Source organism: Leptolyngbya sp. AN02str (assembly GCF_050565595.1).
Taxonomy (GTDB): domain Bacteria; phylum Cyanobacteriota; class Cyanobacteriia; order Elainellales; family Elainellaceae; genus Kaiparowitsia.
Genome location: NZ_JBNXVR010000010.1, coordinates 1 through 57671 on the forward strand (window position 1 = coordinate 1; position 57671 = coordinate 57671).

General features: G+C 52.6%; 51 protein-coding genes and 2 pseudogenes (1 of these 53 running past the window's edge). 25 read left to right on the forward strand and 28 right to left on the reverse strand.

The window, feature by feature from the left end; genetic code table 11:
- Positions 1 to 104, forward strand: a pseudogene (locus ACQ4M4_RS09630) (IS5/IS1182 family transposase); the annotation flags it as partial.
- Between the two features lie 8 nt (positions 105 to 112).
- Here the strand turns inward: ACQ4M4_RS09630 and ACQ4M4_RS09635 are convergent.
- The 7 genes and pseudogenes from ACQ4M4_RS09635 to bioF form a co-directional block, all read right to left on the reverse strand.
- A complete protein-coding gene (locus ACQ4M4_RS09635; protein ID WP_430684279.1) occupies positions 113 to 304 on the reverse strand; it encodes a hypothetical protein in 192 nt (63 codons plus the stop codon).
- 53 nt (positions 305 to 357) lie between these two features.
- Positions 358 to 1533 (reverse strand): biotin synthase BioB, encoded by a 1176-nt coding sequence (gene bioB, locus ACQ4M4_RS09640; RefSeq protein ID WP_430684280.1) that lies wholly within the window; start codon positions 1531 to 1533, stop codon positions 358 to 360.
- Between the two features lie 104 nt (positions 1534 to 1637).
- Positions 1638 to 2924, reverse strand: a pseudogene (gene bioA, locus ACQ4M4_RS09645) (adenosylmethionine--8-amino-7-oxononanoate transaminase); the annotation flags it as partial.
- 86 nt (positions 2925 to 3010) lie between these two features.
- Complete coding sequence (gene bioD / locus ACQ4M4_RS09650) at positions 3011 to 3646, reverse strand: dethiobiotin synthase (RefSeq protein ID WP_430684281.1); 636 nt, start codon at positions 3644 to 3646, stop codon at positions 3011 to 3013.
- A gap of 30 nt (positions 3647 to 3676) precedes the next feature.
- The gene (locus tag ACQ4M4_RS09655; RefSeq protein WP_430684282.1) at positions 3677 to 4492 is read right to left on the reverse strand and encodes a methyltransferase; all 816 of its coding nucleotides are present in this window, start codon (positions 4490 to 4492) and stop codon (positions 3677 to 3679) included.
- 22 nt (positions 4493 to 4514) lie between these two features.
- Positions 4515 to 5204 (reverse strand): hypothetical protein, encoded by a 690-nt coding sequence (locus ACQ4M4_RS09660; protein WP_430684283.1) that lies wholly within the window; start codon positions 5202 to 5204, stop codon positions 4515 to 4517.
- Entirely contained in the window at positions 5188 to 6378 is a 1191-nt protein-coding gene (gene bioF, locus ACQ4M4_RS09665) for an 8-amino-7-oxononanoate synthase (protein ID WP_430684284.1), read from the reverse strand. Before bioF ends, ACQ4M4_RS09660 begins: the two co-directional genes overlap by 17 nt.
- 188 nt (positions 6379 to 6566) lie before the next feature.
- Here bioF and ACQ4M4_RS09670 point away from each other — a divergent pair, with 188 nt between their 5' ends.
- Positions 6567 to 7133, forward strand: coding sequence for a Uma2 family endonuclease (locus ACQ4M4_RS09670; RefSeq protein WP_430684285.1), 567 nt, complete (start codon positions 6567 to 6569; stop codon positions 7131 to 7133).
- A 28-nt stretch (positions 7134 to 7161) separates the two neighbouring features.
- On the opposite strand, the gene ACQ4M4_RS09675 is transcribed toward ACQ4M4_RS09670, so the two are convergent.
- From ACQ4M4_RS09675 to ACQ4M4_RS09695, 5 genes are all read right to left on the reverse strand, one after another.
- Positions 7162 to 8904, reverse strand: a complete 1743-nt coding sequence (locus ACQ4M4_RS09675) for an NAD+ synthase (RefSeq protein WP_430684286.1) — start codon at positions 8902 to 8904, stop codon at positions 7162 to 7164.
- Between the two features lie 44 nt (positions 8905 to 8948).
- Positions 8949 to 9992, reverse strand: coding sequence for an HNH endonuclease (locus ACQ4M4_RS09680; RefSeq protein WP_430684287.1), 1044 nt, complete (start codon positions 9990 to 9992; stop codon positions 8949 to 8951).
- Between the two features lie 38 nt (positions 9993 to 10030).
- The gene (locus tag ACQ4M4_RS09685) at positions 10031 to 10768 is read right to left on the reverse strand and encodes an NUDIX hydrolase (protein WP_430684288.1); all 738 of its coding nucleotides are present in this window, start codon (positions 10766 to 10768) and stop codon (positions 10031 to 10033) included.
- Positions 10723 to 11325: a nicotinate-nucleotide adenylyltransferase gene (locus ACQ4M4_RS09690; protein ID WP_430684289.1), complete on the reverse strand. Its 603-nt coding sequence runs from the start codon at positions 11323 to 11325 to the stop codon at positions 10723 to 10725. Before ACQ4M4_RS09690 ends, ACQ4M4_RS09685 begins: the two co-directional genes overlap by 46 nt.
- A 94-nt stretch (positions 11326 to 11419) precedes the next feature.
- Complete coding sequence (locus ACQ4M4_RS09695) at positions 11420 to 12865, reverse strand: nicotinate phosphoribosyltransferase (protein WP_430684290.1); 1446 nt, start codon at positions 12863 to 12865, stop codon at positions 11420 to 11422.
- Between the two features lie 492 nt (positions 12866 to 13357).
- On the opposite strand from ACQ4M4_RS09695, the gene ACQ4M4_RS09700 reads away from it, so the two are divergent.
- The 7 genes from ACQ4M4_RS09700 (at position 13358) to ACQ4M4_RS09730 (ending at position 20627) form a co-directional block, all read left to right on the forward strand.
- The gene (locus ACQ4M4_RS09700) at positions 13358 to 13948 is read left to right on the forward strand and encodes a MarC family protein (protein WP_430684291.1); all 591 of its coding nucleotides are present in this window, start codon (positions 13358 to 13360) and stop codon (positions 13946 to 13948) included.
- A 320-nt stretch (positions 13949 to 14268) separates the two neighbouring features.
- Entirely contained in the window at positions 14269 to 15624 is a 1356-nt protein-coding gene (locus ACQ4M4_RS09705) for an aminopeptidase P family protein (RefSeq protein ID WP_430684292.1), read from the forward strand.
- Positions 15625 to 15925: 301 nt separating this feature from the next.
- Positions 15926 to 16504 carry a pantetheine-phosphate adenylyltransferase gene (gene coaD, locus ACQ4M4_RS09710; protein ID WP_430684293.1) on the forward strand — a complete coding sequence of 193 codons (579 nt, stop codon included), beginning with the start codon at positions 15926 to 15928 and terminating at the stop codon, positions 16502 to 16504.
- Entirely contained in the window at positions 16387 to 17118 is a 732-nt protein-coding gene (locus tag ACQ4M4_RS09715; RefSeq protein ID WP_430684294.1) for a hypothetical protein, read from the forward strand. Before coaD ends, ACQ4M4_RS09715 begins: the two co-directional genes overlap by 118 nt.
- Before the next feature lie 375 nt (positions 17119 to 17493).
- Positions 17494 to 18981 carry a DUF2157 domain-containing protein gene (locus ACQ4M4_RS09720; protein ID WP_430684295.1) on the forward strand — a complete coding sequence of 496 codons (1488 nt, stop codon included), beginning with the start codon at positions 17494 to 17496 and terminating at the stop codon, positions 18979 to 18981.
- Positions 18971 to 19723, forward strand: a complete 753-nt coding sequence (locus ACQ4M4_RS09725; RefSeq protein WP_430684296.1) for a GDYXXLXY domain-containing protein — start codon at positions 18971 to 18973, stop codon at positions 19721 to 19723. The genes ACQ4M4_RS09720 and ACQ4M4_RS09725 overlap by 11 nt, the downstream gene beginning before the upstream one ends.
- 256 nt (positions 19724 to 19979) lie before the next feature.
- On the forward strand, positions 19980 to 20627 hold the full coding sequence (locus ACQ4M4_RS09730; RefSeq protein ID WP_430684297.1) for a helix-turn-helix transcriptional regulator: 648 nt from the start codon (positions 19980 to 19982) through the stop codon (positions 20625 to 20627).
- Positions 20628 to 21054: 427 nt separating this feature from the next.
- Here ACQ4M4_RS09730 and ACQ4M4_RS09735 read toward each other — a convergent pair whose 3' ends face one another.
- The 3 genes from ACQ4M4_RS09735 to ACQ4M4_RS09745 all read right to left on the reverse strand — a co-directional run bounded on the left by ACQ4M4_RS09735 (position 21055) and on the right by ACQ4M4_RS09745 (position 23657).
- Positions 21055 to 22743: a glycoside hydrolase family 3 N-terminal domain-containing protein gene (locus ACQ4M4_RS09735; protein ID WP_430684298.1), complete on the reverse strand. Its 1689-nt coding sequence runs from the start codon at positions 22741 to 22743 to the stop codon at positions 21055 to 21057.
- 162 nt (positions 22744 to 22905) lie between these two features.
- Positions 22906 to 23382 carry a 30S ribosome-binding factor RbfA gene (rbfA, locus tag ACQ4M4_RS09740; RefSeq protein ID WP_430684299.1) on the reverse strand — a complete coding sequence of 159 codons (477 nt, stop codon included), beginning with the start codon at positions 23380 to 23382 and terminating at the stop codon, positions 22906 to 22908.
- A 71-nt stretch (positions 23383 to 23453) separates the two neighbouring features.
- Positions 23454 to 23657, reverse strand: coding sequence for a DUF751 family protein (locus tag ACQ4M4_RS09745; RefSeq protein ID WP_430684300.1), 204 nt, complete (start codon positions 23655 to 23657; stop codon positions 23454 to 23456).
- A gap of 103 nt (positions 23658 to 23760) precedes the next feature.
- Here ACQ4M4_RS09745 and ACQ4M4_RS09750 point away from each other — a divergent pair, with 103 nt between their 5' ends.
- Positions 23761 to 24600, forward strand: a complete 840-nt coding sequence (locus tag ACQ4M4_RS09750; RefSeq protein WP_430684301.1) for a DNA adenine methylase — start codon at positions 23761 to 23763, stop codon at positions 24598 to 24600.
- A gap of 146 nt (positions 24601 to 24746) precedes the next feature.
- Here the strand turns inward: ACQ4M4_RS09750 and ACQ4M4_RS09755 are convergent, their stop codons facing one another.
- Positions 24747 to 25619, reverse strand: coding sequence for an acyl-CoA desaturase (locus ACQ4M4_RS09755; RefSeq protein WP_430684302.1), 873 nt, complete (start codon positions 25617 to 25619; stop codon positions 24747 to 24749).
- Positions 25620 to 25893: 274 nt separating this feature from the next.
- Between ACQ4M4_RS09755 and ACQ4M4_RS09760 the strand changes: the two genes are divergently transcribed.
- Positions 25894 to 27123: a TetR family transcriptional regulator gene (locus ACQ4M4_RS09760; protein WP_430684303.1), complete on the forward strand. Its 1230-nt coding sequence runs from the start codon at positions 25894 to 25896 to the stop codon at positions 27121 to 27123.
- Positions 27124 to 27243: 120 nt separating this feature from the next.
- Here the strand turns inward: ACQ4M4_RS09760 and ACQ4M4_RS09765 are convergent, their stop codons facing one another.
- The gene (locus ACQ4M4_RS09765; protein ID WP_430684304.1) at positions 27244 to 28857 is read right to left on the reverse strand and encodes a S8 family serine peptidase; all 1614 of its coding nucleotides are present in this window, start codon (positions 28855 to 28857) and stop codon (positions 27244 to 27246) included.
- 129 nt (positions 28858 to 28986) lie between these two features.
- Between ACQ4M4_RS09765 and rpe the strand changes: the two genes are divergently transcribed.
- Positions 28987 to 29688, forward strand: a complete 702-nt coding sequence (rpe, locus tag ACQ4M4_RS09770; protein ID WP_430684305.1) for a ribulose-phosphate 3-epimerase — start codon at positions 28987 to 28989, stop codon at positions 29686 to 29688.
- Positions 29689 to 30097: 409 nt separating this feature from the next.
- Positions 30098 to 31171, forward strand: coding sequence for a hypothetical protein (locus ACQ4M4_RS09775; protein ID WP_430684306.1), 1074 nt, complete (start codon positions 30098 to 30100; stop codon positions 31169 to 31171).
- A gap of 77 nt (positions 31172 to 31248) precedes the next feature.
- Here ACQ4M4_RS09775 and ACQ4M4_RS09780 read toward each other — a convergent pair whose 3' ends face one another.
- Positions 31249 to 31542 carry a hypothetical protein gene (locus tag ACQ4M4_RS09780; RefSeq protein WP_430684307.1) on the reverse strand — a complete coding sequence of 98 codons (294 nt, stop codon included), beginning with the start codon at positions 31540 to 31542 and terminating at the stop codon, positions 31249 to 31251.
- A 422-nt stretch (positions 31543 to 31964) separates the two neighbouring features.
- Between ACQ4M4_RS09780 and ACQ4M4_RS09785 the strand changes: the two genes are divergently transcribed.
- Positions 31965 to 34064, forward strand: a complete 2100-nt coding sequence (locus tag ACQ4M4_RS09785) for a bifunctional diguanylate cyclase/phosphodiesterase (RefSeq protein WP_430684308.1) — start codon at positions 31965 to 31967, stop codon at positions 34062 to 34064.
- A gap of 271 nt (positions 34065 to 34335) precedes the next feature.
- Here the strand turns inward: ACQ4M4_RS09785 and ACQ4M4_RS09790 are convergent, their stop codons facing one another.
- From ACQ4M4_RS09790 to ACQ4M4_RS09800, 3 genes are all read right to left on the reverse strand, one after another.
- Positions 34336 to 35235, reverse strand: a complete 900-nt coding sequence (locus ACQ4M4_RS09790; protein ID WP_430684309.1) for a M48 family metalloprotease — start codon at positions 35233 to 35235, stop codon at positions 34336 to 34338.
- A 304-nt stretch (positions 35236 to 35539) separates the two neighbouring features.
- The gene (locus tag ACQ4M4_RS09795; protein WP_430684310.1) at positions 35540 to 36361 is read right to left on the reverse strand and encodes an alpha/beta hydrolase; all 822 of its coding nucleotides are present in this window, start codon (positions 36359 to 36361) and stop codon (positions 35540 to 35542) included.
- Positions 36362 to 36746: 385 nt separating this feature from the next.
- A complete protein-coding gene (locus tag ACQ4M4_RS09800; RefSeq protein WP_430684311.1) occupies positions 36747 to 37412 on the reverse strand; it encodes an MliC family protein in 666 nt (221 codons plus the stop codon).
- 854 nt (positions 37413 to 38266) lie between these two features.
- Here ACQ4M4_RS09800 and hisS point away from each other — a divergent pair.
- Entirely contained in the window at positions 38267 to 39547 is a 1281-nt protein-coding gene (hisS, locus tag ACQ4M4_RS09805; protein WP_430684312.1) for a histidine--tRNA ligase, read from the forward strand.
- 238 nt (positions 39548 to 39785) lie between these two features.
- Positions 39786 to 39938: a hypothetical protein gene (locus ACQ4M4_RS09810; RefSeq protein ID WP_430684313.1), complete on the forward strand. Its 153-nt coding sequence runs from the start codon at positions 39786 to 39788 to the stop codon at positions 39936 to 39938.
- Between the two features lie 100 nt (positions 39939 to 40038).
- On the opposite strand, the gene ACQ4M4_RS09815 is transcribed toward ACQ4M4_RS09810, so the two are convergent.
- On the reverse strand, positions 40039 to 40806 hold the full coding sequence (locus ACQ4M4_RS09815; RefSeq protein ID WP_430684314.1) for a phycocyanobilin:ferredoxin oxidoreductase: 768 nt from the start codon (positions 40804 to 40806) through the stop codon (positions 40039 to 40041).
- A gap of 159 nt (positions 40807 to 40965) precedes the next feature.
- Between ACQ4M4_RS09815 and ACQ4M4_RS09820 the strand changes: the two genes are divergently transcribed.
- Positions 40966 to 41775: a serine/threonine protein kinase gene (locus tag ACQ4M4_RS09820; RefSeq protein WP_430684315.1), complete on the forward strand. Its 810-nt coding sequence runs from the start codon at positions 40966 to 40968 to the stop codon at positions 41773 to 41775.
- A gap of 151 nt (positions 41776 to 41926) precedes the next feature.
- Here the strand turns inward: ACQ4M4_RS09820 and psaB are convergent, their stop codons facing one another.
- Positions 41927 to 44155 (reverse strand): photosystem I core protein PsaB, encoded by a 2229-nt coding sequence (gene psaB / locus ACQ4M4_RS09825; protein WP_430684316.1) that lies wholly within the window; start codon positions 44153 to 44155, stop codon positions 41927 to 41929.
- A 23-nt stretch (positions 44156 to 44178) separates the two neighbouring features.
- Entirely contained in the window at positions 44179 to 46434 is a 2256-nt protein-coding gene (psaA, locus tag ACQ4M4_RS09830; protein ID WP_430684317.1) for a photosystem I core protein PsaA, read from the reverse strand.
- 1119 nt (positions 46435 to 47553) lie between these two features.
- Between psaA and ACQ4M4_RS09835 the strand changes: the two genes are divergently transcribed.
- Complete coding sequence (locus tag ACQ4M4_RS09835) at positions 47554 to 49842, forward strand: hypothetical protein (protein WP_430684318.1); 2289 nt, start codon at positions 47554 to 47556, stop codon at positions 49840 to 49842.
- Between the two features lie 50 nt (positions 49843 to 49892).
- Here ACQ4M4_RS09835 and ACQ4M4_RS09840 read toward each other — a convergent pair whose 3' ends face one another.
- Complete coding sequence (locus tag ACQ4M4_RS09840; protein WP_430684319.1) at positions 49893 to 50114, reverse strand: hypothetical protein; 222 nt, start codon at positions 50112 to 50114, stop codon at positions 49893 to 49895.
- A 394-nt stretch (positions 50115 to 50508) separates the two neighbouring features.
- On the opposite strand from ACQ4M4_RS09840, the gene chlP reads away from it, so the two are divergent.
- Positions 50509 to 51732 (forward strand): geranylgeranyl reductase, encoded by a 1224-nt coding sequence (gene chlP / locus ACQ4M4_RS09845; protein ID WP_430684320.1) that lies wholly within the window; start codon positions 50509 to 50511, stop codon positions 51730 to 51732.
- Positions 51733 to 52108: 376 nt separating this feature from the next.
- Positions 52109 to 52315 (forward strand): hypothetical protein, encoded by a 207-nt coding sequence (locus ACQ4M4_RS09850; RefSeq protein WP_430684321.1) that lies wholly within the window; start codon positions 52109 to 52111, stop codon positions 52313 to 52315.
- A 178-nt stretch (positions 52316 to 52493) separates the two neighbouring features.
- Here the strand turns inward: ACQ4M4_RS09850 and ACQ4M4_RS09855 are convergent, their stop codons facing one another.
- On the reverse strand, positions 52494 to 52721 hold the full coding sequence (locus tag ACQ4M4_RS09855) for a hypothetical protein (RefSeq protein ID WP_430684322.1): 228 nt from the start codon (positions 52719 to 52721) through the stop codon (positions 52494 to 52496).
- A 361-nt stretch (positions 52722 to 53082) separates the two neighbouring features.
- Between ACQ4M4_RS09855 and ACQ4M4_RS09860 the strand changes: the two genes are divergently transcribed.
- Complete coding sequence (locus ACQ4M4_RS09860; protein ID WP_430684323.1) at positions 53083 to 53511, forward strand: CAAD domain-containing protein; 429 nt, start codon at positions 53083 to 53085, stop codon at positions 53509 to 53511.
- Between the two features lie 524 nt (positions 53512 to 54035).
- Here the strand turns inward: ACQ4M4_RS09860 and ACQ4M4_RS09865 are convergent.
- Positions 54036 to 54269: a hypothetical protein gene (locus tag ACQ4M4_RS09865; protein ID WP_430684324.1), complete on the reverse strand. Its 234-nt coding sequence runs from the start codon at positions 54267 to 54269 to the stop codon at positions 54036 to 54038.
- 151 nt (positions 54270 to 54420) lie between these two features.
- Here ACQ4M4_RS09865 and ACQ4M4_RS09870 point away from each other — a divergent pair, with 151 nt between their 5' ends.
- Complete coding sequence (locus tag ACQ4M4_RS09870) at positions 54421 to 55071, forward strand: DUF1802 family protein (RefSeq protein WP_430684325.1); 651 nt, start codon at positions 54421 to 54423, stop codon at positions 55069 to 55071.
- A gap of 37 nt (positions 55072 to 55108) precedes the next feature.
- Here the strand turns inward: ACQ4M4_RS09870 and ACQ4M4_RS09875 are convergent, their stop codons facing one another.
- Positions 55109 to 55747, reverse strand: a complete 639-nt coding sequence (locus ACQ4M4_RS09875; protein ID WP_430684326.1) for an ABC transporter permease — start codon at positions 55745 to 55747, stop codon at positions 55109 to 55111.
- Positions 55748 to 55836: 89 nt separating this feature from the next.
- On the opposite strand from ACQ4M4_RS09875, the gene ACQ4M4_RS09880 reads away from it, so the two are divergent.
- From ACQ4M4_RS09880 to ACQ4M4_RS09890, 3 genes are all read left to right on the forward strand, one after another.
- The gene (locus ACQ4M4_RS09880; RefSeq protein ID WP_430684327.1) at positions 55837 to 56010 is read left to right on the forward strand and encodes a hypothetical protein; all 174 of its coding nucleotides are present in this window, start codon (positions 55837 to 55839) and stop codon (positions 56008 to 56010) included.
- A gap of 288 nt (positions 56011 to 56298) precedes the next feature.
- A complete protein-coding gene (locus ACQ4M4_RS09885) occupies positions 56299 to 56772 on the forward strand; it encodes a phycobilisome protein (RefSeq protein ID WP_430684328.1) in 474 nt (157 codons plus the stop codon).
- A gap of 382 nt (positions 56773 to 57154) precedes the next feature.
- Positions 57155 to 57671, forward strand: the 5' portion of a protein-coding gene (locus tag ACQ4M4_RS09890) for a phycobilisome rod-core linker polypeptide (protein WP_430684329.1). Its footprint extends 218 nt past the window's final position; only the first 517 of its 735 coding nucleotides appear in the window; it begins with the start codon at positions 57155 to 57157; its stop codon lies off the right edge, out of view.

The window sequence follows — 57671 nt, forward strand, 5'->3', positions numbered from 1 at the left end:
GGTTCAGGCGGTTGAGCAAGGATTATGAGGTGTATTCAGAGGTCAGTGAAGCGATGATTTATGGCTCCTTACTGCGGCTGATGCTTCGAAGATTAGGAGCTTAAGATTTCATTCATAAATCAGCTCTTAATGAACCACAGCCCATATCTAAAAGACGGTGTTCGGGTAAAAGACCGTTTTCTTTTAAGAAATCAAATTGAAGTTGCCCTAACTCTTCCCACAAACCACCGATAAATTGTCTATGTTTTCCAGCTTTAATCTCCTCTGGAGTGAGCTGTCGCCAGTATTGGTTTACGTTCTGCATGTGACCTCATCCATCGAAAGTTGAAAAATTTGGTGCTGGTGATGCAGCGATGGTTAGGCAGAAGTGGGAATGCCCAAGTCAGCAAGGAGTTGGCGATCGCTCTCCACATCAGGGTTTCCGGTGGTAAGCAGCTTTTCGCCATAGAAGATAGAGTTGGCTCCGGCCATAAAGCACAGAGCCTGGGCTTCGCGGCTGAGTTGGGTGCGTCCGGCACTGAGGCGAACGCGGGCAGTGGGCATGAGGATGCGGGCCGTGGCGCACATACGTACCAGATCAAACGGATCAATCGGGGTTTGCTCTTCCAGGGGGGTGCCTTCTACAGCCACCAATGCATTGATGGGCACACTCTCGGGATGGGGATTCATGTTGGCCAGAATTTCCAATAACCGAGCGCGATCGCGCCAGGTTTCGCCCATGCCAATAATGCCGCCGCAGCAGACGGTAATGCCTACCTGTCGCACATGCTCCAACGTTTGCAGGCGATCGCTATAGGTGCGGGTGGTAATGATGCGATCGTAAAACTCGGGACTGGTATCCAGGTTGTGGTTGTAGGCGGTGAGTCCGGCGTTGGCCAAGCGCTGCGCCTGGTGAGCGGTCAACATTCCGGCGGTGACGCAGGCTTCCATGCCCATTTCCCGCACACCCTCCACCATCGACAGCATGGCGTCAAAGGCGGCTCCATCTCGAATTTCGCGCCAGGCCCAACCCATGCAAAAGCGGCTGGCTCCCATCTCTTTGGCCTGCTTCGCCTGGGCCAGCACCGAATCCACCCTAGAGAATTCTGGATCAACCGACGTGTCGTAATGGGCCGACTGAGGGCAGTAGGCGCAGTTTTCGGCACAGCCACCCGTCTTCACACTCATCAGTGTGGCCAACTGCACATTCCCATTCGGATTGGCCTGCCGATGCACCGTTTGCGCCTCATACACCAGATCCAACAGCGGACGGTGCAGCAATTCCAAAATGGCCTCGGTCGTCCAGGTGGGTGCCGAACTGGCCGAAGTGATGGGTTGAGCCGGAGTGGGATGCAGTGAGGTCACGGGTTTAATGAGAATTAACGATGTGGACGGGTGATGGGTTCCATTTTGGATTTTAGATTGGCGATTTTGAATTGCGGCAGGCTGAACAGATGGCGCTTCGGCAATGGGCGATCGCGGTGAATCCCAAAATGGACGTGGATGGGCAATGCGAATCTGGGTGCATTCCCCTTTATGTAGCCCTCTCCCCAAATCCCTCTCCCAAGGTTGGGAGAGGGACTTTGAACCTTGCTCCCCTTCTCCCAAGGCTGGGAGAAGGGGTTGGGGGATGAGGGCCAAACCTTGGGGATGCAACTTCAAATCATAGCTTTCAATATGGTCTGAATACCGCTGTAGACGAGAGACAGTTCCTCATCAGTGATGCAGTAGGGCGGCATGAGGTACAGCACATTGCCCAATGGCCGCAGCAACAGGCCGTGGGCGATCGCCTTTTCCCGAATGACACGCGACACTTGATTCAGGTATCCCGGCGCATCTGGGGTCACAATATCCAGGGCAGCGATGGTGCCCGTCACGCGGATGTTGGTGACGTTGGGCAAGTCTTGTAGCTCCGCGAGATGCTGCCAGTGTTTGGCTTCGAGTCCACGAAACTGGGGTTCGGCCTGTTGGGTGAGATCCAGAGAGGCGATCGCGGCAGCACACCCCAGCGGATTGGCGGTGTAGCTGTGGCCGTGGTAAAAGGTGTGCGTCGGGTCGTCACTATAGAACGCCTCATAGATGGCCTCGGTAGAGACCGTGAGGGACATCGGCAAAAAGCCACCTGTCAACCCCTTCGACAGGCAAATCAGGTCGGGCGTGATGTTGGCGCGTTGGCTGGCGAACCATTCTCCTGTGCGGCCAAAGCCCGTCATCACCTCATCGCAAATCAGCAGCGCACCCGCATCCCGCGCTAACTGCTGCACCTGTTGCAAGAATTCGGGCCGACACATGCGCATACCGCCTGCCCCCTGCACCAACGGTTCGATCAGCACCGCCGCAACGCGATCGCCCGTTTGGGTCAATACCCGCTTCAGTTCGGCCAGGGCGTGTTGCTCCTTCGCCTCAACCTCGGCATCATCTCGATGGGTTTCGGGGAACGGCACGTACTCCACCGCAAACAGCAGATCGGCAAACACGTCCGAAAAGAGCGATCGCGCTCCCACCGACATGGCCCCGACCGTATCACCGTGGTATGCGCCTTCAAACGCAACGAAGGTGGTGCGCTGTTGCCCCTGGTTGCGCCAATACTGGTACGCCATTTTGAGCGCCACTTCCACCGCTGTGGAGCCGTTATCGGAAAAGAAGACTCGCTGCAACTGACCGGGCAAATGCGGTACCAATCGTTCTGCCAACTGCTCTGCTGGCTCGTGAGTGAACCCAGCAAAAATGACGTGCTCCAGCGTTTTGGCCTGTTGGTAAATGGCCTCGGCAATTGCGGGATGAGCATGACCATGCAGGTTGACCCACCAGCTAGAGATGCAGTCCATGATGCGATCGCCCGATTCCAGCTCTAGCCATACGCCCTGAGCCGATTTCACTTTGAGCGGCGTGGGCGCAGTTTTGGCCTGGGTGAAGGGATACCAAATGTGTTGCATGGCATTTGACGTAAGTTGTTTAGAAAGAAGTCACAGGATTTGTCCTCCTGCCAATTCTGGGGAATCGGTTTGGAAGTCCCCCAGAATTGGGGGATTTAGGGGGCTTTGGGAAACAATCGCTCGAAGGCACTTCTGAGCGTAGCAGGATTAATGTCTTCCAACGGCTCCAGTTCGCCCAAAATTGGGATCTGGCCAAAGTGCGCGAACGCCCGCTTGTTCTCCTCATTCAACGGCCCGTTCATAATCACACCCAGAATGGGGATGTTGGCCTGCTGCAACTGCCGGATGGATAGCAGCGTGTGGTTGATGGTTCCTAGCTGAGTCCGCGACACTAAGCACACGGGTAGCTGAAACTTTTGGATCAAATCAATGATCAAGTCTTTGTCGTTGAGGGGAACCAGCAAGCCACCCGCACCCTCGACGATGAGGGGCGATCGCGCAGCATGCGGCAACTCAAAATCCGATAGATGAATCTCCACGCCATCCAATCGGGCAGAGAGGTGGGGCGACAAGGGCTCTGTAAGGCGGAAGCGCTCCGGTAGGAAATGAGACTCGTCTAGCTGCGTCACGCTGCGCACGTACTCGGTATCGGTTATGGGCTCCAGACCGGACTGCACAGGCTTCCAGTAAGTTCCGTTTAACCCAATCGTAAGCATGGCCGACACGACAGTTTTACCCACATTTGTGTCGGTTCCGGTGACAAAGAATTGATCTGGAAATTGAAATGACATGATAGTCGAATGAATCAGAATAACAAGAATTTAATGCTTTTGAATGACTAGAAATGCCACATGGTACTGAACCGAAATCTGGCTGGATGTTTGACGGTTCCAGTAACGAATAAGTTGACGCATCTGGGCTGTGGTGAGCTGCTGTTGCGATCGCTGCAACCCTGCCCCAATTTGCTTCAAGCTGTTAAAGAAGGCGATCGCGCCCTCGTATTCTGCGGTAAATGTTTGCTCATAGATTTGGCAACATGTTTGATTACTGGTGAGAGATTGAGCAAGCCTTTCTGCATTAGGCAAAGCATTGGCAGTATAGGGAAGTCCTAACGCCTCACAGACTGTTTGCCACTCTCCAAAACTTTGATCGGTGGGGAAAGAAACCAGCAACACGCCACCGGGTTGTAAGGCATGAATGAGCCGATGTAAACTCTCGACTGGACGCTCAAACCATTGCACAACAAATCCGCTCACGATCGCTGCATACGTTTCTTCTCCAGTTACCGATTCGCCATCCAATTGACAAAACGTGAGAGCATCTGAGCGTGTGGATGGAATGGTGAGCGATCGCTGGCAACATTCCAACATCTCCAAAGAAAGATCCGTAATTTCCAACGGATGATGGGGAAACTGTTCTACCAATGTCTGGGTGACAAATCCAGTGCCGCAGCCAATTTCCAGAATCTCACCCATAGGAAGATCTGAGGCGTATTGTTGCAGCAAATAGCTGAACGTTTGGGCTGCTGCGGACTGTACGATCGCATATCCGCTGTATGTGTCAGTTGCCTGACCAAAGCGATCAGCAACATGATCTTTATAGGAAGATTCAGTAATAGCAATCGTTGAAATACACATGCAGCGAAAATGTACAGTGGGATTAATTTAGAATGAGCGATCGCATTTTGCTAAACGTATTCCAACAGTCCTCAAGATGGCTGAATGGAAGTGCGTGCCCTGCTTCCTCATGTTCGACAAAATGAGTCAATTGATTACATTGCTTGAATAACTCTTGGCCTTGAGAGATGGGCACGATCGCATCCTTCACGCCATGTAGGATCATAATCTGAGGAATGAGCGCAAATGGATCTAAATTCAAATGGTTTGTATTCATGTGCATCAAATCTTGCAGAAGCAACTCATGATCGCTACGATTCATCTGCTGATTCTCAACATGAGGGCTGCCGCAGTTTGTGTGAAAGGTGTTGAGTACCGTTTCGGGATCTTCTTGATAGCGTTGGATCATTTGGTTTAGCACCCGCTGCGATCGCCGCTGTTCCCGTTCTGCCGATGGATGAAACTCTTGAAAGCTGCTGAAAATCACTAACCACGTAGCCCGCTGCAACACTTCAGCCGGACACAAATGCAGCCCATAAGAGTGTGCGAGAACAATCAGCGGCTGTTCGCTTCTTAAGTCATCTACACTCGGCGTGTAAGCTTGGCCAAAATAGCCGCGATCGAAGGCAGAAAAGCTCATGTTTTCCGCTTCAAACCGTCCTTTCCAGCCCGCCCAGCAGCTCGCATCAAATCCCCAGCCGTGGTACGCCACAACCCTAGCTTGCTCTACCATGCCACTCCTCAATTGCCTGCATTAATGCCTGAAGCTGCTCGCCCGTGTGCTGGCTCGACAGGGCAAACCGCAACCGTGCTGTACCGCGCGGCACTGTTGGTGGTCGAATCGCAGAGGCCAGCAGTCCCTGTGTTTCTAGCCAGTGGGACAAGTGCAGCGCTTGCGCCTCGTCGCCTACCACCAGCGGCACAATTTGCGAGCTGGAGCCGCGCGTATCGTAGCCAAGCTGCCGAATGTGCTGACGCAACTGCTCCGCCTGAAAATGCAACCGCTGCCGTTCCGCATCCAAGCTGGGCACCAGTTCCAGAGCGGCAGAAATCGCCCCAATGACTCCCGGCGGCAGTGCCGTGGTGTAAATAAAACCGGGACAGCAGTTCACCAGGTAATCGCGTACGGCTCGTGAACAGGCCACAAACGCGCCAAACGCCCCAAACGCTTTGCCAAAAGTGCCAATTACCAAGTCCACACCGGGCTGATGGGCCGCCAAGCCCACGCCATTTTTGCCCAGCACGCCCAGCGCATGGGCATCGTCCAGGTACAAAATGGCGTTGTAGGTTTGGGTCAACTGCACCAATGCGGAGACATCGCTGCGATCGCCATCCATGCTAAACACGGTTTCCGAGGCAATCAGCATCCGGCTATAGCCTTGCCCAGCAGCCTTGTCTAGCAACCGTTCCAAATGCTCCAAATCGTTGTGCTGGTAGCGCATGAGCCGTGCTCCGCTGGCCAACATGCCCTGCACCATACTGTTATGCACCAGGCGATCGCACAGCACCACCGACGACGCATCCAACAGTGCAGGCAAAATCGTCGCATTGGCCTGAAATCCCGAGTTAAACAGCAGGGCCGCTTCCTGTCCACAGGCCGCTGCCAGCCGTTCTTCTAGCTCTTGGTGAATTGGCAGCGTTCCCGTGATGAGCCGCGAGGCCGACGCGCTGGTGCCGTAGCGCATCGTCATTTCCTGAGCCGCCGCAATCACCCTGGGATGCTTCGACAAGCCCAAATAATCATTGGAACTGAAGTTGACGAGAGGGCGATCGCCTCGCCAGCCCCGCACCGCATCTTCTGGCGCAAAGGGCACCGCTGCCCGCAGCAAATGATCACGCCGCCGCTGCGCCAGCGCTTCTTCCACAAACCCAAACTTATTGGTTTTTACCTGCTCAACCTTTGCCACAGCCAACTCAAGGGCAAGGCACCAAACCCAGCCCAGTGCATCACTATAGCAAACGCCGACATCCCAAATATGCGGGAACCGAAAGATCTTAGAGCTGAGCTTTCAAGAAATCTAAATGGGATTCGCTAATCGGTAGTCAGGCCAGTTCCCGCCTCGCATAATAGGAGGTGTAGCAATCCAGCACCGCTATGGTTCAAACACCATCTAAACCCATCTCTCTGGAAGAATTCCTAAAGCTGCCAGAAACGAAGCCAGCCAGCGAATTTATTGATGGAAAAGTGATTCAGAAACCCATGCCTCAGGGACAGCACAGCCGGATTCAGCAGAAACTTACCGCTCGTATCAACGCTGTGACCGAAGACGAGCACATTGCTCTGGCTCTCCCTGAACTGCGCTGTACCTTTGGTGGGCGTTCCATCATTCCGGATATTGCCGTCTTCACCTGGGATCGCATTCCTTCCAACCCAGACGGCACGATCGCCAATCAGTTCAACGCCCAACCCGACTGGACGATCGAAATTCTCAGCCCCGATCAATCCGTCATGCGAGTGACCAGCAACATCCTGCATTGCCTCAGCCACGGCTCCCAGATGGGGTGGCTGATCGACCCCAACGAGAAACTCGTGCTGGTCTATGCGTCTAACCAACAGCCCAGCTTTTTTGAGGAATTGGGCGATCGCCTCCCCGTTCCCGAATTTGCCGCCACCCTTGCCCTGACCCTGGAACAACTGTTTGGCTGGCTGCAAGTTCGCTAATGCCAGATCCGGCTGGGCAGCCGCTAAACTAAACCCGGACAGTGGGCAACCAACGGCTGGCAATGGGCACACGCCACCCGGTACCAAAGGCGCGATCGGTAATTTTGAGGCCAGGAGGAGCCTGCTTGCGCTTGAACTCGGCTCGCGTAACCAGCCGCACCACCTTTTCCACCGTGGCCGCATCATGGCCCGCTGCGATGATATCTGCTAAGGATTCGTGGCGCTCCACAAACCGCTCCAAAATGTCATCCAAAATCTCGTAAGCGGGCAGCGAATCCTGATCCACCTGCCCCGGTTTTAACTCGGCGCTGGGCGGTTTGGAGATGACATGGGGCGGAATCACGGGCGTGGCCACAGCCCGAAGACAAAATGCATCAGGTAGAGCGAAGTTTGGAAACTGCATCGCTTCGTTGAGCCAGCGGCAGAGCGAGTAGACGCGGGTTTTGGGTACATCGGCGATCGCCCCCAATCCGCCGTTCATGTCGCCATACAGCGTGCAGTAGCCCACCGCCATTTCGGACTTGTTGCCCGTGGTAATGAGCAAATGGCCAAATTTGTTGGAAATGGCCATCAGCAACGTGCCGCGAATGCGCGACTGCAAGTTCTCCTCGGCAATGCCAAACTCCGTTCCGGCAAAGATGGGAGCCAGTCCCTGATCAAACCCCTCCATCATCGGCTGGATTGGGACGGTGTGGGTGCGAATGCCCAGATTCTTAGCCAGATCCAGCGCATCGGTAATGGAGTGATCGCTGCTGTAGGGCGAGGGCATAAGCACGCCCAGCACGTTTTCTGCGCCAATGGCTGCCGCCGCGATCGCCGCCACCAGAGTTGAGTCAATGCCCCCGCTCAAACCCAGCACCACCGTGCTGAAGCCGCACTTGCGCACATAGTCGCGCACGCCCATCACCAGCGCACACCAAATCTCTTCGTCATCCTGGGTAATGGCGGGGGCGATCGCCCCCGGCTTCACATCCCCTAACTCCTTGTCAAACTCCACCACCGTCAGATCCGACTCAAATTCCCTGGCGCGAAACACCACGTTCCCCTGGCGATTCAGCCCAAAGCTACTGCCGTCAAAGAGCAGATCATCATTGCCGCCCACTTGATTGGCGTAGAGAATGGGCACCTGGCAATTGGCCGCACTGTGGCGCAGCATCGCCTCGCGCACGGCCTGTTTGCCCACGCTGTAGGGCGAGGCCGACAGGTTCACAATTACGTCTACGCCTTGCGCAGCTAGGTCAATCAGCGGGTTGGTGGGATAGGTGCGCTTGCCCCAAAAAGCTTCGTCATTCCACAGGTCTTCGCAAATGGTGACGCCAACTTTGAGCCCAGTAGTGCGATCGCCCAGGTAGAACCAGTTGGTTTCAGTTCCGGGCTCAAAGTAGCGGTCTTCGTCGAATACATCGTAGGTAGGCAACAGCCGCTTGTGAAAATACTGCTGAATCTGCCCGTGTTGCAACAACGCTGTGGAGTTGAACAACGGCTTGCCTCCGGCAATGGCCGCGTTTTCGTTGGGCACAACGGTGCCAACCAATACAGCCAACTGGAGCGGCAAGTCGCGGGCCAACTGCTCCAACGTTCCGGCCATTGCTTCTAGAAAACTTGGCTGCATTAACAAATCACGCGGCGGATACCCACACAGCGACAACTCCGTAGTAAGCAACAAGGCGGCATCTTGGGCGATCGCCTGCTGCGCCGCATCCAAAATTTGCCGCGCATTACCAGCTAGGTCACCAATTGTCGGATTCAGTTGGGCGATCGCAATTTTCATAAAGTTATGAAGTTAGAACTACAAAAAATCAGACGTAACTGCAATTAAATCCTCAAATTCGTGCTGTCTTTATTACTTTTCCCAATATTGCATTTCCAACAGAGAGTTTGAAGATTTTCCATATCATTAGAGCCACCTAAAGAACGAGGAAGAATATGATCAACGTGTAGCGTAATTCCATCTTTCGCAGAGCGACCACAGCTCATACATGTCCATTTATCACGCGCTAAAACAGACCACCACAATCCAGGTCGAACAAAGGTGTAGCTATCTAATTCAGGCAAATCAAAACTTATTAACTCTGTTGAAACTTTTTCTGATTGAGCCAAATAGGGAGAACTGTCATTAAAGTACCAGCTTAGATACTGTTTCAACATTTTGGACAGCTTTGGTCTACGGCCTACTTCTATATCAAGGCTTGCATCAAGTAATGGATATAGACAAATGAACGCAAGCTGCAACTCTTGCAAACCGTAATTCAAATCAGTTGGAAAATAGAAATGAGGCGAATACAGATTTATATAAGAATCACTCTGTAAGTGCAAATACTTTGGGCTAAATGATTGCTTAAAGCTAAGCATGTCAAACCGAAACCCATGTGTGATGCAGTGCAGCTCAAAAACACGATTTAGCAACAGCCAGTTACGATCAATGAAATACCGAAAGTTCTCAAAGAACCTCTGGTTTACAGCTGCATCTAATCCGCCGCAGAGATGAAGAATAGTATAAATACGTCCATTCGGTTCTATTCTAAAATTTAGAGATGCTCGATGTATTGAGTAGAATTCTCCGTTAGGTTTCTTGATTTTAAGTTTTTTGCCGTAGTTTCTTCTACCACCTAAGCCAACACAAACGCATTCAAAGTATTTGTAGCTCTTAGCTTCCTTCCGATGGCTTGGTGTGTATTGAAAACTCATTCTTTCATAAGGATTGACATCATAGATTTGCTGAATTAGTTCTACAGTGTTTACTAGAAGCTTTTCTAGCCTAGGAAAGAAATAATGCTGAAGCGTATCAAGCCGTGTTTTCAGGTCTGGTATCTTGAAAACTTCTAAATCTTTTCGATCGAACTCAATGTCATCTGACATAAGTATTTGGATTTCCTCAAGAGCCAATATCTTCTTGTCTAAATAAAGACCAGTGGTTTATCTTTGAGTGGGGCGAAGGCTTCGGCATCGAAGCGGTAGAGAGCAGCGGGCCGGCCTGCACCACGGGATACTTTTACACCCGTATCGGCTAAGAAGCCGAGCTTGAGTAAGCGCGATCGAAAGTTGGAATAATCCGAGAAATTTTCGCCTAAAACAGTGGTGTAGAGCTGATACAAATCGCCCAAGGTAAATAGCTCGGGCAACACATCAAAAGCGATCGGGCTATATTCCAACTTATTGCGCAAACGGCGATAGCCGTATTGCAAAATCTCGTGATGATCGAAGGCTAATTCGGGCAATTGGCTCATGGGAAACCAGGCAATGCCACTCACGCCATCGGCAATGAGTTCCGCATCGGCAAAGCGCAATAGGGCAAAGTAGCTAACAGAAAGATAGCGATCGCCATAGCTCATTTTTGCTTCTCGGGGATCACGATTTGGCCCACCAAAGGTATAGAGCTGTTCGAGGTACAAATTGTTGGCGCGAATCTTTTCCGACAGAACTCGATAGGCCGCATCCTCTAGCGATTCACCCTCGCGCACCAACGTGCCCGGCAGCGACCAATAGCCCAAATACGGCTCTTTGTCACGCATGACCAATAGCACCATCAGCCGATTGAGGTCGGTATCAACGGAAAAGATCACGTTGTCCACTCCAACCTTAAAATCGGCTAGTGCCCGCTGGGCATCAAGCTTTTTGGCGCGTCGTCCTGGCATTCGTACAAGTGTTGATGATGAATATAGGCTTGAACCGGGGGCGTAATCAGATCGGGATCTTTGTCGCCACGATAGGCACTAGAAGAAACAGGCAACCCTGTAAAGTCGGCGATCGCCACGGTTGCCCCAAGCTCCCGCAGTTCGCCCAAGTCCGCATCATCGAGGACGTAGCCTGGGCGAGGAACAACCAAAAGCTTAACCTGTTGCAGTAACTCTTCAACGCAATACCAACGCGGCAGTTGTGCCACCAGGTCGGAACCAATGATATAAGTCAGCTCGGCATCGGGCCAGCGATCGCGCGCCCGTTCCACGGTGATGAGGGCTCTAGGGCTGCTCAACTCAGGATGCAGTTGGATCGTTTGCCGAGGTGGATCGATCTCATCAATCAAGAGCTGCAACATGTTCGTCCGATGCTGCAACGGCGTCTGATGCGACTTAAACGGATTGTCGGAAGCCCAAACAGCTACTTGATCGTAGTGATAAGACAGCCACACCAAAATTTGCTGGTGAGCCAGAGTGGGAGGGTCGGCGCTAGTTCCAAAAAGAGCGATGTGCATGGGAGAGAGGGGTTAGGAGTTAGGGGCTAGGGGTTAGGCGAGAGAGTCGAGAATCGGAATACAACCAAAATCTAAAACCCAAAATCCAGAATCATTAGGGGGTTTTGTGGATGCGGTGGAGGGTTTGGTCGGTGAGGGTTTGGAGAGCAGTAGAGATGGTGGGGAAGTAGGTGGGGGGGTTGGCGATCGCGCGTAAATTGGCAGGCAGTTGGTGAACGTTGGCGGCGGTGCGTTGGGCGATCGCGTCTAGCGATTCTGGGGGAGTGAGGAGTTGGCCATCTTGCATGATGAGTTCAAGCAAGGGCGTGGCATTGGCTGGATCTTCGGTCATGAGGCCAAGGCGATCGCCCTCAAAGGTGCCATCAGGAGCAAAGGATCGGAAGATTTGCTTGCGGCCTGGGTAGGTGGATTTACCGCTGGAGGCTTTCATGGTGGGAATGCCGTCAATTTCTACGAGCTTGTACACACCGTTAACGGGTGCCCCAGTGACCAGCTTGGTGCCAAAACCGTAGCCGTCGATGCAGGCTCCTGCGTCAATCAAGGCTTTCACTTTCGCTTCGTTCAGGTCGCCGCTGACGATGATGGGCACACCAGGGAGGAGCGATCGCACCTCTTTAGACAACTCAACCAAATCGCCGGAATCCAGACGAACCCCATCTAGCTCCAGTTCTCCAGCCTGAATCCGCTGGGCCAGCGATCGCGCGGCAGCCACCGAATCGAAGGTATCAATCAGCAAGGGAGCCTTGGGGAAATAGCGATGAAATGAGGTGAATGCCTGCTGTTCGCTACCTTCTAGGGCACTCAGAGCCATGACCAGCGCGTGGGCCATGGTGCCGCTGGGCTTGCGTCCCAGCTTCATAGCGGCCAACACATTGGAGGTGGCATCTAAGCCTCCGGCGATCGCCGCCCGGGCCGCCCACATCGAGCCTTGCGGGCTAAAGGCGCGACGAGTCCCAAATTCTAGTAATGCGGCTTTGGGGCCGGTCAAATCGCGCAGCCGTGCAGCGCGAGTGGCAATCAGGGTTTGATAGTTCAGCGCGTTCAGTGCATAGGTTTCGATAATTTGCGCCTGCCACAGCGGAGCTTCAATTCGCAGCAGTGGCTCATTGGGAAACACCACAGTTCCTTCAGGCACCGCCCATACATCTCCCGTAAAGCGAGCCTCGGCCAGCAAAGACCAAAACGCATCCGGAGCATGGTCAAAAATTCCAGATGCCTTCAAACTAGAGATTTGCGCCGCTCCAAAGGAAAAGTGCTGCAGATAATCCACCACTTGCGCTAGGCCCATCGCCACCAAATAGCCGTAGCCATCGGGCGTGTTGCGACAAAACACCTCAAAGCTGGCGCGCCGTTGCTCTAAACCTTCACCGACGTAGCAAGCCGCCATAGTGAGCTGATACAGGTCGGTGAGCAGTCCATACTCGCTGGTATCTAAAATGAGTGGCTGATCTGTCATAGGTAAGCGATCGCATTTCAGCAAGAGGTTGGCTTTAGTCGGAACAGTACAACCAAATCGGCGGGCAATATGTGCAATTGGCATCAAACGCTCAACCGACCATGGAGACAACCGACTGCTCTAATAATAGTAAAAATAACCAAAAATAGATCGCAAAGACTCAATAAAGTTTTGGCATTCGTTGGGCAAATTCCATGCCGCACCTTTCAAAACAATGGTGGAATACGGATGAAATCCAGTTCGCGGCCAGCATTCACCTGCCGGATTATGTTGAATATAACTAAAAACTCGAGATTCTTGTGGCGCACTCCACAGCCCAACTGGAGCGATCGCGTCTCATCCAACAGCAGCAGGACAAGCCAAGATTCACAATGGTAGGGTGAGAGAGATTTGGCGAGCAGTCTACGGCTCAGCAAAATCCATCTCTTTTAGACAGGACTTACGCAGGTGAATGATTTTTTGAGCGCTAAGCGCTCAAAAAATCATTCACCCCCTTGGTTGTTCGGATGAAGTGCATAAGTCCTATTAGATTTAGATAGATAGGCGCACCGTGGCCCACAAGAAATAGGCAACGCCATGAATATTTCGGTGTTTGTACAAACGTTTGTTGCAGTGTTTGTGTTGGCCGATGCCCTGGGCAACGCACCCATTGTGGTTGGCTTAACCAAAGGCATGGAACCCGCCAAAATTAATCAAGTGGTCGATCGCGCCACGGTCGTAGCGACCTCGGTTCTGCTGGGGTTCGCATTCTTGGGCAATCCAATCCTCCACTATTTGCACATCAGCATGGGGGCGCTGCGAGTGGCAGGCGGCATCTTACTATTGTTAATCGCCATTGAAATGTTGCAGGGTGGGCTGGATGTGCCCATTGTGGAGCAGGAGCGCGATGTCGCGATTACGCCCTTGGCACTGCCACTGCTGGCTGGCCCCGGTACGCTGTCAACCGTCATGCTGATGATGTCGGACGCACCCGATGCTCACCTGAGTGTGGTTCTGGGCATTGTGGGGGCCATGGCTGTGACGTGGATTATTGTGCGGCAGGCCAGCCGCATTGAGCAGTGGATTGGGGCAGAAGGAGCCGTGATCGCCACGAAGCTGTTGGGCTTTTTGCTGGCGGCCCTTGCCGTGCAAATTGGGAGCGAAGGCGTGCGAGAGCTGTTTCTGTAGGCTGTTTTTGTACGCTGCGTGGGCTGCTTTTTGCAACCTGGCGCAGCATTCTCCAGTCTGAACCCATTGTCCCCATTTGTGAAAACCCAAATTAGTTTAGAGGCCAATAGAGCCCAATGCTAAAGCCCAATTACTGGAGCCCCTGGGCTAACGCCCAGACATTAGACGATAGCCCTTGCCCAATCTTGAGTTAGCGTTTGAACACAGGGCTTACTCAAACGGGTTTGACGTGTCGTATGCGACACCCAACACGCCAAATCTAGCTTGAGGGAACTGGTAGGCCCCAACCTGTGAGATGTATACGAGGGAAGAAACGGCCCATGAGAGAAGTGCTGCGGCAACGGCGACAAAAATTGGCAGAATACATGGCTGGGCCTGCGGTTTTGTGGGCGGGCAGCAGTCCGTCGCGCAACTTTCGGGCAAATGCGTATCCCTTTCGTGCCAGCAGCCACTTTCTTTACTTCGCGGGCCTCGCCATAGAACATGCAGCGATTCGCCTTGAAGATGGTCGTCTCACGCTATTCATGGATGACCCAACGCCTGCGGATATTCTGTGGCATGGGTTGATGCCCACTCGCCAACAGGTTGCAGTCGAGATTGGAGCTGATGATGCATTTCCCCTGGCTGCGTTGTCCGAAAAGGCAGGCGATGCTGCAACGGTGGGCCTTGTCAATGAGGCTGAGCGATCGCACCAATCCTCTATTCTCAATCGGGCGATCGCGCCTGCAAACCAACCTCAGGGCATCGACCTTCCGCTGGCTCAGGCAATTGTAGAGTTGCGGCTCTGCCATGACGAGTGGGCGCTGGCAGAACTGCGAGCCGCGATCGCCATCACCACCGAGGCTCACCAAGCGGGCATGGCTGCCACTCGCAAAGCCAACCACGAGTCCGATATCCGAGCGGCAATCGAACAGGTGATGCTGGCTCATAACGTGCCCCCAGCCTACAGCAGCATTGTCACCATTCATGGCGAAGTGCTGCACAACAGCCACTATCACCACGCCCTCCAGCGAGGCGACTTGCTCCTGGCCGATGCAGGAGCAGAGTCCTCCCGCAGTTGGGCCTCGGATGTAACGCGCACTTGGCCAATTTCAGGCAAATTCTCTTCCACCCAGCGCGATATCTATGAAGTCGTTCTAACAGCACACGATCGCTGCATTGCACTAGCTGGCCCCGGCGTCGAGTATCGGGATCTCCATCTGGCAGCAGCAGAGGCGATCGCTCAAGGTCTGGTTGGCCTCGGTATTTTGCGTGGCGATCCCAAAGAATTAGTAGACATGGATGCCCATGCACTGTTTTTTCCCCATGGAGTCGGGCACCTGCTGGGCCTGGATGTACACGACATGGAAGATTTGGGCGATCTTGCTGGCTATGAAACTGGCAGAACCCGGAGCGATCGCTTTGGACTGGGCTATTTGCGCCTCGATCGGCCGCTGCGTCCCGGCATGGTAGTCACCATCGAACCCGGCTTCTATCAGGTGCCTGCTCTATTAAACGATCCAGCACGGTGCCACACCTACCAAGACATCGTGGATTGGGATCGCCTCAGCCAATTTGCCGACGTGCGCGGCATTCGCATTGAAGATGACGTACTCATCACCGAAACAGGCTGCGAGGTGCTCACAGCCGCCATTCCCACCCATCCCGATAAGGTTCAACAGTGGGTGCAGCAATAAGGGTGCAGCAGTAACTAAACCAGCCAACCAGCTCGTTCAAAGCCCACGCTTGCGAATTGGCAATTGGCAAAAATTCATCAGCCCACCTGTTCGCAACACATCTCAACCAGAGGAGGAAGAAGTTGGCGGTATAATGGCCTGACTCCCCCAAAAAAACTGGGGTCAAGCGGTTGGAGAATCGCCTGTAAAACCGTCATTTATTCTCCCGTGAGTTCCTGACAAGTGTGAACCCTGCAACTAGGCTAGACGTGTTCGGTATAATCGCCTCTAAATCAACCCATTATTATTTGTTGCGAAGAGCGTGATTGCAGTTTATCCTGGCAGTTTCGATCCGATTACTCTGGGCCATTTGGACATTATTGAACGAGGATGCCGGCTGTTTGAGCAGGTCATCGTCGTCATCATGACCAACCCAGGCAAAACGCCATTATTTTCAGTGGAGCATCGCATACAACAAATTCGACAGTCCACCCAACATCTGTCTAACGTAGAAGTAGACCGATTTGATGGGTTGACGGTGACTTATGCCAGGATGAAGAGAGCACGAGTTCTATTGCGTGGGCTGCGCGTGTTGTCTGACTTTGAGAAAGAGCTGCAAATGGCCCATACCAACAGAACGCTGGCCGATGACGTTGAAACCTTTTTTTTGGCAACCTCAACCGAGTACAGCTTTTTAAGCAGTAGCCTGGTCAAAGAAATCGCCAAATTCGGTGGTCCTGTTGACCACTTTGTCCCCGAACACGTTGCTAAAGATATCCGCCAATGTTACGCCAAGACTCCCCCAATCGCATCACCGCAGACCGCAATGGAACCAACCCCAATGCTGGAGCAATCGCTGGCCAAGTCTCCAGTACCGAAGCTCCCAGGGTCGGTGGAGTAGACATTCAACGTGAACTGGAAAAGCTGGAGGAGATGATCCTCGACAGTCCACGCATCTTTAACCGGACGCTGATCAACGAAGATCAGCTGCTGGAGCAGTTGGAGTTGGTGCAAATTGGCTTACCCCTTGCCTTTGAAGAGGCAAAAAAGCTGCTGATTCATAAAGAAGAAATTTTGCAAGAGGCAGAGCAGTACGCGCAAGACATTATTGAGGCAGCAGAACGGCGGGCAGCGCAAATCTTAGATGAGATGGGCTTGATCCGCCAAGCCGAGGTGGAAATGAAGCAGATTCGCCAGCGGGTGCAGCGCGAGTGTGAAGAAGCACAAGATCAAACCATGATGGAGATTGATCGGATGCGGCGGCAGGCTCAGCAAGAGCTAGAAGAGATGCGGCGACGTGCCCTGGCGGAATGTGAAGACATTCAGGCGGGAGCCGATATCTATGCCGATCGCGTGCTGCGCGATTTGGAACAGCAGTTTAGCGAAATGCTGCGGGTGGTGCGCAATGGTCGCAAGCAGCTTCAGCCCGAACCACCTCCCAGCCAGTCGCGAGCGGCCAATCCAGCAAGTGGCATGCGATCGCTCCAGCCCCCCAAGCCACCCACCCAACCTTAACGGTCTGCAATTCAACAAGTCACCAGCGGTTAGAGCTAGGCTCTAACCGCTTTTTGCGGTCTCTGGTGAGGAATGCTTGGCGGCTGGAAACCTTTCTGAAGGCCAGCGAGTTGGTTTACCAGTTGAGGTTCTGTCATAAACCTATCTCTCTCTCGTTGGAGGGAGTAAGTTAGGGTATATCCACCAGGGTGATGTTGAATCCTGAGTCAACCTGTGGTAACTCTTCAATGCGATTGCAGGGCTCGATTGTAGGGTGTAACCGACCACCGGGCGATCGCTGGTTATTTCTAACTCTTACGAACTCTTATCGTTGCGACCACTCGTTACAAACGCATCCATTTCTCAAACTATTTATTCCATTTTTGGACGGTATCTATGGTTTCCGACCAATTTCGACGGCAGTTGCGCCAGGAGGCGCAGCAGTGGCAAGTCGATGGACTGATTAGCCCCGATCAGTATGCGCGGCTTGCCGAAAACTATCAGCTTGATTCGCTAGATGTTCAGTCACGCGATCGCTTCATTGTGATTTTGATTGGGCTGGGCAGTTTGCTCCTGGGCTTGGGGGTGATTACCTTTGTGGCGGCAAACTGGCAGGCCATTTCCCGCGAGTTCAAAATGATTCTGTTGATCTCGCTGTTCTTTGCCACGAGCATCATCGGCTATTGGCTTTGGCAAATGCCCAGCACGCTGTACGGTGGCCGACAGCGGTGGCAAAACCGATTGGGCCAGGGCTTGCTGCTGTTGGGTGGCCTATTGCTGGGGGCAAACTTGGCGCTGGGCGGGCAACTCTATCACCGCAGCGGTTCGCCCTACGAGCTGTGCCTGATGTGGGGTCTGGGCGTGCTAGCGATGGCGATGGCACTGGGTGCCGTGCCCCTGGGCGTGCTGGCGATCGCCCTAACGGGGCTGGGCTACTGGCTTGGCATTCAAGATCTGTCCTCGATTGGGATTTTGGGTGGGTTCAATGTGCTGATGCAGTACATGCCCATCCTATCGGGGGTACTGTTTACCCTGTTGGCCTATCGCTGTCGGTCACGGGTGATATTTGGCATGGGCCTGATTGCGCTGGTGTCGTCTCTGCTGATGGTGATTTATGACCTGGGACGCACGCACAACAATGCAGGTGGAATATGGGTGGCGATCGCCTTTACCCTGCCAATCGCGCTGCTGTGGAGCTACGACGATGGCTTGTGGTATCAACTGCTGCGTCGGCCTGTGCCGCTAGAGCGACCATTCCGTTCTGTTGCGCGAGCCTTGGTGTTGGTTTACGCGGGTTTGCTGTGCTACGGCATGTCGTTTCACTGGGCCTGGAGCGAGGGCTACGAAGGCATTCGCCCCTTTGGGACGCAAATGAGTTTGCTGTTCACCACGGGTTGGACATCGTTGTTGAATCCCAATTTGGTGTTTTATGGCGTGTTGGCTTTGGTGGGATGGTTTTGGCTGCTGCGTCCGGCGCACAAGCTGGGCCGCTGGGGCCTCACCGAACGCGATGTCATGATGGCCATGCTGATTGCGGTGCTAGCGGTGCTACCTATCTGGCACTGGATGGTCAACCCCATTCAGGCGATCGCCACCTTTGTGATGAATGTGGTGGTGTTTCTGCTAGCCAGTGGGTTGATTCGGCAGGGGCTGGCACGGGGCGATCGCGCCGCCTTTTGGGATGGCATTGCGCTGTTGGCCATCTCAATCTTGTCTCGCTTCTTTGAATACAACACCGGACTGTTGGTGAAGTCGCTAGCGTTTGTGCTGTGTGGGCTGGGGGTCATTGCCATTGGCCTATGGTTTGAACGTAATGTGCGCAATCTCAATACACCTGCGGCGATCGCGCCTGTTTCTTCGGAGGAAACGTCCTATGAATCCTGAATCTCGCGCTGTTCCCCTTTCGCAACCGGGACAACCCAACGTTGCTCCGGCGCGGCAGATGGAGCCTGTATCGGCTCCACCACGTCGGCCCCTACATCGCCGCTGGATGTTTTGGGCGGCGCTGCTGGGTCAGGCTGCGTTAATTCTCTTTGTGCCCGTACAGTCATCGCTGGTTCATGCTCAAGGGCGAACGGTGGTGCTGCAAACGATGCCCGTCGATCCCTATGATGTGTTTCGGGGATACTACGTCACGCTGGGCTACAACATTTCCACCCCAGAAATGCTCAAGGATGTGCCGGGTTGGAAGGAAGTGGAAGCCAGTTTGACAGAAGACCAGCAGCAGCGATCGCTGTTTGATGGCAATCGCGATCTGTACGTGGTGATGGAAGCTCCCACCGGAGCCGAAACCACGCCCCCCACTCCCTGGCGGCCCATTCGCGTCAGCCGCACTCTGCCCACCGGGTTAGCAGACAATCAGGTGGCGATTAAAGGTCGCTACCAAAACTGGCAAATTGTGTACGATCTGGAGCGCTACTACATGCCCGAAGAGCAGCGCGACGACATCAACAATCGCATTAACGAACTGGGATGGGCACCCATGCCGCCCATTAGCGATCCCAGCCAGCCCAATGCGCCAGCCGCCCCCCCCTCTCGGCCCTTTGTGGTGGAAGCCAAAGTGGGCAGCCAGGGTCAGTCTGTTCCGGTTGGCTTTTGGCTAAAGGATGCCTATTTTAAGTTCTGATTCACGCTGGACTTATGCAAGTCCACTAAATCTGGTGTGTTTATGTTGTGGGTGGGGTGCTTCGCACCCCACCCACAACATAAATGCGTAAGTCCTGTCACGTTCTCAGCGCCAGATGTTGAGGATTTTGGGCGATCGCCAGTCAGCCAGCGCCTAAAGGATTGGGATAGACTAAAGACCTGAGATGCTTCGTGTTAAAAGGAGCACAGCGGGGCATTCCCGCCTTTTGTGTCCTCTGCGATTCTATTAGTTTGCCATGTCCCATCGCGCCGATCTCCCAAAATCCGATTCTCCTAAAGATGCCATCCTGCATCTGCTCAAAATGGGTGGCGCACAAACGGCTGCGGATTTGGCAGAAGCGCTGTCGGTATCGCCCATGGCAGTGCGTCAGCATTTGCAGCGCCTCAAGCTCGAAGGATGGGTTCTCTACCGCGAGGAGCGCCGTTCTGCGGGTCGTCCGGTGAAGCTATGGCAACTGGCCGAGCAATCGATCAGCTGCTTTCCCGATAGCCACGCCGATTTAGCGGTGGAATTGCTGCGCGGCATGGAAGCCATCTTTGGCAAAGAAGGACTCGAAAAGATTATTGCCGAGCGCAAGCGTCGCCAAATTCAAATCTACGGGGAGCAGGTAGGGCAAACGGAAGGTTGGCAGCAGCAGGTCGAGGCGATCGCTCGGCTGCGCAGTCAAGAGGGCTACATGGCCGAGGTCGTTGCAGATACCTCGACCAGCGTGCTGCTTGTGGAAAACCATTGCCCCATTTGTGCCGCCGCGCAAACTTGCCAGGGGTTATGCTCGGCCGAGTTAGAGGTATTTCGGGCGGTCTTAGGGCCAGCGGTCACGGTAGAGCGGGTTGAGCATTTGCTACAGGGCGATCGCCGCTGCGCCTATCGCATCGGTTGTTAACGTGAATTCGGGATAAGCTGGAAAGCCCAGGTTTGCGTACGCATTGCGCACGCAAACCTGGGCTTTTTCAAAGGTCGTGCGAGCCGCGACCTTTGAAAAAGCCCTTACCCGAACTGACGTGTTGTTAAGCCATTTGTCACAAAATTGAGTGTGGGTAACGATATTTAAACAGATATCCTCAAAATGACTGAGTACAAATACTCTGGAAAGATAGGCGATCGCGTCGGATTCCGCATTCCCTCGGATCTGAATTCAGGGTGCAAACGCGAGGATAGACCCAACTTTGTGCAGTAGAACAAATCCTATGAATATCGAACCGATTGTTCTAATTTGCGTTGTTGTCCCCATGTGTTGCTTGGTGCTCTACAACCGAGTCATGCAGGGATAAGTAACCGTTTGCCTAGGAAGACTTCTTTGAGAGTCACCTCTAAAATCCAAATTCTGTGAGCTGGCGAGTTTGATCATGAGTCAATGCATCAAACAGAGTTTGAAGAGCGATCGCCTGAGCCTGTTCCATTTGCCCGTACATAAACACATAGGGAATCTCGGCAGGAAGCTGCGATCGCAACATGTCAAACGTATAGGGGCTGCCGTAAACCACCAAGGCTTGCAGGGTGTTGGCGGCAAGCAGCGTGTGTAGCCAATCTTCGGCTATGTGAATCAGCGAAGCATTGCTGCGAAATGGGTTGCCTCGAATGAACACTTGCAGCAACGTTGGGGCATCGCCCGTGGGCTGTAGCGCTCCATGACGATCGCACAGGTGCAGGCTATAGCCGTAGGTTTGCGGCAGCGCGATCGCTGGCGTGTGGTGGCCCAAATAACTCGCATTCAGCACATCATCAAGCACAATGACGTTGCGCGGGGTCGGGTCATCTCGCGTAACCTCTCTCAATGCAGAGGTTGCCGATGCAGCAACGGGGGTTGCTGCCGTGGGCACATGTAGGCGCATCGAATCGCACAAAATTGACTGTGCCAGGGCGATCGCTTCGGGTTGGGCCAAGGCTGTGGTCAGGTGCTTGGCATCTACCCCGGCTGGCGTAACGGTTTCCCACGCATGGCTGCTGTCGCCCACAATAGTTAATTGACAGACCTTGTGCTTAGCTCGCCAAATGCGCTCTACCGAGGCTTGAATGCGCTCCGGGGCAATGCGTCCAGATTCCACCGCATCGCAAATGGCGCGAATAGCACCCTGGGGATCGGCAGGCATGAGCAAAATATCGGCTCCGGCTTCCAATGCCAGCACCGGCGCTTCATTCGCTCCATACTGCTGGGCGATCGCCCCCATAATCAACGCATCCGTCACAATCAGGCCATCAAACCCCCATTCTTCCCGCAGGATTCCGGTTAGGGCGCGATCCGAAAGCGTTGCGGGGTAGTGCGGATCTAGCTCGGGTATGAGCAGGTGGGCCGTCATCACGCTATCGACTCCAGCCGCGATCGCCGCTTGAAATGGCGGAAACTCAACCGCATTGAGGCGATCGCGGGTATGGTTCAGCAGCGGCAGTTCCACATGCGAATCGGTACTGGTATCGCCATGTCCTGGAAAATGCTTGGCACAGGTGAGCACGGTCCGTCGCTGCGCCCCCCGGACAAACGCACTCGCCAACTCACCCACCTGCCATGCCGAATCGGCCCACGCTCGAACGTTAATTACCGGATTCAGCGGATTGTTGTTCACATCCACCACGGGAGCCAGCAACCAGTTCACACCCACCGCCAGGGACTCTTGCGCGATCGCTGCTCCCATCTCTACGGCATACTGTTGGGCATCCATTTGGGAAGATTGGGCGATCGCCCCAATGGCCATGGGCGGCGGAAACCAGGTTGCCCCTGCAAACCGCTGCCCCACTCCCTCCTCCACATCGGCAGCAACCAACAGCGGAACGGTGGCCCATTCTTGCATTTGCTGGGTCTTAAGCGCTAGCTCTGCCGCACTGCCCCCCAACACAATTACGCCGCCCACTCCCAGCTCTTGCACCCACTGTTGCAACGTGGCGATCGGTGGCTCCCAAGCTGGATAGCGAGTTTGCTGATCAAACAAATAGCCCGATGTTCGCACCACAATGAGCTGGGCGACCTGTTGGGCCAGGGTTAGCTGTTCGATTGAGGGCAGCATAGGGAAAAGAAGTGGCCGGGATGAGACGAAACGCGCAAATCAGAATAGTGGCAAGACGTGATAGCGGCAAGACGTGGGGCGATCGCCCATCGCAGGGATCGTTCAAGGAGTACAGGACTTCTCAGCCCCTCTCAAACCATCACCACCAATGAGCTAGATGACCTAATCGTCGTCATCCTCATCCCAATCCTCGTCTTCATCCCACTCGGCATCCCCGGTAGCGCTACTACGGCTCACCACTTCATCGTCAGATTCCTCCAGCAGCGCATCTAGCCCACGCTCCTTGCGCTCCTCGCTCAGTCGATTCAGCAACGACAGCATGCGGGTACCGCGTTCCAGTGATCGATCTTCCACAAACTGCACCTCCGGCGTACGACGCAGGCGGATCCGTTGGCCCAGCACACTGCGGACATAACCCGTAGCTGACTTTAGCCCAGCCATGGTTTCTTCCCGGGCTTCATCGGTGCCGTAAATGCTGACAAAGATTTTGGCATGCTGCAAATCGCCTGCCACTTCCACATCCGTCACGCTCACCATCCCGGTCTGCACGCGATCGTCTTTAATGCCGCTCATCAGCAGTTGGCTGACTTCGCGCTTAATGAGTTCACCCACTCGGGCGACTCGTCGTTCTGTTGCCATATCTGTTCTCCGCGTACAAGACGCTCAAATCCAAAACTTACAAAGGATACGGGTGGGTGAGGCGTACCGCCCTAAACAGCATCTAATCCCAACATAGCGCGTAGGGTAAAGGCCAAAAACGCAAACGCTGACACAAGTAGGAATACAGCCGCGATCGCCGTACTGCGGCGTTCAAACAAAGGCATGAGCGGCTGCAAAAAGGTGTACAGCACCCCCAGGGTAAACGAAATGAAATAGCGGGGGTATCGCGAAACATTATTAAAAAAATCTTGCATGGCTTCTGAAATGTAGAGCTATCCTTAATATCTACACGGAGCTAGTACGACGGTTAGTACAGATCCGCCCAACCTATCCACAGGTATTGTACGAGATCCACCCTTGCACCAACTGATTGTTGATCCGATTTCTCCTCGGCCTTTTTTGAAATGGGCTGGGGGCAAAGGGCAGCTCATTGCTCAATATCGTCCCTTTTTCCCTGCGGAGCACGAGTACGACACGTACTACGAGCCATTTGTGGGAGGTGGGGCCATTTTCTTTTGGCTATTGCCGGGGCGATCGCGCCTAATGGACATTAACCCCGAACTCGTGAACGTGTACCGTTGTGTACGCAGCGAAGTCGAAGCCGTCATCCAAGCTTTGCGTGTTCACGAGCTGAATCATAACAAAGAGTACTACTATTTCATCCGGGCTCACCTACCTGAACGCCCTGCGGAACGCGCCGCCCGCTTTATCTACCTTAACAAAACCTGTTTTAACGGACTGTACCGCGAAAATTCTCGCGGGCAGTTTAACGTGCCCATGGGCAGCTACAAAAATCCGCGCATTTGCAATCCCGATTTGCTGAGAACAGCCTCACGAGCGTTACGTCGAGCCGAGCTGATCGAGGGTTCGTTCGATCAGGTATTGCAGGAAGCGGTGGGCGATCGCGACTTTGTGTACTTCGATCCGCCCTACCAGCCCCTCAGCCAAACCAGCAGCTTTACGGCTTACAGTCGCTATTCCTTTACCGAAACCGATCAGGTGCGCCTACGCGACGTGTTTGTGGAGTTAGCCGCACGCGGCGTGCGAGTCCTGCTGTCCAATTCTGACTGTGAGTTTATCCGAGAACTTTACCAGGGTTTTCCCATTCAAACCATCTCAGCCATTCGGGCAATCAACTCCAACGCCCAGCGACGCGGCAAAATCACCGAGGTGTTGGTCATGTCTCGAGAACCCTAAACAGTTGATACCCCTTACGGCATCAGGTTAGGAAAGGCTCATTTTTTGAAACGCGGCGCACCAGATGAAAAAGACCAGCGCGCTGATGCAGCCCACTGGTCTAGGTTTCCGATTTAGATGTTCGAATTTCTAGCGAAAAATTGAACTCAGGAAGCAAGGCCGCGAATCTTGGCTCTTGCCTGAGGCGGCGGCATCACAACCTTCTTTGCCAACCCCAGCGCCCTCAACACTTGAATCGACCACCAGGTCATATCAATTTCCCACCATTGGTAGCCAGCCTTGGCCACATTGGGGAAGGTGTGATGATTATTGTGCCAACCTTCGCCATAGGCCAGAATAGCAGCCCACCAAAGATTCCGAGAGTTATCTTCCGACTCAAACGTGCGGTAGCCAAACATGTGAGTGGCTGAGTTGATGAACCAAGTAGAGTGCCACAGCAGCACCGTGCGCACAGCCAAACCGTAAATAACAAACGACCAACCACCCAGGGCTAATAGCAACAGACCCAGGGGAATTTGCAACAGCGGAAAGTAGCGATCGAGCCATTGGTAGTACGGGTCGCGTGCTAGTTCAGGAGCATAGCGTTGGTACACATCCTTGTTAAAAGTTTTGGGCTCAGGCCGCAGTAGCCAATCCATGTGGCTCCACCAAAATCCCCGTCTTGCGGAATAGGGATCTTTATCATTGTCCTCGGTAAATGCGTGGTGGACGCGATGCCCCGCAACCCAGAAGGTTGGGCCTCCTTCAAGCGCCAAAGCACCGATGGTAGCCAGAATATATTCCAACCACTTGGGCACTTGAAAGCTGCGATGGCTCAACAGGCGGTGATAGGCCAAGCAAATACCGATGCTACCCGTAAGCCAGTGCAAGAAAATTGCAACTCCAAGGGCCGACCACGAAAAGAACCAAGGTGCAGACAGGGCAACGATGTGAAACGCTGCGAAGAAGAAGACATGGTACAAACTGATAGGGGGGAGTTTTTTCGCGTCCGACACGGGCGGAGCGGAACCAAAAGCCATAAACATTCCTCGATTGGATGCGCTTGCACCAGCTACTGCGTTGCCCTGTCGGAATGAATGCTCTAAAAAACTGTACTCGGGGAATCAGAGTAGGCTAGCTAAGCTTGGGGCTCTGAAGCAGTATGAACCGAAAACCTTAACCGTTTTTTAGGGAAATTCCTTACATCTGAATTAGAAAGCTGGTTACAGTAGATGTATTGCAAGTGCTACTTACAATTAGAAGTGTAGCAGTTTGTGAAATATCTATGCAAGTGTTACTTGCATTTTCGCTTCAATGTCCAACCGACGAACTTCAACTCGGCAACGCCTAATTCAGGCGGCAACGCAGCTATTCATTGCCCAAGGGGTTGCTGAAACGACCACACGCCAAATTGCTGACCTGGCTGAGGTCAATGAGGTCACTCTATTTCGACATTTTCGGAATAAGCATGGGCTGTTGCTAGCCATGATGGAAGATGCCGATGCTCTGGCTCTGCTGGGGGCAGCTTTGGGGCAGCAAGTGACCCAAATGACGAGCGTGTCGCAAGTTCTCAAAAACTATGCCACTGTCCATTTGCAAGCATTAGAGCAGCTCCAGGAATTTGTGCGATCGCTCATTGGCGAGTCGGGCCACTATCCGATTGAAAATCGCCGCGCCTTGGGCCGGGGGGTGCGGTTGGCCAATCGCTATACGGCTCAATACCTTGCCGCCGTGCTGAGTAATGAACACTTACAAACCCGCTTACCGAATGACAAACTGGCAGGGTTGTTGAACAGTTTGCTGTTGGGCTATGCCGTGCTGGAGTTTACGAGTGAGTTTCATGAACTGTGGCACGATCGCGAATACTTTGTGGATGCGCTGGTGGAGCTGTTTTTGTATGGCGCATTGGTGCAACCGGGGATGATTGAGGGCGAGTTTGCGACGCATCAGGCTGCACAGCAAGCAGTGATTGATTTACCATCGCCCATGGTGCATGACATTTTGCGGCAGGCTAAGCAGCAGGGAGTGCAAGACTTTGCCTTGGCTTATGTGCTGTTTGCTACGGGGCTAAGCGTTGAGGAGATTGCACGCTTGGGGCGATCGCACGTCTTTACCGATGACCAGCAGTCGGTGTTGCAGGTGGTGTCGGGTCAGGTGCGTCAGGTTCCGGTCAATTCCTGGATTTTGGGGCGGCGCTATGGTTCCCATTCCACCAATCCCCTCATGCAATGGCTAAAAACCCGCAACGACAACCAGTTTGCTCTGTTTTTAACCGACAGCGAAACAGGCATGACCCCGTTCGAAATTCGTCAACGATGGCAGCGGTGGGTTGATGGGCTGATCACTCCGCAAGGTATGCCGCCTGCGGTTGAGCAAGCTCGCGCGAGTTGGTGCGTAGAAATGCTCATGCGGGGCATGAGTCCCGAAAATCTGAGCATTTTGCTGGGGCGCGAGGTGCAACAGCTAGAGCCGTATATCCATCGCGCCCAGGAAAAGATGGCCCTGGAGGAAGCGGCTCGTCTCGATCGACGGGCAACCCTGTAGGTTCCTTAGGGGTCACGGTTCGGTAGGCGCGAGGCTTCGGCAAGCGGCGAATCTCCCGGCTTTCATTCCGCTGGCGAGCACCCCACACCTGGACTAACGAGCAGTTGAGTGTCGGATAGCTTATTCCACTGGGGCAGTCCACCAGGCGATCGCATAGTCTTGTACAGGTTCATTGGCTTGGTTGCGGTGTACCACACGAATTTTGTAGCGCCCAGCTTGAGACACTGGATGGAAGATATGTTCCACGCTATCAACAGCGCTCATGGAGCCACGAATGCGGGCTTCAATTGCGTTGTCTTCAGCTCGCATCAGGTAAATGTCGAGATTATTGAGCCCTCGATCGATGAAGCGATCGCCAATATCGTACTGCCCGTTGCCGTCCACATCGTCTAGCTCAACCAATCGATCCCAGGTTAGGGTGGCTGCAACGTAGCTGCCCGCCTTTAATGGCTGTTCAAATACATAATCCTGATAACTGGGTGCCTCGCTGCCGTTGCCAATCCTGCCATAATCCCACCCAATCGCCGGAACAGGTGAGTCAGGTTTCCACTGGCCAGCACTGAACTGTTGCCATGCGCGAAAGGCATTGAGATGGCCAGTGCCCAAGTTCGCATCCAGCGGCTTCATCTCATCTGCAAATGCATCCGACTCTAACCAATCTTGATTTTGCTGGTTCACCGCTGTGCGGCTCATGCCCAATGTTAGGCCGTTGCCGTTATCTTCTAATTTGTCGGCAGCGTTCATCATCACTGCTTTCATCACTTCGTGGCGGCGTGCGTTCAAGTCCCATCCGGGCGTTGTGGCAAATAGTTGGCGATCGCCCCATTCTTGCAACAGCGCAACAGTCGCCACCACATGGGGTGCCGCAAAGCTGGTGCCCGTTTGGGGAGGGTTGGAGGGCACTCCATCCGGGTTAATCGTGCGGACCTTGGTGCCTGGCGCGGCAATCGAAATGGAGCGACGTGGGCCTTCATTCGTTTCGCTGGGGCGTCCTTGGCGAGGAGCAGGCTCACTGCCCAAGTCAGAAAAACTCACCTTGCGAAACATTCCCTGAAATTCAATCGAGTTAGCAACGGTCATGCCGTTGAAGTGATCGGTGGGAATTGGGATGCCACCGGAGCCCTGGTTGCCAGCAATCACATATAGCACGTTGTGCTCCCGCGAGGACCAGTCAATGCACTGGGTCAACAGGGCATTGCCATCCAGCACGGCATTGGGACGGGGATCTTGCAGCAGCGATTCGCCAAAGCTGAAGTTAATCGCCCGGACATCGCCTCCATTCTGGGTGGCAACCGTTTGGGACGCCAAACATTCCTGCGGTTGGCCACCTTGCCGCTCTAGCCCAGCCGCCGCCGCATATAGCCGGGCATTTGGGGCAACCCCAGTATTGGACTTGTGGTTGCTGATCATGACACTGGCAACGTTGGCTGCGTGACGATCCACATTTTGATTGGACTGAGCATGGCGATCGCGAAAGAACAGCTGTCGAGGCCGCACCGCAAAGTTTTCTTGCGCCGTTTTATCTAGCCCAAACAGTGCAGGCCGACCAATTTCTACCTGCCCAATCGAAATTTTTTGCCCCGTTAAGTTGTAAGGGGCCGCTTGCAGTCGTCGTGCGTCAATACCCGTTTCACCCACCGATGCTACTAGGGCTAGCGCTGGTAAACCAACTCCCGTCGCTAGAACACCTAAACCTAGCCATCCAATCCGACGTGTCAACCGCGGTAAGGGCATTGCAAGCTCTCCACAAAGATTAAACTTTCAGTGAATTTGTTGGGTAATTGTGCCTATGAAATGCGAGCGCAGGCAGCACTGTTTGTTAGACTGGATACCAGACCAGGACACTAGGAGTGATCATACGTTATGACCCAAGCTTCACCCAGCAAATCGATCGTTATAGCTCCGTCTATCCTATCAGCAGATTTTAGTCGCCTGGGTGAAGAAATTCAGGCGGTTGACCAGGCCGGTGCCGATTGGATTCATGTGGATGTAATGGACGGGCGCTTCGTTCCCAACATTACCATTGGTCCACTGATCGTAGATGCCATTCGTCCTCATACTCAAAAACCTTTGGACGTGCATTTGATGATTGTGGAGCCCGAAAAGTACGTGGCTGACTTTGCCAAAGCCGGTGCTGACATCATTTCTGTTCATGCTGAGCACAACGCATCGCCCCACCTGCATCGCACCCTTTGTCAAATCAAAGAGCTGGGTAAGCAAGCTGGCGTTGTACTCAACCCTTCAACTCCGTTAGAGCTCATTGATTACGTTCTGGAAGTGTGCGACCTGGTGCTGATTATGAGCGTCAACCCTGGGTTTGGGGGTCAAAGCTTTATTCCTGCGGTGTTGCCCAAGATTCGCAAGCTGCGTGAGATCTGCAATGAGCGCGGTCTCGATCCTTGGATTGAGGTGGACGGCGGCTTGAAGGGCAACAACACTTGGCAAGTACTAGAGGCTGGAGCCAATGCAATTGTGGCTGGTTCTGCTGTGTTTGGAGCCAAGGATTATGCTGAGGCGATCACTGGAATTCGCAACAGCAAGCGGCCTGAGCTAGCAACTGTTTAGTCGTCCCTGGTTTTCTAACCCGCAAATTTTGAATTGATTAAGGAGAGGGCGATCGCCCTCTCCTTTTATTGTTTGGCTGATTGTTGGGTGGAGATCACTCACGAGTGGGATGAGTAGTTGGGGCAAAAACGAGTGGTTGCATGCTCATAATTTCCATGGCAACTTTTGTAACATCGCTGTAGAATCGCGCTCGAATTTTGCGGAATTTCCACTTCATTTACGGAAGACTAAATCCAGGGAAGAAGCGACCTCAACCGACGCGATGATATGGATTTTCGCAGTGATGTATTCACCCCGCTCTCATCAACTTCGAACTGGTATCAAACGCATGGTTTGTTGGTCGTTGGGAGTGAATCGCCTCTACGGATCAGGCGCTCCTTCAATCTTCTTCAAGCCTTACAACATTGCTATGACCACACACACCTGGAAATCGTTGCCCAATTGGTTTGCGACTATTGCATTGATTGGCGGGACTGGGCTGCTCGCTACCGGCTGTTCCAACTTGGCCACCCCCAGCAGCCAGGCCTCTAGCCCCCAGAGCAGCAATTCGGGAGCGATCGCCTTACAAACCCAACACCCCGAAATCAAAGATGCCGCAGCCCAGGAGTTGGGTCTGCAGGAAAACATGCCCTACGAAGAAGCGCGATCGCAGCTCCTTGAGCAAGGCTGGCAGCCCAACCCCCACGGAGACGCTCCCAATCTCAACGATTCCACCGTGCGGGAATTGGTTGACCTAGGCTACGAAGAAGTGAAAGACTGCTCTGGTACCGGATTGGGGCCATGCCGCCTCGAATTTATCAACGCGGCGGGAGACGTGTTGGCCGTATCCACCATTCAAAATGGATCTGACAGCAATCGAGAACGGGTTGTGTGGGGTTGGTCGATTGAAGCGGGGGCACATCCCTCTAGCCAACATGCCTCATCCCAGGCTGATACTCCACCGTTCTTTGGCACTCGCTATTACAGCTTCTATGGCGGCAGCGGCACGAGCCAATCCATTACGTTTGAGTTCGATGGGTCTACCACCGTCGAACTGCACGGAACTCAAGGCAACTCCATCTTGTATCGTGGCTCCTTCGCGAACCCAATTCCCCTAACGCAAGGCGAGCGACTGCAAGTTGAGGTGGATCGAGTCTTTCTTGTATCGGAAAATGGCGAAGTTTTGCGCGGTTGTAGTGACGAAAATACCATTTGTGAGGCAGAGCTCTACGAGCCGACTGCATCGCCATTAATCCAAGATGGATTTTATGCGTTGGGTGGAACCGGCCAAGGCCTAGAGATTGTGGGCGATCGGTATCGCTATTACGACGAGAGTGGAGAGGGCGATTGGGCTGCGGTGTCGGAGTTGACATCCATCCAGGACGGGGTTGTGTTTGATGGCCAAAACTATTGGTGCAGTCTATCCGAAGGTGGCACTGGTGTTTGCACCGAGAATGGGTGGCGATCGGTTGAGGAAAGGCTGAGAGAACAGGGTGATCTGTAACTCAGGGCGATCGCACTCAGGGATAGTTACTCCAGGCTCTTTCCTGCTCCATGCTGTCACCTTGGCGATTGCTCCTTTTATCGCATCACGCGAAATGAAATGAGCATCATCGCGACAAACACCACCGCATAAGCCCACGGCAGCACCATTAAACCCGTTATCAGTTGGGAGTATTGGGTCAATAGGGCAATCCAAACCCCAATTCCCGAAATCACAAACATAACCGGAACCAAAAATGCAGCACCCAGCAGTATCGGAGCCCATGGCACCGTCATGTTTGCAATACTAATGGTGCTACCCACCGTCACAAAGCCGCCGCCGATCGCTCCCAGCAAACAGATCAAGCTGTTGATGATTGCAGTCCAAAACATGGGCAGGTTTCCTCTGACGCTGAATAAGTCGAGCATCAATGTAAAGATTGTGTACAGTCGGGTGCGCCGCCCAGCTTCCAGACCAGGTGTGCAGACCAAACGTGCAGACCAGATATGCAGACCAGACAGGATGCAGGAATGGTGCGATGGAACGGTACGATCGCCATCCTGAGTATTCCGTTAAGTTGCGGAGTCTGCACCACTTCATGCGGACATTCACCACACGATGAAGTTTTATCCAAAAATGTAGCTGGTGAATAAGTGCGCCCAGTTCGATGGGAATACTAGCTCAAATACGGAGCAAGTTTGAATTTAAGTTTATGGGATCGTCATTCTCGAAGGCCTGCGCCTGCAATAGGGTGGGTCGATGTCGTACTGGAGAGGCGGGTCAGCTGTTTCTTTGGTTTCCAGTTCCTCACACATTGACCAAAGTTCTTCCTTTCCTCAAGCAGGCATCGATTAAGTTTGAGTTGATGCAAGAACGGCCCGGATTAAGCATTGTCTGCAAATCAGGGCAAGCTCAAGAAGTGGCTCGCCGTTTGGCCGAGCTAGTGGCCCCTCGCGAGCTAAGAGAAACACAGGTTTTGTTTGTGCGTGGTGCAGTTCAACCTCAACTGCAAGATTTTAGCGATATTGCTTCGCTTCAGCGCTTTATTAAGTTCAACCAATCGGACTGGCTGGTCGATATGTTGGCCAGCGATCGCTTTACAAGCCATTTTCAGCCCATTGTTTCGATTCAAGACACGTCACAGATTTATGGCTACGAATCGTTGCTGCGCGGGCTAGATGAGCAAGGCAACGTGATCATGCCAGGGCCAATCTTTGAATTAGCCATGGAAGCAGGATTGTTGCCACAAGTTGATCGGGCCGCCCGATTAAGCGCGATCGCCCAAGCCAGCCAGCATCAGCTTAGCGGGCGCATTTTTGTCAACTTTACCCCCACCGCTTTGTACGACCCGGTTTCTTGCTTGCGGAGCACCGTAGAAGCAATAGACAAAGCCAACATTCGCCACGAGCAAGTTGTGTTTGAAGTAGTCGAGTCCGACAATCCACAAGACTTGGATCACCTAAGAACCGTCCTGAAATATTACCGAGATGCAGGCTTTGCCGTTGCGCTGGATGATTTGGGTTCTGGCTATTCGGGCTTGAACCTGCTGCACCAACTCCGGCCCGACTTCGTCAAGCTCGACATGGAGCTGATTCGCAATGTCCATCAAGACATGTACAAAGCCTCCATTACCGAAAAATTGCTGGAAATTGCCCAAAAGCTCAACATTCAAACGGTGGCCGAAGGAATTGAATGTACCGAAGAGTTGAACTGGCTACGGGCACGGGGTGCAACCTACGCTCAGGGCTATCTCATTGCAAAACCTAGCGACGTGCCCATCAAAGTGACACCTCATTTTGATGCCCAAGCCGTAAAAACGCCTCCTACAACCCAACCCATTACCCATCAGGTTCAACATCAAAGCGAGCCCGAACGCATTGTTGCAGCTGTAACCCAGCGCATTCGGCAGTCGCTAGAGCTAAACGAAATTTTGCAAACAACGGCGGATGAAGTGCGCCAACTGTTCAAAGTAGACCGAGTGGTGATTTATCGGTTTGAGCCGGATTGGAGCGGCTTGGTGGCAGTCGAATCCCTAGCGGCAGGCTGCGATTCCATTTTGGGCATCCATGTGATGGATACTTGCTTTCAATCGACCCATGCGACCTACTACCAACAGGGCAACACTCGCGCCATCGAAGATATTGAGTCGGCGGACTTGGTGCCCTGCCATGTGGAATTGCTCAGAAGCTTGGGCATTCGGGCAAATTTGGTGGTGCCCATTTTACAAAAAGAGCAACTGTGGGGATTGTTGATTGCGCATCAATGCAGCCACACGCGACACTGGCAACAGTCAGAGGTGAATCTGTTTTACCAACTGGCAAGCCAAGCAGCGATCGCCATTCAGCAATCAGAGCTTTATCATCAGCTACAAACAGCCAACCACGAGCTGCAACGGTTAGCCTCGGTTGATGGGTTAACCCAAGTTGCCAACCGTCGCTGCTTTGACGATCGCCTCAGTGCAGAGTGGCAACGCCTTGCCCGCGAACAAGCACCTCTATCTTTGGTGCTGTGTGATGTGGATTGCTTCAAGCTGTACAACGACACCTACGGGCATTTGGCCGGAGATGACGTGTTACGGCAGGTTGCTAGCGCCATCATTCAAGCCTGCAAGCGCCCTGCAGATTTGGCGGCTCGCTATGGTGGCGAAGAGTTTGCGGTGGTTTTACCCAATACCGATGCGGAAGGGGCGATCGCCGTTGTCAACGAGATTCAGGCAAGTGTGGCTGCGCTGCAACTGCCTCATCCTGGCTCCCAAATTAGCCATTTCATCACGCTTAGCTTTGGTATTGCAACTGTGGTGCCCTATCGCAACACCTCACCAGCCACGCTAATAGCCGTAGCAGACCAGGGGTTGTATCAAGCAAAAGCACAGGGCAAAAACTGCTTTGTGCAAAAAATTGGGATAGAGCCCTAGGCCCCGCAAACCCAATTGCCAATACATGTCTCCTCGCCAACGCACAAATACAAAAAAACTGAACCTTGGATGAACTCATCGTTCGCTCCAAACGTCAGTTTTGGTTAAGAGCTTTTCTGAGGGTTGCGCGACGCGCAACCCTCAGAAAAGCCCAATTTTGCGTGCACGACGCGCACGCAAAATTGGGCGATTAAGCTTATCCAAAACTTAGGTGCTCCAAGGGTTCAGTTCACGTTGGTGGGTTCACTTTGTATCGGACAAGGCCCTGGCCTTAGGCGCTTGGGCTAAGGGCAGTAGGTACATCACCCGCCGTTAGCTGCTCGGAAAGTTCCTTCAATCGCTGGATGCGGTCTTGAGTAGGCGGATGCGTCATAAACAGGGTCATCAAGCCTTCTCGTGACAGCGGATTCACGATAAACATCTGAGAAAAGGCAGGATTGCCGTGAATGGGAATTTTTTGTCCCGTGGCTTCGAGAGTTTCTAGAGCCCGCACAAGCGCCAGCGGATTTTGGGTAATCTCGGCGGCCCCAGCATCGGCAGCATATTCTCGGGTTCTAGAAATAGCCATGCGGATAAGTCCAGCGGCCAAAGGCGCAACAACGAGCAAAAACAAAATGGCGATGGGATTGCTGCCTCGGCGTCCCGATCTCGATACAGGAAAGTACAACGCTCCCAGCGTGAGAATTCGGCCCAAATAGGTCAACGAACCAGCAAGAGTTCCCGCAACGGCCTGGGTAAGGGTATCGCGGTTGCGCACATGAGTGAGTTCGTGCGCAATCACGGCATCCAACTCATCGGCAGGCAGTAGGTTAATGATGCCTTCGGTGAGGGCGATCGCCGCATGGTTGGGGTCTCGTCCGGTAGCAAAAGCATTAGGCGATTCGGATGGCACGAGATAAACCGCTGGCATCGGAATCCCGGCGCGATCGCTCAGTTTGGCAATGCGATCAAAAAGTTCAGGAGCGGCTTCACGCGAAGTGGGCTGAGCTTGAAACGCGGCTAATGCTGCGCGATCGGAGTAGTACCAAGATCCAAAGCTGCTCAGCGCTGCAAAGCCAAGCCCGTAGTACAACCCTTGCTCGTTTCCAGTTAGCAAATAGCCCGCCAACACAATGAGTCCACTCAATAGCGCCAGCAAAGCCAACGTTTTGAACTGATTCATCCCAGCCATAGAAAACCCCACGGATCAATAATGTGTCCATCCATGCCTTCAGCATGTCAGAGTCAAGAACAGCTGAGGTCTATCTGAGGAAAGAAAATTTTGCTTAGCGGAGGAAATTCATTCAAGGTGTAATCATGAGACCTCTCACACAATTGGCCTTTTGAAACATAAATCGTTGCGATTTCGCCACACAACGATTCATTCAGGAGGTCTATTGCCTAACGTTTTTGGTTCACTATTTCAATCGCCAATCCGAGACCAGCCATTGATGAGCTGCTGAAGTTTGAAATAACCAATGGTGTCCTTCGCTCAATTAATTTTGTTGGATGAGCTTTTGAAAGGTGGCCAATGCCTGTTGATGGCGATCGCCCGCGATCCACATCACATCATTATGTTCTGCATCTTCAACCCAAAGAGACAGTTTGGGTTCCTTGGCGGATTCAAACAGAGCTTTACCATGCTCAATTGGAATCGTTTGATCAGCCTTGCCATGAATCACCAAAACAGGGCAATTCACTTCTGATAGTTTGGCAAGATTGGGAAACTTATCAAACGGAAGTAATGGAAATGGCACCACCACCCGAAATGCAGAGGTAAACGTACTCTCCAAAATTAATCCTGCAACTGGATACCGTGTGGCCAATTCGGTCGCCGAGCCACCGCCAACCGATCGCCCGTACACAATAATTCGATTGGGTGGAATGTTGAGCTGTTGAGTGAGATAGGTATAAGCAGCCTCGGCATCTTGATAGGCGTTGCGTTCGCTAGGCCGACCATCGCTTGTACCATAACCTCGATAGTCATAGGAAAAAACTCGAAACCCCCATTGATGAATCCGTTCTAAAACCGGCCGAATCATCCCCAAATCTTCTGCATTTCCATGAATGTAGAGCACGGTATAAGCAGCAGTGGGATTGGGGAGATCGATCGCCGAAATTTGCTCGGTAGGACTCACAGAAATCTTGAGGATTTCGTCACTGTCTTGATAACTAGCGGGCTGCGGCAAAAAAATCATGCTATCTGCTCGAAAGAAAACATACAGTGCAAAGCAGGTATAGATAAAGATGAGCGATCGCACCATGCGTTTCCAACTCAGCTCCCCAACCAGCAGATTCCACCACAGCGATTTGCGCATACAATTGCCGAACGAGCAACCTTCTTATCATGCCCATCTCCATTGCCAGTTTCCACACATCTTGGAGGCTGTGCAAAAAGCCCACACAAAAGCAGCTAAGTCTTTCCCCAGTTAAATTAGGATTTTCTAGATCAAACCCGCAACACATCATTCCCAGCCCTTCGACTCCCCCGTAGTACGCCAGCCTTGACCAACAAAAGAGCAAAAGCAAGACGTAAACAAAGGCAGAAAGCTTCCCTCAAGATTGCAACACTCAGATTGCAATGTTCAAGCTGGAATATTCAGACTGCAACATGAGAAACGCTGCCGGATACCGTGGCATCCGACAGCGTTCCGTGGGTTAAGTGAGTTAAGGCTGCATCGTGCAACGTTCAGTCCCTACTACTTACCAGAGACCACGTACAGGCTCATCGGCAGGAGCTGCGGGCCGAGCTGCGGGAGCCTGCTGCTGCTCGGGGAACTGGCTTGTGGTGGGAGTTTGGGCTGGAAATTGTTGAACCCGATTTTGAGAGCTGAGGTCGGGTCGGTTAAATCGGGGACGAGACGGTACCCCCTGACCAGGGAAAGTTGATAGCGAGCTAGAACCAACTTGAGGAATCTCGGATTGTCCCACAAAGCGAGAAACACAATCGTCGTAGGCAACATCACCATCAATTTCGATGAAAGCTTCCTCTTCTTGGCTGTACAGCGTGATGGAGTTATCGCTGTAGCGGATTCCTGAGCCGGAGGGCTCCTGATTCAGGGTATAAACTTCGCCACCGGGCTCCAAGGATAGTCGGGCATAGTTGGGGAAATACTCAGCACGGAAGGTATCGCCGTTTTCGCAAATGTAGTAGGCCGTTGTCACCACATTATCCGAGGAAATATTGGGGTCTACCGCTTGACCTGGCACACCTTCACGCAAGGGGATGCGGTCAACCTGACTAGGAGCCGGATCAATCGAGGGATCCAAAGCGGGATCTTCTTGAATTTGAGCCTGTGCTGGTTGCAGGGGAGCGATCGCAACGCCAATCGCCAAGGCAAAACCAACTCGAAGGATAGAAGTGTTCATGTTCATAGGTTCTCACTCACAATTATGGTTGTAAAAAGAGTCCAAAGACCAAGCCAAGGGGCATCGTTTCACTCAAGTTAAAGAGAATTGAAGTTCACCAAAAAAACAGCTCAGTGCAATTTGTAGATTAAGCCAGCTTGGCACTCGTGTTTGGTACTTGATGACCCTGCCAAATCGCACGGCATGGTGCACTTTATAAATGAGCTAATGAGCAAATTTTCAAGCACATTCTTCAGCACCGAAAACTTGCCCGAATAGTGCCGATTATATCGATCTATTTTGGAAGAGCACTCTGTATTTGGGCTTACCCTTGTACAATTCGAGCCTAGTTAATAATCGGCAGAGGCCGCTTCTCGTGAGTTTATAGCTGACAGGTGAATTGAAGGATCTATCAGTTCAACATGAGTTCGATTTACTCTCACTCTCGATAGATTTTTACACGATAAGAATTGATGATTCAATGCCCTCTTTCCCATCTATTCTCTTCAGTGAAAAAGATCTATTGTGCCTGTAATTATGTTTAAAAAGTTACTCAGTAATCGCATCTGAAAACTCACGTTCTGTATCTCAGTTCAATTCGAGTTCTGCTGCACTGCCGCTGATAGGGAGTGCGATCGCCCAATTGCTCATTGGAGCAACTTACAGAATGTTGTAGGCAGCGTTGTATGGATTAACCCAGGCGAAAAGCAAGTGCAGGGTTAACGAACGTTGGTTAACTTGTGCATGGAAGAAGTGATTGCCCTACAGAGGCGACCCTGGGTGTATAGTGAAGGGTTTGGGGACTAACCTAGTTTTATAGAGGCGGCTGTGTGAATCACGGCTGTATCTTGCTGTAGTGAGTGTGTCAAAAGGCTATGGGCGCAATTCAAGCGATTCGTGGAACGAGGGATATTCTGCCGGAAGAAGTAGGCTACTGGCAGCACATTGAGGCGATTGCCCAAGATATTTTGGGGCGTGCAGCCTATCGCGAAATTCGCACCCCCATCTTTGAAGCAACCGAGCTGTTTGAACGGGGCATTGGCGAAGCCACCGATGTGGTGAGCAAGGAAATGTACACCTTCACCACACGGGGCGATAAATCCATCACCTTGCGGCCCGAGTTTACAGCAGGAATTGTGCGATCGCTGATTGAGCACAGTTTGCACGCAGGCGGTTTGCAGCGGCTGTGGGCAACCGGGCCTGTCTTTCGCTACGAGCGGCCCCAGGCGGGCCGCCAGCGCCAGTTTCACCAGCTAGATGTCGAAATTTTGGGCAGTGCCGACCCTCGCGCCGATGTTGAGGTCATTGCACTGGCCTGCGACTTCTTGCAGGCACTTGGGCTCAAAAATCTGCGAATGGATTTGAACTCGGTTGGCACGATGAGCGATCGCCAGCATTATCGCGACGCGCTAGTGGCGTACTTTACCCCATACAAAAATGAGTTGGATGCCGACTCACAAGATCGACTCACCCGCAACCCACTCCGCATTCTAGACAGCAAAGACGAACGCACCAAAGTCATTGTAAAAGATGCCCCTGTTTTGCTGGATTACTTGAGTGATGAGTCGAAGCAGCGATTTGAGCAGGTGCAGCAGGGGTTAACTGACCTGGGCATTGACTACGCCATCAATCCCCGCTTGGTGCGCGGACTGGACTACTACACCCACACCGCTTTCGAAATTCAATCGGATGATTTGGGCGCGCAGGCAACCGTGTGTGGTGGTGGTCGCTACGATGGGCTGGTAGCCCAGCTAGGTGGCCCCGATACACCTGCCATTGGCTGGGGCTTAGGCATCGAGCGGCTCATTTTACTGCTCAAGCAATTGCAACCTACGTCTTCTGCTGCTGTCGATTTTTACGTTGTGTCGCGGGGCGATCGCGCTGAGGCTCAATCCTCTGTTGTGGCGCAAACGCTGCGCCGTTTGGGTTTTGCCGTCGAAGTAGACCTGAGCGGTAGTGCCTTTGGCAAACAGTTCAAACGCGCCGCTCGCAGCGGTGCCGCTGCATGCCTCATCTTGGGCGATTCCGAAGCGGAAAACGGCACCGTACAACTTAAGTGGCTCGGCTCTGGCAATCAAGTTGAAATGGGCCAGTCTGATCTGGCCAACCAGGCTGATGAACTGCGCCAGCAACTCGCCCAAGCACGAGGCTCGTGAGTGGGTCTTGCGCCCCATCCAATCCAGCATTACTAGCCAACCCAGTCCTTCAAGACAGAGGCAAGAGCGCCTAACCGAGGTTACGTGCTTGGAAGATCGATGGTTCAGAGAAGGTTTCGACAGTCTAACGGATAAAGCTGACGGAACCTACGAACTCCTCGGCCCAAAGGTGTAAGGGAATCCCGAAGGCTACGACCAACATGTGCTCGTCCCTCATGGAAGAGACATTCTAGAAGATGTGCCACGGGACCTCGACGGAATTCGAGAATACCTATCGACGCACACCATTGAGGGCACCGTTTGGCATCATCCCGATGGTCGGATGATCAAGATTAAGGGAAAAGATTTCGGCATTAAGCGCCAGTCTTTCGCGCAAAGCGAAGCTGTATAAATTCGAGATAAACATCGCTCAGCTGTCGTCGCCTGCAGGTTGGGAAGTGCCAATTCCTAAGCAACAGCTGAGCGATGCCCAAATTTGGCTTTGGGATGAATCAAGCTTCTACCAAATCGAATAAAACAGTGGTCATATAGCGATCGGCCCATTCGGTACCAAAGGCTTTTTCAAGTACCCGTCGAGTTTTGTCATTTTGCTGCTGTTGGTTGCAGTAGCGGTGCTGCCCTGCCAAAATCTCGCTTCTGCGCTCTGGCGTGGGGGGTGTGGCGATCGCCCGCTGGCAGTGAATCGCCAAATACTGCTCAACCCGATCGAGAAATGCCGTTTGCTCCTCTTCGCTTTGGGGCCGAATAAACAAACAGTAGCTCGAAAAAATATCGCCCCAGGCGGGGAACGACCGATTTTGCCCAAAGCTGAGTTCCGGCAATGCATCTAGCTCATGCTGGTAGTCGCTAGAAAGGGTGCGATCGCCAGTGGTTGGAGAAAGATCGGCGATCGCCATACTAATTTGCCCACGTCCACCTACCAAATCCGACCCAAACATCGGTAGCGCATAGTCGGGATTGGGAAACATCACACAGTGCAAGATATCTAACCCATTTCCCAACTTGGCCAGCTCTAAATGCATTTTTCGAAACTGCGGAGCCTGGTAGCAGTGATTTTCAATCACTAGCTTTTCTCCCTCAAGCCGACCCTCCACATAGCCCAAATCGTGGGGAAGATGATACGGCGATAGATCTAAATACTGTTGCCAACACGCTTCAATTCGGTTGGCTAACTCATGGATTAAGGGATGTTGTTGATCTCGAATCGATTGAGTTGACGATGTCATAATTTCTAAATGTTTAGGAAAACCAATATCCATGCGTGAGATTGAACGCAATGGTTTGGGAAAAGTAAACATGGAGAGGCTGTAGTTACAGACTAACAGGAATCGCAAACCACCCGATTGGGCATCGCTCCTGTTCATATCCGTGAAAGCTGTGTTGGTACACTCTTCTGTTCCCATATTTCAGGAATCACTATGTCAGGTCAGATACTGGGCGATCGCTACGAGGTCGAACGTCAGTTAGGGAAAAAGTCAGGGCGCTGGACACTTCTAGCTCAAGACCTGATGACGGATTCTCCTGTAATTTTGAAGCTCCTGTTCATTGATGAACACATGGAGCCCGATGACTTGAAACTGTTCAAGCGTGAAGTCGACACCCTGCAAGCTCTGGCCCATCCCGCCACTCCACGCTACCTAGGCTATTTTGAAATTGACCTGCCCAACGATGGCAAAGCCCTCGCCCTCATTCAAAGCTACATGGAGGGTAAATCGCTACAGGCTTATATCGATGAACGGCATACCCTCAGCGAGGCCGAAGCCATTCAGGTCGCAAAATCGATTCTTGAAATTCTAATTCACCTACACCAACAAAAGCCCCCTATCGTCCATCGAGATATTAAACCCAGCAACATCCTTCTTTCGAGCCATGCAGCCGCCAGAATATCGCAGGTATGCCTAGTTGACTTTGGCTCTGTAAAATCGCTTGCACCTAGCGAAGGTACCACCTTTAGCCTGGTGGGCACCGACGGTTACATTCCCCCCGAGCAAATCGGTCGCCGCGTTGTCACCGCATCCGATCTCTACAGCCTGGGAGTCACCCTAGTTGCCGCCATGACAGGCTTCAACCCCGATGCCATGCCTCGTCGAGGGTTTCGTATCGACCTGGATCAGTTCACATCCTTTAGTCCCTCTTGGACAAACTGGCTCAAAAAGATGATTGAACCAGAGTTGATGCAACGATTTCGACAAGCAGATGAGGCACTCACAGCGCTGAACAGCCTGTAAAAACCTGAGGTTTGGTTAGGGTGTTTTGGAAGGCGACACAGCGCATCACCTTCCAAAACACCCATTTTTTATGTGCGCGACGCGATTCGAGATCAAAAAAACTCCCCCATTCGAAAACAGGGGAGTTTCTTTAGGTCTCAATCAACCATGGTTAGCCAAATCGGCTGGAGGTTGATGCTATCAGGAATGCAGCATAGGTCAGAATGTAACCCACCGTGAAGTGAGCCAAACCAACTAAGCGACCCTGAACGATGGACATGGCAACAGGCTTGTCCTTCCAAACGACCAAGTTGGCCAAAGGAGTGCGCTCATGTGCCCATACCAACGTTTCGATCAACTCTTGCCAGTAACCACGCCAGCTGATGAGGAACATAAAGCCCGTTGCCCAAACCAGGTGTCCAAAGAGGAACATCCAGGCCCAAACCGACAGGTTGTTCATGCCGAAGGGGTTGTACCCGTTAATCAACTGAGCAGAGTTCAACCACAGGTAATCCCGCAGCCAGCCCATGATGGTCACAGAGCTTTCGTTGAACTGAGCAACGTTACCGCTCCATACGCCCAGGTGCTTCCAGTGCCAGTAGAAGGTGACCCAACCAATCGTGTTGAGCATCCAGAACATGGCGAGGTAGAAAGCATCCCACGCAGAGATGTCGCAGGTGCCGCCACGGCCGGGGCCGTCGCAAGGGAAGCTGTAGCCAAAGTCTTTCTTGTCGGGCATCAGCTTAGAACCACGGGCATCCAACGCACCCTTGACCAGAATCAAGGTGGTGGTGTGCAAACCCAGGGCGATCGCATGGTGAACCAAGAAGTCGCCAGGGCCAATGGTTAGGAACAGAGAGTTGGAGCCATTGTTGATGGCATCGAGCCAACCGGGTAGCCACACGTTGCCGTGATTGGGCCAAGCGGTGGTTGCAATGCTGTCAGGGCTCGACAACAAAGTGTTGAAGCCATACAGCGCCTTACCCGAAGCAGCCTGAACAAACTGAGCGAACACAGGCTCAATCAGGATTTGCTTTTCAGGAGTTGCAAAGGCTTGCATCACATCGTTGTGAACATACAGACCCAGGGTATGGAAGCCCAGAAACAGAGACACCCAGCTCAGGTGAGAGATGATGGCCTCTTTGTGCTGAAGCACGCGATCGAGCACATTGCCCTTGTTCTGAACGGGGTCATAATCCCGCACCAAGAAGATAGCGCCGTGAGCAAACGCACCCACCATGATAAATCCAGCAATGTACTGGTGATGGGTATAGAGAGCGGCCTGAGTGGTGTGATCCTGCGCGATAAAAGCGTAGGGCGGCAGGGCATACATGTGCTGAGCCACCAGGGAGGTGATCACACCCAGAGCTGCCAGAGCAAAAGCGAGCTGGAAGTGCAGCGAGTTGTTCATCGTTTCATACAAGCCTTGGTGAGGCAAGTTGAACTGACCTTCGCTCTTTGCACTGAGCAGACCCTTCTTGGAGTCCAGCATTTCCTTGATGGTGTGGCCAATGCCGAAGTTCGTGCGGTACATATGACCCGCAATGATGAACAGAACGGCGATCGCCAAGTGGTGATGAGCCATATCCGTCAGCCAGAGAGACTCAGTCTGAGGATGGAAGCCACCGAGGAACGTCAAGATAGCAGTTCCTGCGCCAGTACCACTACCAAACACATGGTTCAACCCATCGGGATTTTGGGCATAAACGCCCCAGTTGCCAGTAAAGAAGGGCAACAAACCATCTGGGTGAGGCTTCATGGACAGGAAGTTATCCCAGCCCACATGCACACCCCGAGACTCGGGAATCGCCACGTGAACAAGGTGACCAGTCCAGGCCAGCGAGCTCACACCGAACAAACCAGCCAAGTGGTGGTTCAGGCGAGACTCAGCATTCTTGAACCAGGAAAGAGATGGACTGAACTTGGGCTGTAGGTGCAACCAGCCAGCAAACAGCATCACCGCTGCCAGCAGAAGCAAGAACACAGACCCTTGATACAGGTCGCCATTGGTGCGCATCCCGATGGTGTACCACCAGTGATAGACACCCGAGTAAGCGATGTTAACGGGGCTCGACGCGCCAGCTTGCGTAAACGCATCAACAGCGGCCTTACCAAAGTGGGGATCCCAAATTGCGTGAGCAATGGGACGAACCTTGAGTGGATCTTGGATCCACTGCTCGAAGTTACCTTGCCAGGCGACATGGAACAGGTTGCCCGAAGTCCACAGGAAGATGATTGCTAGATGGCCAAAGTGCGAAGCGAAGATCTTTTGATAGAGCTTCTCTTCGGTCATGCCATCGTGGCTTTCAAAATCGTGGGCAGTGGCAATCCCGTACCAGATCCGTCTTGTTGTCGGATCTTGTGCCAAGTCCTGGCTAAATTTTGGAAACTTAGTTGCCATGACTTAACGAAATCTCCTCGTGCTCATCCTACTGAAATGATCCGAGCTAGGAAGAATGCCCACGTAGTGGCAATTCCACCCAGGAGGTAGTGCGCCACCCCAACAGCCCGACCCTGAGTAATGCTCAGTGCGCGAGGCTGAATTGCTGGGGCAACCTTCAACTTGTTGTGAGCCCAAACGATGGATTCGATGAGTTCCTGCCAGTAGCCGCGGCCGCTGAACAAGAACATGAGGCTGAACGCCCAAACGAAGTGTGCACCGAGGAACAACAAACCATAGGCCGACAGCGCAGAACCATAGGAGCCGATGACTTGTGTGGCTTGCGCCCACAAGAAGTCACGCAGCCAACCATTGATGGTGATAGCGCTTTGGGCAAAGTTGCCGTTCGTAATGTGCGACACAGTGCCATCGGGCGAAACGGTACCCCACACATCAGACTGCATCTTCCAGCTGAAGTGGAAAATCACAACCGAGATGGAGTTGTACATCCAGAACAGACCCAGGAAGACGTGATCCCAACCAGAAACCTGGCAGGTGCCGCCCCGACCGGGACCATCGCAAGGGAAGCGGAAGCCCAGATTCGCCTTGTCGGGAATCAAGCGTGAGCTACGGGCAAACAACACCCCTTTCAACAAGATGAGAACGGTCACGTGAATTGTGAACGCGTGAATGTGGTGAACCATGAAGTCTGCCGTGCCTAGGGCGATCGGCATCATGGCGACTTTGCCGCCGACAGCTGCGATATCGCCGCCAAATGCATAGCTAGCAGGAGCTAGAGCATTGGGAGCGGTGCCGCCAGGAGCAAGGGTGTGGATGTTTTGAATCCACTGAGCGAACACAGGCTGCAACTTGATCGCGGTGTCAGAGAACATGTCCTGAGGGCGACCGAGGGCACGCATGGTGTCGTTGTGAATGTATAGACCAAAGCTATGGAAGCCCAGGAAGATACAGACCCAGTTTAAGTGAGAGATGATGGCATCCCGGTGACGTAGAACGCGATCCAACAAGTTGTTGACGTTCTTGGCCGGGTCATAGTCGCGCACCATGAAGATGGCGCCGTGTGCACCTGCACCAACAATCAAGAAGCCGCCAATCCACATGTGGTGGGTAAACAGCGACAGCTGAGTTGGATAGTCGGTAGCAAGGTACGGATAGGGAGGCATGGCATACATGTGCTGAGCCACAATAATGCTCAGTGAGCCGAGCATGGCCAAGTTAATAGCCAGCTGGGCATGCCAGGAGGTCGTGAGGATCTCGTACAAACCCTTATGACCTTCGCCAGTGAAGGGACCCTTATGTGCTTCAAGGATCTGCTTCATGCTGTGGCCGATCCCCCAGTTTGTGCGATACATGTGGCCAGCGATGATGAACAGAACGGCGATCGCCAAGTGATGGTGAGCCGAATCAGTTAGCCACAGACCACCTGTAACCGGGTTCAGACCACCTTTGAATGTTAGGAAGTCAGAATACGCACCCCAGTTGAGGGTAAAGAAAGGCGTGAGACCCTTCGCGAAACTGGGATAGATATCCGCCATCAAGCTGGAGTTCAGGATGAACTCGTGTGGCAGAGGAATATCTTTAGGCGCAACTCCTGCATCTAGCAGCGTGTTAACTGGCAGAGATACGTGGATTTGGTGACCTGCCCAAGATAGAGAACCAAGCCCCAGCAAACCTGCGAGGTGGTGATTCATCATCGATTCCACGTTCTGGAACCACTCCAACTTGGGAGCGGCCTTGTGGTAGTGGAACCAACCGGCGAACAGCATTAGGCCAGCCATGACCAATCCACCGATCGCAGTCACATAGAGCTGATAGCTGTTTGTAAAACCGGAGGCGCGCCAGAGCTGAAACAGACCAGAAGTAATCTGGATTCCGTGGAAGCCACCGCCTACGTCTGCATTCAAAATCTCTTGACCGACAATAGGCCAAACGACCTGAGCACTAGGCTTGATACCTGTGGGGTTGCTTAGCCAAGCTTCATAGTTTGAAAAGCGAGCTCCGTGAAAGTACATCCCGCTCAGCCAAAGGAAGATCACTGCAAGGTGACCAAAGTGAGCGCTGAAGATTTTGCGGGAGATGTCTTCTAAGTCGCTGGTATGACTATCAAAATCGTGAGCGTCTGCATGAAGGTTCCAAATCCAAGCGGTGGTTTTTGGACCTTTAGCGAGGGTGCGATCGAAATGACCAGGCTTAGACCACAACTCAAAGGATGTGGGCACCGGGTTTTTATCAACCACGACCTTTGCCTTTGCTTCTCGCTCCCGTGGGGAAGTTGTCATTAGAGACTCTCCTCTCTCTAGACAAGGAAACGAAGTTAACCCAAATCCAGGTGTTTGCAGAACAAACTGGAAACCCTCTACCTCAATCAATGGCTTGCAGATGATCAGATGACCAGGCGAAAAAACCAGGGGGAGCACCACATCCTCTCATGTGCAATTGCCTATGAGAGTTGGGTCGTTGAGACGAGGGCTTTGCGATCGCTTTACAGCGTTGTGAACAACTGCCGTAAGAGCAACCCGTTACCGAACCTGGGTGGGTTCCTTGAAATTATAGAGCCGTGAACAACCTCAGTTTAACGGCGATTAACAATAATTCAAAATGATCAAACCGAGATTTGATCTGCTTTTTGACTCTTATGGACAACATAGAAAACGAGCTTGATTGCAAAAAATTCACATATCGACATATCTCACAAAGCAATATAGAAACTTCGATCGGAAGATCCGTTGTCATGCTCTATAGATGGGGCTGAAGTGCACCAATCCTGGGGTTTTGAGCTCAGGAAACTGCGAATTTAGATAACACATGTTGTACGAACTTGTGCGATCGCCCCGCTATGAAACGAAAGATTAAGGCCTTGTTGAAAATTGCCGTTGTTTTGCAGGTTGGCACTGGAAACCTGGGAAATAGTTACGTTTATTTACATTAGAAACTAATAAGTAAATTCATGGATTGCAATTACTTTTTGTAATTAGCGATACGAACTATTTTGCTTGACAGATCGGCCTCAAATCCTAATCAGCTCTTGCTCTAACTAGTTTTCAACTCATATTTGACGGTCGATGGAGCACCGATAGGGGCGATCGCCCCTGAAGATCTGGGTTCGACGGCATTTTGACCTGAACCTGATCCCGTTTATGGATCGGGGGTCTAGGGGCGATGGCTGGTGAAGTGACTATTGTTGTAAAGGGAAAGCTTCCATGCGTTGGGTTTGGCTGGGCTGGGACGCTCGCACTCATTGAGCGAGCTGCAAGCGCAATGGGATATGGGCGATCGCCCCGCTCCGTTCCCGATTCGATCCTGATCCGTATTGATGTATTCGTCATAACATTCTGCTGACTCTTCGATGCTTCCTGGCTGCAACCGCTTAGGGTCTTCCTTTTTCCGATATAGTTCCCATGGAGTGGTTTCGCGCTGGTGGCGATCACAAAGGAGTAAATCTGGTGTTGGGTTTTGATAAGCCGTTAAGAACATGGCCACGACTAGCTCAGCGACTGGTGGCGTTGGTGCTGATTGGGGTGCTGAGTGTGAGCATGGTTGGATGTGGTAGCAGTGTAAAACGGCCCACAAAAGTGTCGAATGTAGCACCTGGTGCCCAAGCATCACTGGCGGGCAGTATTTCTGAAGTATCGCCCCCAGCAGTCATTCAAGAGCTGCGGCAAGAATTAGAGGTGTACCAGCCTCAGGTCAAAATCCTATCGCCCAAAGCCAACGAGCTGATTAAAGATGATCGCGTCACCGTTCGCTTCCAGGTTCGCGATCTGCCTCTATTTAAAAGTAAAGAGTTTGGATTGGGGCCTCACCTACATGTTTGGCTTGATGATCAGCCCTATCAGGCAGTTTATGATGCCGACGAATCGCTGGTCTTAGCCGATTTGGCTCCGGGTACCCATACGATTCGCGCGATCGCCTCTCGGCCCTGGCACGAACTATTTAAGAATGAGGGGGCTTACGCTCAAGTCACCTTCCATGTCTTTACCAAAACTCCCAACTATAATCCCGATGCGAAGCAGCCGTTGATTACCTATAGCCGTCCGCAGGGTAGCTATGGGGCCGAGCCCATCATGCTCGATTTTTATCTGACAAATGTGCCACTGCACTTGATCGCCCAACAGCGATCGGATGATGCCATCAAAGATTGGCGCATTCGCGCCACGGTCAACGGCCAAAGCTTTGTGTTTGATGAGTGGCAACCCATTTATCTCAAGGGATTTGACCGGGGCAAAAACTGGGTGCAGCTAGAACTGTTGGATGAAGATGGCAGTGCGATCGCCAACGTATTCAACAACACGGTACGCATTGTGAGCTACGAGCCCGGCGGCAGAGATACTTTGTCACGCTTGGTGCGAGGCGAACTCACCGCAGCCGCAGCAAAAGGCATCGTAGATCCCAACTACATTCCCGCACCGCCGGAACCCAAGCCCACCCCAACTCCAATTTCGACTCCATCGGCCACGCCATCTCCGAGTCCGCGGCCCGAGTCGCCAATTCCTGCCGCCACGCCAACTCTCATCCCCACGGTGACCCCTGCGGCCAAGTCAGCAGATCCAGAATCCACCGCACCATCCTCGCCAACACCCAACCCAACTCCGGCAAGAACACCTAGCCCCGAACCTTCCCCGGCACCCAGGGTTCCTGCATCCTTGCCCAGCCCATCTCCGGGTTCCAGCAAAGTTCCGTCTCCGGCCACCGATGCTGCCGAGGACACTACACCTACACCTAAAGCAAGCCCATCGCCCGCAGTTGCCCCCAGGGCAAAGCCAAAACCGGAAGGTGGCAAAGGATTGCTGAACCGCTTCCGTCGAGGAGTTGCCGAGGAGCAAACTGGTGAGCCCGAACCTGCGGGAGAATCCAAGTCTCAACTGCGATCGCGCAGAGTCCCTGTAGTACCCATTCCGGCTGAGCCCATTCCAGCTGAACCCGTTCCCGCTGCGATCCCAACAGGGATTGCACCTCCCCCATCTATGAAGCCAAATATGGCAAAACCGGGTATCGCAAAACCAGATGCGGAAGCCGAAGAAACCCCCAAACCCAAGGCAACCGAAGCCGACCAGCCGATCGAAGCACCCGCACCCGCGATCGCCCCGCTGCCCGTCCGTCCAACAGCATCTCCATCGGTCAAATCCAAATCCGCTGAACCGAAGCCCCAAGAGCGATCGCCCTCTGACCCTTCTCTTGTAGAAGAGGAAACCCAGGCAGAACCTAAGGTTGAACCTAACCCTGCACCTCTCGTGCAGCCATCTCCCTCAGTAGCACCCACGCCTCGCAATCGGTTCTTTAACCAACTTCGCCAGAAAGCATCGGAAGCGATGGAATCAGTTTCTAAACTGAAGCCGGAACCCAAAACTACGCCCAGCACCAATCTACCGAGCGATCGCCCTGTAGCTCCAAGCGAACTTCCCACCGAGCCGACCTTGGAGCGATCGCTGCGGCCCGCACCCCAAATTCGCGAAGCCCCTCCCTCTGTGGTGCCCACTGCAACGCCATCTCCCGCCGCAGTCGCTCCGGCTCCTGAAGTCATCCCTACGCGACCTGTGCAGCCGAACACATCAACTCCGACTCCACCTGTTTCATCTACTCCATCGCCAAAGCCGATCAACCCATCTGCCTCAGAGGTGGATCAATCCAAAATTCCAGTTCCCAATTTGACGGCTCCGGCGGCCGCTCTGTCCATTGCGGTTGAGTAGGCATCTATAAATAATTCCCGACCAGCGTTGCGCATCTGGGCGTTTCACATCTAAGCGCCAAGCTGCAGGTGGGGTTGGCTACTGGGTTGAGTACTCGGCGATCGCGCTGGCAGGTTTAAGTTTGGTGCCACTGCAGACTTAACCAACATTCCCACCAGCGCCAGCATACCAATGAGCCCACCCACCATTGCACCCATGACAAGGGGGCGTTTCTGCCGATCGATACGACGGCGCGATCGCCTTTTTGGAGCTTTTTCTTGGGTAGGCGGCATGAGTAGCAACAGGGGGTGATGGATTTGGGCGATGAGAAGTTGGCGATCGCTCAGTAAATGACGTGAGCCTCACAGCAGAATGAAACAAAAGGACATGTGTCGTTCCTTGTCTTCGATTCTGCCATGCTCCCCCATCCCGAATTCCGAGCGAGGACAGCGTCGAAAGTGCTCGCTCACAACCGACCTCATCCCGGCAAATGTCCATCCACCACCAGATTCAGAAAGGCGAATAGATAGAGAAAATTCGAAGTTGAAGCAAAAAAGTCCCGCTGAAATGTAACAGAAAATTACACTGTTTAACATTTCGGTCACATCCTCTGAAATGGCGTAAATACGAGCAAATCTCCGTGATAGGATGCGATCCGTAACGCGTCTTAGAGATGGGAGAAGACCTTTGGTTCTGAGGGTTGCTGTAGTTGGGTCTGGTCCGGCAGGTTCTTCCGCTGCCGAGACGTTAGCAAAAGCGGGTATCGAAACCTATTTAATCGAACGAAAATTAGATAATGCTAAACCCTGCGGTGGGGCCATTCCCCTTTGCATGGTGAGCGAGTTTGATCTGCCGCCCGAAATCATCGATCGCCGTGTGCGCAAGATGAAGATGATCTCGCCTTCTAATATCGAGGTCAACATTGGCAGCACCTTAAAGGATGACGAATATATCGGCATGTGCCGTCGTGAAGTGCTGGATGGCTTTTTGCGCGATCGCGCGGCCAAGCTTGGCGCTCATCTCATCAACGGTACGGTGTATGCACTGGATATTCCCAAAACCAGCACCGACCCCTACACTCTGCACTATGCCGATCACTCGGACGGCAGCGTAGAGGGCGAAATGAAGAGCCTGCAAGTGGATGCGGTGATTGGAGCCGATGGCGCCAACTCTCGAATTGCCAAGGCCATTGACGCAGGCGACTACAACTATGCGATCGCTTTCCAGGAGCGCATTCGCCTGCCCAAGTCTGGAATGGACTATTACGAAGAACTGGCCGAAATGTATGTGGGCAACGATGTGTCGCCCGATTTTTACGCCTGGGTCTTCCCCAAATATGACCACGTTGCGGTTGGCACCGGCACCATGAAGGTCAACAAGTCCAAGATCAAGGACTTGCAGGCTGGCATTCGCGCCCGTGCAGCCAAAAAGCTGGAAGGTGGCGAAATCATCAAGGTAGAAGCACACCCCATTCCTGAGCATCCTCGTCCGCGTCGGGTGGTGGGTCGTGTGGCGCTAGTCGGCGATGCTGCTGGCTATGTCACCAAGTCATCGGGCGAAGGCATCTACTTTGCGGCTAAGTCAGGCCGGATGTGTGCAGAAACGATTGTAGAACTCACCAACAAGGGCCAGCGCCCGGTTACCGAAGAAGACCTCAAAGTCTACATCAAACGGTGGGATAAAACCTACGGCGCAACCTATTTGGTGCTCGATATTCTACAGCGGGTATTCTACCGCTCGGATGCCACTCGCGAGGCTTTTGTGGAAATGTGCGCCGACATTGATGTACAAAAGCTGACCTTTGACAGCTACCTGTACAAAACGGTGGTGCCCGCCAATCCCCTCACTCAGCTCAAGATTACGGCAAAGACCATTGGTAGCTTGCTGCGTGGCAATGCCCTTGCTCCTTAATTAAATCTCCTGTAAACCTCCTGCCTGAACTGTAGAGTGAAGCCGCGCTACAGTTCAGGCTTCAACGAACCATGCGTGCAGGAGATCTAACGATCCTGTGAGTGAGATTAGTTAACTGTCTCAATCCTGGTGATGAACATAGCGATCGCCCTACCCAATGTGAGTAGGGCGATCGTTTTTGATGGGTTTAGAACTAACGCGGTTGGATAGTGGGTCGTGAGCCAAGCTTTTTGGGAAGAGCGTCGAAAATGACCATCTCATTGGTGATGTGCGTCACTTCATAGGCCAGAAAAGATCACAATTTCGCTCGATCATTATCACTCAAAAAAACCGGGACTCCTCCGATACTGTGATTAGAGAGAAACAACCCCTTTTCATGATGCAGCCCCTGAGTTCTGGTCCTGGCGTTCCCCTCGAAGATCTGGTTTGCGCAGTCCTAGACTCGCGTCAAATTAGCCACTCCGATGAGTATCGACTCATTGTGTCACTGACGGCTTATCACACGGTCAGTGATGATGTTCTCGCTACCATCGAGCGAATCTTCTATGGATTACGTCATGGCCTCTTAAGTTTGGTGGACTAATCAACGGCGATCGCACGTTTGGGCCACATCCAGCCTGAAATTTCAGTTCGAGATTTCCTTCGTTACACAAACAAAACTATGCTCCTTCAAAGCCGCACCATGGTGTGGCTTTTTTATTATTTTGGGAAAATCCAGCTTGACTCGGCTAGCCTCATTTGAGTGGCGGCAGCCGTCACTCTTACGGCTCCACAACAGATTGATACAGATTTAGCTGATCCATGCTGGCATGCGTGTAGGATTGCATGCAAAGTTGATCGCCACGCAAAGACTGCGAACGGTTGATTGATAAAAGCTTTGTATCAAAGTTAGAGCCATCGATTGAATAAACAGGAACAAAGTCATGCTTTTGGCGGAAAGCAACATTTGAGCTAGCCGTTATGATGGCTAACGGAATGGCTTGTTGCATCCAACAACAATTCCTACTCCCATTCCTGCTTTGTGTGTATTCTAAATGCAATCAGCGGGTTTGTAGAGCAGTTTAAAGACTCCGTTTACAGGCTAAAAACCCATCTTCAGACTCTATCAGCTCTCAGATTTTTCTTTGGAAAGCCATGGATTTTCCAGGTTATGTCTGTCTTCAATGAGCGAGTTGGCATGTAGGAATATCTTGCAGGCGGCTGCTTTATAAACGTTACATCAGCGTTACAAAACAGAAAACATTTTTTAGACAAAATTACACGCAACCGTTATCCTACTGTTGATAACGTGAGTTATTCAGTAAGCCTATCTAGAACCTTCCATTTAAGCTGTCACTCAAAGGTATTGCTATGGAACCCGAAGTTAAACAAGAAACAACCTCTGCTGATTTCATAAGTGAAGAGCCCGGTACCGTGAGTACCTTTTCATCCGACAGCCAAGCGGGCGAGCAGTGGAAGCAAATTACCGACAAGGCAACCGCACTGCTGGCTGATTTGCCAGAGTACGTGACCAGCTTTTTTGGGGAATATCGTCGGCCCATCGTGACGATTGGCCTAATTGCCGGTGCCATTGTTGCCGTAAAGCTAACGCTCGCAATTTTGGGATCTATCAACGACATTCCATTGCTGGCTCCCTCGTTTGAGCTGATCGGGATTGGCTACTCGGCCTGGTTTATTTATCGCTATTTGCTCAAAGCCTCGAACCGCAAAGAGCTGTCAGAAGATTTTAATTCCCTAAAGTCGCAAGTGTTGGGTCAGCGCAATAACAACGGTCAATAGGTTTGACGAATATTTGACTTCGTTCAATGCGATGGGCTCTCCTGACAGCTGGTAGAGCCATCGCATGGTCGGTGTGACAGCTCTGAGAACACAACAACATGGAATTAAGCGCGGCGATAGGTTTATCGCCGCGCTTAATTCCATGGACGTAAGTCCACACAATCTAGAGGTATTTAACGTCAGTTTAGGTTAAAGGCTTTTCTCAGGTTTGCGCGGCGCGCAAACCTGAGAAAAGACCATTTTTGCGTGCGCGTTACGCGCGCAAAAATGGGTACTTCAGATTATCCACAACTCATGTTGTTTATCGCGATAGCCATTTTGATTCGGACAGTTTTGAGGATGGCAAGGCTGCCTTCAAAACTGTCCCACATCTAACGGCGCTGGCAGCAGCCAGATGTGTTGTGTTCTACCCCACATACAGCGCAACAATATCAACCCTGAAGGTCTATTACTTTGGAATCTTGCGACGGACAGGTAGGTTTGAAGGGTAGCTCATTGAGTCACGAGCGCAGAGCGCGAATATGCTACATGAAGCACTTCACGCGTTGCCATTTGCGATTTTCGTCTTGGCAGTAGTAGCAGCCTTCCCACCAAATACAGCGAGAGTAGGCGTCTTCAACACGTCGGCTAATGCTTGGATGCTCACTATTGAGTAAGTCGATAAATTCGTCTTTGCGATCGCCGGTTAGGCCTGCAATTTTATCGAGAGTTTCTTGAAGTTCAGGTGAAACGTGATTAGTAGCTTCGTAACTCATCATTGGTTCAATTGTTGAATGTCATCAATGAATCGGGTTGCTTATGACTGTTATAAGCTAAGACCATATTTCAGTCTCCCGACAATCCTAATCTAGCCAGCTAATATCGGGAATAGCTAATAGGACACATTATTTAAAATCTATGAATCGGCCTATGCAAGCTCAAAATCAGCCCGATGGTAGCGTGACCTCAACACTGATACCGGCTCTCAAAGAATGGGCGATCGCCATAGAAGCCTTGATGCATGGAGACATGATTTTGTTGCTGCGCAAGGGTGGCATCAAAGAAGAGCGCGGAAGGTTTGCGGTGCAGCACCAGCAGGTGGTGCTATATCCCACCTACGAGCATCAACAGCCCCACTTGGTGAAACCAGCCTACCAAGCGCGAATCACCCCCGTTGAATCGGGGTGGCATCCTAGGGAGGTCACGCTTACGGCATGGGCAGAGGTGAGCCATCTGTTTCAGTTGCAGGGAGCCGAGACGGTAGCAGCGCTAGAGCCGTTTCATCTTTGGAACAATACCTTTGTGAGCGATCGCCTGAAATGGAAACCCAAACAACCGCTCTATGTCTTGCTGCTACGCGTTCATGCGTTGCCATCCCCTTGCACGATTCCCTATCGCAATGAGTATGGTGGTTGTCGCTCCTGGATTGGGCTACAGGATGTGGCAACAACCCGATTGACCCATGGGCAGACCGTGCTGACAGACAAGGAGTACGCAGAGCAGGTGCAAGCGATCGCATCTGTAATTGAGACTTATGAGCCGGATGCGCCTAGAGTGCAGTTTTCGCCAACCCAGGGTTGAGCGAGTAAGTTTGAGCGAGTAAAGCTGGGTCAGCGCATTAGCGAGGCGGCTGAACAACGCGTTGCACCGTACTTAGCCCGACCTCGGCAAGCAGGGCCAGCGCCGCAACCGGAATGGCCCCAACCAGCAAAATAGCATTATCGTATAGGGCAAAACCGCGCACGATAAAGGTTCCTAGCCCACCCGCCCCAATAAATGCAGCGAGTGTGGCACTGGCAATGACTTCTACAGTGGCAGTTTTAATGCCCGCAATAATGACAGGGAGAGCAAGGGGAATTTCGATCATGCGGAGTACCTGGCCCGCGCTCATGCCCATGCCATAGGCGGCTTCGCGAATTAAGGGATCAATACTGCGAAAGGCAACGTCGGTGCTAATCAGAATTGGGGGCATGACCAATAGGGTAAGGGCGATCGCCGCAGACCGAAAACTCAGCCCAAAATAAGGAATCGCCAGAAACAGGATAGCCAAACTGGGAATCACTCGCAGGGCATTAAAGCTGTTGATAAACACCGCCGAGGCAGAGCGCGATCGCGCGCTCCACAGCCCCAACGGCAACCCCGCAACCATGCCAATCATGAGCGGTACAGCCACCAACCCAAGGTGTTGATTCAGCGATTGAAATAGCTCATCTCCATGGTCGATTCCATACTGATAAGCCTGAAGAAACACGCCCACGATCGTTTCCTAACCGCGCAATGCTTTGCAATATTTCACATCCTCAGAGCTTATGCAAGCCCACCAAGTCAGGACTTATGTGCAGTTGAATGATGGTTGGGGCGCTGAGCGCCCCAACCATCATTCAATCCCCGGCTGAGAGAGCCGAACTTCAACAGTTTGAGGGTAGCCACGTGGCAATCGCCGTGTATCGGAACCTAGCCTGTATTAAGAAATACATCAGTCTGGGACGCAGTACGCACCATCGGGCAGTCTACGTTTAAGGGGAGAATCGGCAAGAGAGGCGTGAGTCCTAGTCTCGATTCCATTCTCTCCTTAGGCCACCCGCAACCTTTGTGGCCACTCGGTTCCCTTATCTTTGTGCTGTTATTAGTTCACCCTGCTGCCTCACTTGGGTACTCCGGGCTTGGCACCTCCCATTGCTCGCTTCGGAATGCCATAGCACTCAGTTGCTGCAAGTTTAAATGGGATTGCGCCCCTCTACCAGGTTGTTGATCCAGGCGGGAATTGAAACGAAGTCAGCCAGTCGTGTTGTTATTTCAGGTAAAACTATGCATGCTCTCAATCACACGCTAGATGACAAGCTCCGCGAAGCAGATGGAACCTACTTGGATGCAGAAGCGTTGCAAGCGCTAGAACAATACTCTCAAAGCTACAGCGCCCGGCTCGAAACCTATCGCAATCTGCGCGATCGCAGTGCGGATTTTGTGACCCAAGCGCTGACCAAAATGGCCCAAGTGCACCCTGAAGTTATTCAAAAGCACAAGGCTCGCTGTCAGTACGATATGGGGGAAGTGCTACGCTACATTGCGCTCTCCATTTTGCGAGATGATGAGGTCTTTTTTACCGAGCAAATGATGTCGTGGCTGGATACGATTCTGCTGGCCTATAAGCAAAATAATCACTGCGCCACTGCCTACCGCTACCTGCAGGATGCGGTGACCGCACAATTGCCAACCAGCAACAGCTCGCTGATTCGGCCCTATCTAGAAAATGTCATTCTGACCCTACAATCGCATGCCTAATAGGGGGCGATCGCCCTTCCAGCTAGCATCTTCGCTTAGGTGACTGAAATTTAAATCGCTGAGCCAGATCACCAGAATCAGAATGCCTAGGGTCAGCCGCTAAATCTGAATGAGATCTGCATGCAAGCGGTCTGCCCAACCATCGCTCCGTTTTCTGTTGCGATCGCGATCCTTTGATATCTCTGCTGACAACCCACTGACATCAACCCCAAGGGTCTATGTCATTTTGGGTTCCCATACTTGATGCGATCGCAACTGGGCGATCGCCACCTTGTGATGCGAACTGATGCGAAGTTTGGCTGATGCCCATGCTCTCCAGTTCGTTCAGTGAATGGATATTCGCTCACGCTTATCTCGCTCATGCTCATAGAGGAGCCATCTCATGAACGCTGCAACGGTATTGACTGTTCATCGCAAATTAACCCTTGAAGAACGCAAGAGCATATTGCATCAAATGTATGCCCAAGTGCTGGAGCGGCAGCCCTACAGCCACGAGCGTCGTACCCTAGCCAAAGCCGAAAAAGACTTTTTGGCCGATAAAATTGGCGTTCGGCGCTTTTTGAAGGAGCTGGGTCACTCCAATGTGTATCTAAATACGTTTTACTTTTCTGCGTCAAACCTCAAGTTTATTGAGCGCAGCTTCAAGCATTTTATGGGACGTGCCCCGCGCGATCAGGCCGAAATGCGGGAGTATTGCGACCTGTTGCTACGTCATGGTCCTCACAAGATGATTACGGCTCTGCTGGATTCGGAAGAATATCGCAAAACGTTTGGGTGCTATGGGGTGCCGGGGGCTCGCCAATTGCCCTTTCACGAGTCGCCGCGCTCGTTTTGGGAGTCGCGCGTGCTGAACCAAGAACAGTTAGGGCAGCGGGGCCATGTGGTGCCCACGTTGGTGT

Excerpts from the sequence above, each read along its gene's own strand:
- ACQ4M4_RS09635 (WP_430684279.1), bottom strand. The coding sequence starts at position 304 with ATGCAGAACGTAAACCAATACTGGCGACAGCTCACTCCAGAGGAGATT.
- bioD (WP_430684281.1), bottom strand. The coding sequence starts at position 3,646 with ATGTCATTTCAATTTCCAGATCAATTCTTTGTCACCGGAACCGACACA.
- ACQ4M4_RS09655 (WP_430684282.1), bottom strand. The coding sequence starts at position 4,492 with ATGTGTATTTCAACGATTGCTATTACTGAATCTTCCTATAAAGATCAT.
- ACQ4M4_RS09660 (WP_430684283.1), bottom strand. The coding sequence starts at position 5,204 with ATGGTAGAGCAAGCTAGGGTTGTGGCGTACCACGGCTGGGGATTTGAT.
- ACQ4M4_RS09670 (WP_430684285.1), top strand. The coding sequence starts at position 6,567 with ATGGTTCAAACACCATCTAAACCCATCTCTCTGGAAGAATTCCTAAAG.
- ACQ4M4_RS09675 (WP_430684286.1), bottom strand. The coding sequence starts at position 8,904 with ATGAAAATTGCGATCGCCCAACTGAATCCGACAATTGGTGACCTAGCT.
- ACQ4M4_RS09680 (WP_430684287.1), bottom strand. The coding sequence starts at position 9,992 with ATGTCAGATGACATTGAGTTCGATCGAAAAGATTTAGAAGTTTTCAAG.
- ACQ4M4_RS09685 (WP_430684288.1), bottom strand. The coding sequence starts at position 10,768 with ATGCCAGGACGACGCGCCAAAAAGCTTGATGCCCAGCGGGCACTAGCC.
- ACQ4M4_RS09690 (WP_430684289.1), bottom strand. The coding sequence starts at position 11,325 with ATGCACATCGCTCTTTTTGGAACTAGCGCCGACCCTCCCACTCTGGCT.
- ACQ4M4_RS09695 (WP_430684290.1), bottom strand. The coding sequence starts at position 12,865 with ATGCCAATTGCACATATTGCCCGCCGATTTGGTTGTACTGTTCCGACT.
- ACQ4M4_RS09700 (WP_430684291.1), top strand. The coding sequence starts at position 13,358 with ATGAATATTTCGGTGTTTGTACAAACGTTTGTTGCAGTGTTTGTGTTG.
- ACQ4M4_RS09705 (WP_430684292.1), top strand. The coding sequence starts at position 14,269 with ATGAGAGAAGTGCTGCGGCAACGGCGACAAAAATTGGCAGAATACATG.
- ACQ4M4_RS09715 (WP_430684294.1), top strand. The coding sequence starts at position 16,387 with ATGTTACGCCAAGACTCCCCCAATCGCATCACCGCAGACCGCAATGGA.
- ACQ4M4_RS09720 (WP_430684295.1), top strand. The coding sequence starts at position 17,494 with ATGGTTTCCGACCAATTTCGACGGCAGTTGCGCCAGGAGGCGCAGCAG.
- ACQ4M4_RS09725 (WP_430684296.1), top strand. The coding sequence starts at position 18,971 with ATGAATCCTGAATCTCGCGCTGTTCCCCTTTCGCAACCGGGACAACCC.
- ACQ4M4_RS09730 (WP_430684297.1), top strand. The coding sequence starts at position 19,980 with ATGTCCCATCGCGCCGATCTCCCAAAATCCGATTCTCCTAAAGATGCC.
- ACQ4M4_RS09735 (WP_430684298.1), bottom strand. The coding sequence starts at position 22,743 with ATGCTGCCCTCAATCGAACAGCTAACCCTGGCCCAACAGGTCGCCCAG.
- rbfA (WP_430684299.1), bottom strand. The coding sequence starts at position 23,382 with ATGGCAACAGAACGACGAGTCGCCCGAGTGGGTGAACTCATTAAGCGC.
- ACQ4M4_RS09745 (WP_430684300.1), bottom strand. The coding sequence starts at position 23,657 with ATGCAAGATTTTTTTAATAATGTTTCGCGATACCCCCGCTATTTCATT.
- ACQ4M4_RS09755 (WP_430684302.1), bottom strand. The coding sequence starts at position 25,619 with ATGGCTTTTGGTTCCGCTCCGCCCGTGTCGGACGCGAAAAAACTCCCC.
- ACQ4M4_RS09760 (WP_430684303.1), top strand. The coding sequence starts at position 25,894 with ATGTCCAACCGACGAACTTCAACTCGGCAACGCCTAATTCAGGCGGCA.
- ACQ4M4_RS09765 (WP_430684304.1), bottom strand. The coding sequence starts at position 28,857 with ATGCCCTTACCGCGGTTGACACGTCGGATTGGATGGCTAGGTTTAGGT.
- rpe (WP_430684305.1), top strand. The coding sequence starts at position 28,987 with ATGACCCAAGCTTCACCCAGCAAATCGATCGTTATAGCTCCGTCTATC.
- ACQ4M4_RS09775 (WP_430684306.1), top strand. The coding sequence starts at position 30,098 with ATGACCACACACACCTGGAAATCGTTGCCCAATTGGTTTGCGACTATT.
- ACQ4M4_RS09780 (WP_430684307.1), bottom strand. The coding sequence starts at position 31,542 with ATGTTTTGGACTGCAATCATCAACAGCTTGATCTGTTTGCTGGGAGCG.
- ACQ4M4_RS09790 (WP_430684309.1), bottom strand. The coding sequence starts at position 35,235 with ATGGCTGGGATGAATCAGTTCAAAACGTTGGCTTTGCTGGCGCTATTG.
- ACQ4M4_RS09795 (WP_430684310.1), bottom strand. The coding sequence starts at position 36,361 with ATGCGCAAATCGCTGTGGTGGAATCTGCTGGTTGGGGAGCTGAGTTGG.
- ACQ4M4_RS09800 (WP_430684311.1), bottom strand. The coding sequence starts at position 37,412 with ATGAACACTTCTATCCTTCGAGTTGGTTTTGCCTTGGCGATTGGCGTT.
- hisS (WP_430684312.1), top strand. The coding sequence starts at position 38,267 with ATGGGCGCAATTCAAGCGATTCGTGGAACGAGGGATATTCTGCCGGAA.
- ACQ4M4_RS09815 (WP_430684314.1), bottom strand. The coding sequence starts at position 40,806 with ATGGATATTGGTTTTCCTAAACATTTAGAAATTATGACATCGTCAACT.
- ACQ4M4_RS09820 (WP_430684315.1), top strand. The coding sequence starts at position 40,966 with ATGTCAGGTCAGATACTGGGCGATCGCTACGAGGTCGAACGTCAGTTA.
- psaB (WP_430684316.1), bottom strand. The coding sequence starts at position 44,155 with ATGGCAACTAAGTTTCCAAAATTTAGCCAGGACTTGGCACAAGATCCG.
- psaA (WP_430684317.1), bottom strand. The coding sequence starts at position 46,434 with ATGACAACTTCCCCACGGGAGCGAGAAGCAAAGGCAAAGGTCGTGGTT.
- ACQ4M4_RS09835 (WP_430684318.1), top strand. The coding sequence starts at position 47,554 with ATGGAGTGGTTTCGCGCTGGTGGCGATCACAAAGGAGTAAATCTGGTG.
- ACQ4M4_RS09840 (WP_430684319.1), bottom strand. The coding sequence starts at position 50,114 with ATGCCGCCTACCCAAGAAAAAGCTCCAAAAAGGCGATCGCGCCGTCGT.
- ACQ4M4_RS09850 (WP_430684321.1), top strand. The coding sequence starts at position 52,109 with ATGATGCAGCCCCTGAGTTCTGGTCCTGGCGTTCCCCTCGAAGATCTG.
- ACQ4M4_RS09855 (WP_430684322.1), bottom strand. The coding sequence starts at position 52,721 with ATGCAACAAGCCATTCCGTTAGCCATCATAACGGCTAGCTCAAATGTT.
- ACQ4M4_RS09860 (WP_430684323.1), top strand. The coding sequence starts at position 53,083 with ATGGAACCCGAAGTTAAACAAGAAACAACCTCTGCTGATTTCATAAGT.
- ACQ4M4_RS09865 (WP_430684324.1), bottom strand. The coding sequence starts at position 54,269 with ATGATGAGTTACGAAGCTACTAATCACGTTTCACCTGAACTTCAAGAA.
- ACQ4M4_RS09870 (WP_430684325.1), top strand. The coding sequence starts at position 54,421 with ATGCAAGCTCAAAATCAGCCCGATGGTAGCGTGACCTCAACACTGATA.
- ACQ4M4_RS09880 (WP_430684327.1), top strand. The coding sequence starts at position 55,837 with ATGATGGTTGGGGCGCTGAGCGCCCCAACCATCATTCAATCCCCGGCT.
- ACQ4M4_RS09885 (WP_430684328.1), top strand. The coding sequence starts at position 56,299 with ATGCATGCTCTCAATCACACGCTAGATGACAAGCTCCGCGAAGCAGAT.